Annotated in this window: 55 protein-coding genes, 1 tRNA gene and 5 pseudogenes (1 of these 61 only partly in view); 27 read left to right on the forward strand and 34 right to left on the reverse strand. The window is 70.8% G+C overall.

Annotated elements, in window-relative coordinates:
* Window positions 1–255: 255 nt before the first annotated feature.
* From ACFV2S_RS33350 to ACFV2S_RS33360, 3 genes are all read right to left on the reverse strand, one after another.
* Entirely contained in the window at window positions 256–1,182 is a 927-nt protein-coding gene (locus ACFV2S_RS33350; protein WP_385568033.1) for a DUF4429 domain-containing protein, read from the reverse strand.
* Window positions 1,183–1,256: 74 nt separating this feature from the next.
* Complete coding sequence (locus tag ACFV2S_RS33355; RefSeq protein WP_385568037.1) at window positions 1,257–2,468, reverse strand: alpha/beta hydrolase; 1,212 nt, start codon at window positions 2,466–2,468, stop codon at window positions 1,257–1,259.
* 69 nt (window positions 2,469–2,537) lie between these two features.
* A complete protein-coding gene (locus tag ACFV2S_RS33360) occupies window positions 2,538–3,173 on the reverse strand; it encodes a TetR family transcriptional regulator (protein WP_385568042.1) in 636 nt (211 codons plus the stop codon).
* 116 nt (window positions 3,174–3,289) lie between these two features.
* On the opposite strand from ACFV2S_RS33360, the gene ACFV2S_RS33365 reads away from it, so the two are divergent.
* On the forward strand, window positions 3,290–4,912 hold the full coding sequence (locus tag ACFV2S_RS33365; protein WP_385568046.1) for an MFS transporter: 1,623 nt from the start codon (window positions 3,290–3,292) through the stop codon (window positions 4,910–4,912).
* Between the two features lie 131 nt (window positions 4,913–5,043).
* The gene (locus ACFV2S_RS33370) at window positions 5,044–5,463 is read left to right on the forward strand and encodes a peptidase inhibitor family I36 protein (RefSeq protein WP_385568050.1); all 420 of its coding nucleotides are present in this window, start codon (window positions 5,044–5,046) and stop codon (window positions 5,461–5,463) included.
* Here the strand turns inward: ACFV2S_RS33370 and ACFV2S_RS33375 are convergent.
* Together ACFV2S_RS33375 and aceE are read right to left on the reverse strand one after the other, a co-directional pair.
* A complete protein-coding gene (locus tag ACFV2S_RS33375; RefSeq protein ID WP_385568054.1) occupies window positions 5,444–6,223 on the reverse strand; it encodes a potassium channel family protein in 780 nt (259 codons plus the stop codon). The genes ACFV2S_RS33370 and ACFV2S_RS33375 overlap by 20 nt on opposite strands.
* A 66-nt stretch (window positions 6,224–6,289) precedes the next feature.
* Window positions 6,290–9,022, reverse strand: coding sequence for a pyruvate dehydrogenase (acetyl-transferring), homodimeric type (aceE, locus tag ACFV2S_RS33380; RefSeq protein WP_383794798.1), 2,733 nt, complete (start codon window positions 9,020–9,022; stop codon window positions 6,290–6,292).
* Window positions 9,023–9,441: 419 nt separating this feature from the next.
* Here aceE and ACFV2S_RS33385 point away from each other — a divergent pair, with 419 nt between their 5' ends.
* From ACFV2S_RS33385 to ACFV2S_RS33410, 6 genes are all read left to right on the forward strand, one after another.
* Entirely contained in the window at window positions 9,442–9,864 is a 423-nt protein-coding gene (locus tag ACFV2S_RS33385; RefSeq protein WP_385568060.1) for a DUF3052 domain-containing protein, read from the forward strand.
* Between the two features lie 130 nt (window positions 9,865–9,994).
* Window positions 9,995–10,453 (forward strand): peroxiredoxin, encoded by a 459-nt coding sequence (locus tag ACFV2S_RS33390; RefSeq protein ID WP_385568064.1) that lies wholly within the window; start codon window positions 9,995–9,997, stop codon window positions 10,451–10,453.
* 138 nt (window positions 10,454–10,591) lie between these two features.
* Window positions 10,592–11,167, forward strand: a complete 576-nt coding sequence (locus ACFV2S_RS33395) for a TerD family protein (protein WP_026058190.1) — start codon at window positions 10,592–10,594, stop codon at window positions 11,165–11,167.
* A 192-nt stretch (window positions 11,168–11,359) separates the two neighbouring features.
* On the forward strand, window positions 11,360–11,935 hold the full coding sequence (locus ACFV2S_RS33400) for a TerD family protein (RefSeq protein WP_125663907.1): 576 nt from the start codon (window positions 11,360–11,362) through the stop codon (window positions 11,933–11,935).
* A gap of 29 nt (window positions 11,936–11,964) precedes the next feature.
* On the forward strand, window positions 11,965–13,110 hold the full coding sequence (locus ACFV2S_RS33405; RefSeq protein ID WP_383794793.1) for a DUF475 domain-containing protein: 1,146 nt from the start codon (window positions 11,965–11,967) through the stop codon (window positions 13,108–13,110).
* Window positions 13,111–13,260: 150 nt separating this feature from the next.
* A complete protein-coding gene (locus tag ACFV2S_RS33410) occupies window positions 13,261–13,998 on the forward strand; it encodes a Tellurium resistance (RefSeq protein WP_383794790.1) in 738 nt (245 codons plus the stop codon).
* Between the two features lie 14 nt (window positions 13,999–14,012).
* Here ACFV2S_RS33410 and ACFV2S_RS33415 read toward each other — a convergent pair whose 3' ends face one another.
* Complete coding sequence (locus tag ACFV2S_RS33415) at window positions 14,013–14,885, reverse strand: TerD family protein (protein ID WP_385568074.1); 873 nt, start codon at window positions 14,883–14,885, stop codon at window positions 14,013–14,015.
* Window positions 14,886–15,071: 186 nt separating this feature from the next.
* Here ACFV2S_RS33415 and ACFV2S_RS33420 point away from each other — a divergent pair, with 186 nt between their 5' ends.
* The 3 genes from ACFV2S_RS33420 to ACFV2S_RS33430 all read left to right on the forward strand — a co-directional run bounded on the left by ACFV2S_RS33420 (window position 15,072) and on the right by ACFV2S_RS33430 (window position 19,705).
* Window positions 15,072–16,325, forward strand: coding sequence for an HpcH/HpaI aldolase/citrate lyase family protein (locus ACFV2S_RS33420; RefSeq protein WP_385568078.1), 1,254 nt, complete (start codon window positions 15,072–15,074; stop codon window positions 16,323–16,325).
* 18 nt (window positions 16,326–16,343) lie between these two features.
* Window positions 16,344–18,782 (forward strand): phosphoribosyltransferase, encoded by a 2,439-nt coding sequence (locus ACFV2S_RS33425; protein WP_385568083.1) that lies wholly within the window; start codon window positions 16,344–16,346, stop codon window positions 18,780–18,782.
* 125 nt (window positions 18,783–18,907) lie between these two features.
* Window positions 18,908–19,705 (forward strand): HAD family hydrolase, encoded by a 798-nt coding sequence (locus ACFV2S_RS33430; protein ID WP_383794820.1) that lies wholly within the window; start codon window positions 18,908–18,910, stop codon window positions 19,703–19,705.
* A gap of 44 nt (window positions 19,706–19,749) precedes the next feature.
* Here the strand turns inward: ACFV2S_RS33430 and ACFV2S_RS33435 are convergent, their stop codons facing one another.
* From ACFV2S_RS33435 to ACFV2S_RS33445, 3 genes are all read right to left on the reverse strand, one after another.
* The gene (locus ACFV2S_RS33435) at window positions 19,750–19,965 is read right to left on the reverse strand and encodes a zinc ribbon domain-containing protein (RefSeq protein ID WP_385568088.1); all 216 of its coding nucleotides are present in this window, start codon (window positions 19,963–19,965) and stop codon (window positions 19,750–19,752) included.
* A gap of 32 nt (window positions 19,966–19,997) precedes the next feature.
* Window positions 19,998–21,389 carry a hypothetical protein gene (locus ACFV2S_RS33440; RefSeq protein WP_385568093.1) on the reverse strand — a complete coding sequence of 464 codons (1,392 nt, stop codon included), beginning with the start codon at window positions 21,387–21,389 and terminating at the stop codon, window positions 19,998–20,000.
* Between the two features lie 205 nt (window positions 21,390–21,594).
* Window positions 21,595–22,362 carry a DUF4097 family beta strand repeat-containing protein gene (locus tag ACFV2S_RS33445; protein WP_385568098.1) on the reverse strand — a complete coding sequence of 256 codons (768 nt, stop codon included), beginning with the start codon at window positions 22,360–22,362 and terminating at the stop codon, window positions 21,595–21,597.
* Between the two features lie 155 nt (window positions 22,363–22,517).
* On the opposite strand from ACFV2S_RS33445, the gene ACFV2S_RS33450 reads away from it, so the two are divergent.
* Window positions 22,518–22,592, forward strand: a tRNA-Val gene (locus tag ACFV2S_RS33450).
* 99 nt (window positions 22,593–22,691) lie between these two features.
* Here ACFV2S_RS33450 and ACFV2S_RS33455 read toward each other — a convergent pair.
* The 3 genes and pseudogenes from ACFV2S_RS33455 to repSA form a co-directional block, all read right to left on the reverse strand.
* Window positions 22,692–23,612 carry a tyrosine-type recombinase/integrase gene (locus tag ACFV2S_RS33455; RefSeq protein ID WP_385568101.1) on the reverse strand — a complete coding sequence of 307 codons (921 nt, stop codon included), beginning with the start codon at window positions 23,610–23,612 and terminating at the stop codon, window positions 22,692–22,694.
* A 214-nt stretch (window positions 23,613–23,826) separates the two neighbouring features.
* Window positions 23,827–24,036 (reverse strand): excisionase family DNA-binding protein, encoded by a 210-nt coding sequence (locus tag ACFV2S_RS33460; RefSeq protein WP_385568106.1) that lies wholly within the window; start codon window positions 24,034–24,036, stop codon window positions 23,827–23,829.
* Window positions 24,033–25,298, reverse strand: a pseudogene (repSA, locus tag ACFV2S_RS33465) (replication initiator protein RepSA); the annotation flags it as partial. The gene ACFV2S_RS33460 and the pseudogene repSA, both read right to left, overlap by 4 nt.
* A 34-nt stretch (window positions 25,299–25,332) precedes the next feature.
* Here repSA and ACFV2S_RS33470 point away from each other — a divergent pair.
* Together ACFV2S_RS33470 and ACFV2S_RS33475 are read left to right on the forward strand one after the other, a co-directional pair.
* Complete coding sequence (locus ACFV2S_RS33470; RefSeq protein ID WP_385568110.1) at window positions 25,333–25,770, forward strand: NUDIX domain-containing protein; 438 nt, start codon at window positions 25,333–25,335, stop codon at window positions 25,768–25,770.
* A gap of 55 nt (window positions 25,771–25,825) precedes the next feature.
* The gene (locus ACFV2S_RS33475; protein WP_385568115.1) at window positions 25,826–26,578 is read left to right on the forward strand and encodes a hypothetical protein; all 753 of its coding nucleotides are present in this window, start codon (window positions 25,826–25,828) and stop codon (window positions 26,576–26,578) included.
* Here ACFV2S_RS33475 and ACFV2S_RS33480 read toward each other — a convergent pair.
* The 7 genes and pseudogenes from ACFV2S_RS33480 to ACFV2S_RS33510 form a co-directional block, all read right to left on the reverse strand.
* Window positions 26,570–26,725 (reverse strand): annotated as a pseudogene (locus ACFV2S_RS33480) (IS5/IS1182 family transposase); the annotation flags it as partial. The gene ACFV2S_RS33475 and the pseudogene ACFV2S_RS33480 overlap by 9 nt on opposite strands.
* 528 nt (window positions 26,726–27,253) lie before the next feature.
* Window positions 27,254–28,267 (reverse strand): hypothetical protein, encoded by a 1,014-nt coding sequence (locus ACFV2S_RS33485; protein ID WP_385568119.1) that lies wholly within the window; start codon window positions 28,265–28,267, stop codon window positions 27,254–27,256.
* A 276-nt stretch (window positions 28,268–28,543) separates the two neighbouring features.
* Window positions 28,544–28,819, reverse strand: a pseudogene (locus tag ACFV2S_RS33490) (hypothetical protein); the annotation flags it as partial.
* Window positions 28,816–29,487 (reverse strand): GntR family transcriptional regulator, encoded by a 672-nt coding sequence (locus tag ACFV2S_RS33495; protein WP_385568122.1) that lies wholly within the window; start codon window positions 29,485–29,487, stop codon window positions 28,816–28,818. The gene ACFV2S_RS33495 and the pseudogene ACFV2S_RS33490, both read right to left, overlap by 4 nt.
* A gap of 58 nt (window positions 29,488–29,545) precedes the next feature.
* On the reverse strand, window positions 29,546–29,716 hold the full coding sequence (locus ACFV2S_RS33500; protein ID WP_385568127.1) for a hypothetical protein: 171 nt from the start codon (window positions 29,714–29,716) through the stop codon (window positions 29,546–29,548).
* A complete protein-coding gene (locus ACFV2S_RS33505) occupies window positions 29,713–29,892 on the reverse strand; it encodes a hypothetical protein (protein WP_385568131.1) in 180 nt (59 codons plus the stop codon). Before ACFV2S_RS33505 ends, ACFV2S_RS33500 begins: the two co-directional genes overlap by 4 nt.
* 300 nt (window positions 29,893–30,192) lie before the next feature.
* Window positions 30,193–30,471, reverse strand: coding sequence for a hypothetical protein (locus ACFV2S_RS33510; protein WP_385568231.1), 279 nt, complete (start codon window positions 30,469–30,471; stop codon window positions 30,193–30,195).
* 78 nt (window positions 30,472–30,549) lie between these two features.
* Here ACFV2S_RS33510 and ACFV2S_RS33515 point away from each other — a divergent pair, with 78 nt between their 5' ends.
* Both ACFV2S_RS33515 and ACFV2S_RS33520 read left to right on the forward strand, forming a co-directional pair.
* The gene (locus ACFV2S_RS33515; RefSeq protein ID WP_385568134.1) at window positions 30,550–31,305 is read left to right on the forward strand and encodes a GntR family transcriptional regulator; all 756 of its coding nucleotides are present in this window, start codon (window positions 30,550–30,552) and stop codon (window positions 31,303–31,305) included.
* A gap of 344 nt (window positions 31,306–31,649) precedes the next feature.
* The gene (locus tag ACFV2S_RS33520) at window positions 31,650–31,895 is read left to right on the forward strand and encodes a hypothetical protein (RefSeq protein WP_385568138.1); all 246 of its coding nucleotides are present in this window, start codon (window positions 31,650–31,652) and stop codon (window positions 31,893–31,895) included.
* Between the two features lie 87 nt (window positions 31,896–31,982).
* Here the strand turns inward: ACFV2S_RS33520 and ACFV2S_RS33525 are convergent, their stop codons facing one another.
* Complete coding sequence (locus tag ACFV2S_RS33525; RefSeq protein ID WP_385568143.1) at window positions 31,983–32,516, reverse strand: SMI1/KNR4 family protein; 534 nt, start codon at window positions 32,514–32,516, stop codon at window positions 31,983–31,985.
* Window positions 32,517–32,640: 124 nt separating this feature from the next.
* On the opposite strand from ACFV2S_RS33525, the gene ACFV2S_RS33530 reads away from it, so the two are divergent.
* Window positions 32,641–33,060, forward strand: coding sequence for a DUF6578 domain-containing protein (locus ACFV2S_RS33530; protein WP_385568147.1), 420 nt, complete (start codon window positions 32,641–32,643; stop codon window positions 33,058–33,060).
* A 299-nt stretch (window positions 33,061–33,359) separates the two neighbouring features.
* On the opposite strand, the gene ACFV2S_RS33535 is transcribed toward ACFV2S_RS33530, so the two are convergent.
* The gene (locus tag ACFV2S_RS33535) at window positions 33,360–33,998 is read right to left on the reverse strand and encodes a S1 RNA-binding domain-containing protein (RefSeq protein ID WP_385568150.1); all 639 of its coding nucleotides are present in this window, start codon (window positions 33,996–33,998) and stop codon (window positions 33,360–33,362) included.
* A gap of 370 nt (window positions 33,999–34,368) precedes the next feature.
* A pseudogene (locus tag ACFV2S_RS33540) lies at window positions 34,369–34,622 on the reverse strand (tyrosine-type recombinase/integrase); the annotation flags it as partial.
* A 274-nt stretch (window positions 34,623–34,896) separates the two neighbouring features.
* On the opposite strand from ACFV2S_RS33540, the gene ACFV2S_RS33545 reads away from it, so the two are divergent.
* From ACFV2S_RS33545 to ACFV2S_RS33565, 5 genes and pseudogenes are all read left to right on the forward strand, one after another.
* The gene (locus tag ACFV2S_RS33545; protein ID WP_385568153.1) at window positions 34,897–35,907 is read left to right on the forward strand and encodes a quinone oxidoreductase family protein; all 1,011 of its coding nucleotides are present in this window, start codon (window positions 34,897–34,899) and stop codon (window positions 35,905–35,907) included.
* Window positions 35,908–36,093: 186 nt separating this feature from the next.
* A complete protein-coding gene (locus ACFV2S_RS33550) occupies window positions 36,094–36,729 on the forward strand; it encodes a VOC family protein (protein ID WP_385568157.1) in 636 nt (211 codons plus the stop codon).
* A 194-nt stretch (window positions 36,730–36,923) separates the two neighbouring features.
* Window positions 36,924–37,023 (forward strand): annotated as a pseudogene (locus tag ACFV2S_RS33555) (NUDIX hydrolase); the annotation flags it as partial.
* Window positions 37,024–37,318: 295 nt separating this feature from the next.
* Window positions 37,319–37,828, forward strand: a complete 510-nt coding sequence (locus tag ACFV2S_RS33560; RefSeq protein WP_385568160.1) for a flavoprotein — start codon at window positions 37,319–37,321, stop codon at window positions 37,826–37,828.
* Between the two features lie 134 nt (window positions 37,829–37,962).
* Window positions 37,963–38,502, forward strand: coding sequence for a DUF4231 domain-containing protein (locus ACFV2S_RS33565; RefSeq protein WP_383797491.1), 540 nt, complete (start codon window positions 37,963–37,965; stop codon window positions 38,500–38,502).
* A gap of 56 nt (window positions 38,503–38,558) precedes the next feature.
* Here ACFV2S_RS33565 and ACFV2S_RS33570 read toward each other — a convergent pair whose 3' ends face one another.
* A complete protein-coding gene (locus ACFV2S_RS33570) occupies window positions 38,559–39,008 on the reverse strand; it encodes a lamin tail domain-containing protein (protein ID WP_385568165.1) in 450 nt (149 codons plus the stop codon).
* A gap of 126 nt (window positions 39,009–39,134) precedes the next feature.
* On the opposite strand from ACFV2S_RS33570, the gene ACFV2S_RS33575 reads away from it, so the two are divergent.
* On the forward strand, window positions 39,135–39,962 hold the full coding sequence (locus ACFV2S_RS33575) for an MBL fold metallo-hydrolase (RefSeq protein ID WP_385568169.1): 828 nt from the start codon (window positions 39,135–39,137) through the stop codon (window positions 39,960–39,962).
* On the opposite strand, the gene ACFV2S_RS33580 is transcribed toward ACFV2S_RS33575, so the two are convergent.
* Window positions 39,904–40,662, reverse strand: a complete 759-nt coding sequence (locus ACFV2S_RS33580) for a GntR family transcriptional regulator (RefSeq protein WP_385568172.1) — start codon at window positions 40,660–40,662, stop codon at window positions 39,904–39,906. The two genes, ACFV2S_RS33575 and ACFV2S_RS33580, sit on opposite strands and share 59 nt — an antisense overlap.
* A gap of 188 nt (window positions 40,663–40,850) precedes the next feature.
* Here ACFV2S_RS33580 and ACFV2S_RS33585 point away from each other — a divergent pair, with 188 nt between their 5' ends.
* Window positions 40,851–41,075, forward strand: coding sequence for a hypothetical protein (locus ACFV2S_RS33585; RefSeq protein ID WP_383797487.1), 225 nt, complete (start codon window positions 40,851–40,853; stop codon window positions 41,073–41,075).
* A 175-nt stretch (window positions 41,076–41,250) separates the two neighbouring features.
* Window positions 41,251–41,487, forward strand: coding sequence for a DUF2277 domain-containing protein (locus ACFV2S_RS33590; RefSeq protein WP_385568178.1), 237 nt, complete (start codon window positions 41,251–41,253; stop codon window positions 41,485–41,487).
* 46 nt (window positions 41,488–41,533) lie between these two features.
* On the opposite strand, the gene ACFV2S_RS33595 is transcribed toward ACFV2S_RS33590, so the two are convergent.
* The 5 genes from ACFV2S_RS33595 to ACFV2S_RS33615 form a co-directional block, all read right to left on the reverse strand.
* Window positions 41,534–42,157, reverse strand: coding sequence for a DedA family protein (locus ACFV2S_RS33595; RefSeq protein ID WP_385568234.1), 624 nt, complete (start codon window positions 42,155–42,157; stop codon window positions 41,534–41,536).
* Window positions 42,158–42,513: 356 nt separating this feature from the next.
* Entirely contained in the window at window positions 42,514–42,999 is a 486-nt protein-coding gene (locus tag ACFV2S_RS33600; RefSeq protein ID WP_385568182.1) for a DoxX family protein, read from the reverse strand.
* A 188-nt stretch (window positions 43,000–43,187) separates the two neighbouring features.
* The gene (locus ACFV2S_RS33605) at window positions 43,188–43,838 is read right to left on the reverse strand and encodes an HNH endonuclease family protein (RefSeq protein ID WP_383797483.1); all 651 of its coding nucleotides are present in this window, start codon (window positions 43,836–43,838) and stop codon (window positions 43,188–43,190) included.
* Window positions 43,839–43,973: 135 nt separating this feature from the next.
* Window positions 43,974–44,666 carry an HAD-IA family hydrolase gene (locus tag ACFV2S_RS33610; protein WP_385568189.1) on the reverse strand — a complete coding sequence of 231 codons (693 nt, stop codon included), beginning with the start codon at window positions 44,664–44,666 and terminating at the stop codon, window positions 43,974–43,976.
* A 199-nt stretch (window positions 44,667–44,865) separates the two neighbouring features.
* Entirely contained in the window at window positions 44,866–46,173 is a 1,308-nt protein-coding gene (locus tag ACFV2S_RS33615; protein WP_385568193.1) for a peptidoglycan-binding protein, read from the reverse strand.
* A 164-nt stretch (window positions 46,174–46,337) separates the two neighbouring features.
* Here ACFV2S_RS33615 and ACFV2S_RS33620 point away from each other — a divergent pair, with 164 nt between their 5' ends.
* Window positions 46,338–48,398 (forward strand): MFS transporter, encoded by a 2,061-nt coding sequence (locus tag ACFV2S_RS33620; RefSeq protein WP_385568197.1) that lies wholly within the window; start codon window positions 46,338–46,340, stop codon window positions 48,396–48,398.
* A gap of 8 nt (window positions 48,399–48,406) precedes the next feature.
* Here ACFV2S_RS33620 and ACFV2S_RS33625 read toward each other — a convergent pair whose 3' ends face one another.
* The 5 genes from ACFV2S_RS33625 to ACFV2S_RS33645 form a co-directional block, all read right to left on the reverse strand.
* Window positions 48,407–48,892: a GNAT family N-acetyltransferase gene (locus tag ACFV2S_RS33625; RefSeq protein WP_385568200.1), complete on the reverse strand. Its 486-nt coding sequence runs from the start codon at window positions 48,890–48,892 to the stop codon at window positions 48,407–48,409.
* A gap of 33 nt (window positions 48,893–48,925) precedes the next feature.
* Complete coding sequence (locus tag ACFV2S_RS33630; protein ID WP_385568203.1) at window positions 48,926–49,246, reverse strand: antibiotic biosynthesis monooxygenase family protein; 321 nt, start codon at window positions 49,244–49,246, stop codon at window positions 48,926–48,928.
* Between the two features lie 38 nt (window positions 49,247–49,284).
* Window positions 49,285–49,953, reverse strand: a complete 669-nt coding sequence (locus tag ACFV2S_RS33635; RefSeq protein ID WP_385568207.1) for an O-methyltransferase — start codon at window positions 49,951–49,953, stop codon at window positions 49,285–49,287.
* Window positions 49,950–51,050: a DUF2330 domain-containing protein gene (locus ACFV2S_RS33640; protein WP_385568211.1), complete on the reverse strand. Its 1,101-nt coding sequence runs from the start codon at window positions 51,048–51,050 to the stop codon at window positions 49,950–49,952. The genes ACFV2S_RS33635 and ACFV2S_RS33640 overlap by 4 nt, the downstream gene beginning before the upstream one ends.
* Window positions 51,051–51,157: 107 nt before the next feature.
* Window positions 51,158–52,459, reverse strand: coding sequence for a cytochrome P450 (locus ACFV2S_RS33645; RefSeq protein ID WP_385568215.1), 1,302 nt, complete (start codon window positions 52,457–52,459; stop codon window positions 51,158–51,160).
* 229 nt (window positions 52,460–52,688) lie between these two features.
* Between ACFV2S_RS33645 and ACFV2S_RS33650 the strand changes: the two genes are divergently transcribed.
* Window positions 52,689–53,733, forward strand: the 5' portion of a protein-coding gene (locus tag ACFV2S_RS33650; protein WP_383791503.1) for a steroid 3-ketoacyl-CoA thiolase. Its footprint extends 125 nt past the window's final position; only the first 1,045 of its 1,170 coding nucleotides appear in the window; it begins with the start codon at window positions 52,689–52,691; the stop codon falls past the right edge of the window.

Raw genomic sequence — 53,733 nt, forward strand, 5'->3', positions numbered from 1 at the left:
TGGTGCGGGTCAGGGCGCGGAACGCGGAGGCGCCGCGAAGGGCGCCGTCCCGTGTGCCCACCCGTCCCGCCCCAGCGGGACGATTGCCCACACGGCAGCGGGCGAAGGCCCACACGGGCGTGGGCGCGGGCCCGCACGGGCGTGGGCGCGGGCCCGCACGGGCGTGGGCGCGGGCCCACACGGGCGGAGGCGCGAGGCCGGGCCGCCCGGGTCGCACGGCCGCCCGGTCCTGCCCCGCACGGACCCGGACCCAGATCACAGCTCCGCCAGGAGCTCCGCCTTCTTCGCCGAGAACTCCGCATCCGTCACCAGCCCCGCCTGATGCAACTCCCCCAGATGCCGAATCCTTTCAGCCACCGCCCCGGGATCCCGCCGCTCCGCCTCCCGCCCCGCATCCGCACCCGCACCCGCCGCGACGGCGACGGGCACCGGGACCGGAGCGCGGTCCTTCCCGCGGATCGCCGCCAGGACCGCCGCCGCGAAGGTCAGGGACTCGTGCACCGGCCCGTAGCGCCCGAAGACGACGCACATGGGGTCCTCGTCGGGCCGTTCGGCCCGGGGCCCGCCGCCCCGGGGCATCAGCCGCAGGTACCCGTCGACGCCGTCCGGCGAGCGCCATTCGACCCCGCAGAGGTCCCGTACGGAGAAGACCTGGTCACCGGCCTTCCACTTCTCCGAGGTCGCCCCCGTCCAGGACCAGCGGAAGGCGACCTCCGAGGTCCCGTCGAAGGTGGCCTTCCCGTCGTACGCCTTGAAGGACTGGGGCCCCGTCGGGGGCGCGACGAGGAACCGCTCCGCGGAGGCGACGCCCTCGACGGCCGGCCCGTCGCCCGCGGCCCCCGGGAGCGCGGCGAGGAGCGCCCGCAGCTCGTCCCGGCAGTGCTCGGCGAGCGGCTCGCGTTCCGCCGGGAGCACCAGGCGGTACGGATCGCTGCCCTCCTTGAGCTGCCCCGCGGCCGCTTCCATCAGCGGATCGGCGCCCGGTCGCGGCACGGCGTGCAGCACGACGGTGCCCCGCTTCCCGGGCGTGAGCGTCACCGACGCCAGCGCCTCCAGCGGGACTCGTCTCTCGCGCAGCACGTGGAAGAACTTCGGCGTGCGGATCCCCCGATCGAAGCGGATGACGAGGGCGTCGCTCTCGAGCTCCCAGGTGGCATGAATTCCGGCCAGCACATCACCCATACGCCTCATCGTAAGCGGCGTGTGCCCTGGCGTCGCCCCTGTGAAAGGTCCCGAAATTGCGTGATCTACGCGCGTCAGAGCCCTTCCGTGCCGGATATTCCGTCGCGGCAAGCGCTGTCGGCACGTGCGCAGACGAGGCGCGGGTACGCCCCGACGCCTATCGCGGCGAAGTTGTCGAGGCTCTGCGTACCCGGCTCGAAATAGCCGCTGTGGCCGACCGCCCCGCGCGCGGAGAGCAGCCGGGCGCCGAACTCGGGCGCGACCGGGTCGGTTCCGTGCCCGAGTCCGCCCACCTCCAGGTGCGGCACGTCGGCTATCCAGTCGTCGGCGTCCCGCATGGCCCACACGCGCGCGGGGCTGTCGAGTTCGGCGGCCCGTTCGACCCGCATCCCGGGGCTTCCGGCCACGGCCACGTCGGTCACCCGGGAGGGCAGCCGGGGCGCGGCGACCCCGCAGAGCACGGAGCCGTAGCTGTGGCAGAAGAGCGCCACGCGCGCGTGCGGGGGAAGCGACTCGGTGAGTCCCACGAGGCGTACGGCGCCCTCCCCGGCCAGCCGGCCGGTCGCCGCGTCGACGCCGACGCCGGTGGGCGAGGTGTAGTCGGCCCAGGCGATCACGGCCACGCGTGCGCGGGGCGAGGCCCGCCGTTCGGCGGCGTAGAGGGCCTCGGCCATGCCGGCGGGGGCGCCGTACCGGCCGTGGGTCTTCTGGAAGGTGAGCAGGTTGGTGTCGACCCCGGGCACGATCACGGAGACGCGCCGGGCCCGTGCCAGATCCCCGAGGACCTCGGCGGCCCGCCCCGTACCGCTCGGGTCGAAGGCGAGGACCTGGCGGCCCGGCCGCATCAGCGAGGCGAAGCGGTCGACGCGGCGCCGGGCCTCGTGGCGGCCCTCGGGGGAGAGCCGGGTGTCGTCGACCCTGCCCCGCTCGGCGGCGTACGCGCGCGCGAGGGTGATGCGGTTGGCGCGGTAGCGCAGGGTGACCGGGGCGCCGTTGAGGTTGCCGACGACGAGGGGGTGCCGGGAGGCGAGCCGGGTGCGGTCGGCCGGGCCGAGCCCGGCGAAGAACGCGGCGACGGTGGCGGCCGGGGCGGCCGGGTCGGGCAGCGGCCGGTGGTCGACGCGGTCCCGCACCCAGGCGGCGAGCGCGGCCTCGCGGGACGACCACGGCAGGGGCCGGTGCCGGATCGTGGTCCACCCGGTGGTCGCGAGGAGCACGAACACGACGGCGAGCGCGAGGAGCGCGCGCGTGGCGACGAGCGCGGGCGAGGTATCGACGGAGGTCACGGGCGGCCACCCTACGGGGCCCGGGTGACGGCCCCGGACCCCCGGGGGGTGACCCCCGGGGGGTGGGTCCTACCGCTCCCGGTCCCAGTGCGGGGCGAGCGCCGGGCCGAGGTGGTCGAGGTAGGTCTCGGTGAGCGCGCGGATGGCCTCCAGGCTCTGGTCCGTGCCCCGGCCCCACATCTGGCCCGTCACCCGCATCACCCCGCTGAACGCCGCCACCGCGATCCGGGGACGGGGGTCCGCGTCGACGTCGAGGCCCTCGCGGGCGGCGACGATCCGGGCGATGGTCTCCTCCATCTCGGTGGAGCGGCGCAGATGGACGGCGAGCAGCGCGGGCGTCGACTCGATCATCCGGTACGTGCGCAGGTACAGCTCGACGGGGACGACCTCGACGATCGCCTCGCCGATGGAGTCCCAGGCGGCCAGGACGGCGTTGCGCAGCGCGTCGAGGGGGGCCTCCTCGGCCGGCCGCTGCCCGAGGGCGTGCACGAACCGGTCCTCCACCATGTGCTGGACGGTGAAGGCGACCTCCTCCTTGGAGGAGAAGTACCGGAAGAAGGTGCGCTGGGAGACCTCCACGGCGTCGACGATCTCGTCGACGGTGGTCCGCTCGTACCCCTGGGTGGTGAAGAGCTCCAGCGCCACCCGGGTGAGCGCGTCGCGCGTGCGCTGCTTCTTCCGCTCGCGCAGTCCGGGCAGGGTCACGTCGAGGTCCTCTTTCCAGCGTTTCGTCCTGCTCAGCGTACCTGTGAGCTACGTGACAGTTACCGACGCGTGAATCGCTTTGTCAATTGTCAGTGACTGTCATTAGCCTCGATCTCATGACTAGTCAGACCACCGTGGAAAAGGCCCCGCAGGGTCAGGGGGGCGTCCGGGAACCCGCACCGGTCCCGGCGAAGGGACTGCGCGGCCACCCCTGGCTGACCCTGTTCGGCGTGGCCGTGGGCGTGATGATGGTCGCGCTCGACGGCACGATCGTCGCCATCGCCAACCCCGCCATCAAGACCGACCTCGGCGCCAGCCTCGCCCAGGTCCAGTGGATCACCAACGGCTACCTGCTCGCGCTCGCCGTCGCCCTGATCACCGCCGGCAAGCTCGGCGACCGCTTCGGCCACCGGCAGACCTTCCTCATCGGCATCGCCGGCTTCGCCGCCGCCTCGGGCGCGATCGGCCTCTCGGACTCCATCGGGGCCGTGATCGCCTTCCGCGTCCTGCAGGGCCTCTTCGGCGCCCTGCTGATGCCGGCCGCGCTCGGCCTGCTGCGCGCCACCTTCCCCGCCGAGAAGCTGAACATGGCCATCGGCATCTGGGGCATGGTCATCGGCGCGTCCACGGCGGGCGGCCCGATCGTCGGCGGCCTGCTCGTCGAGCACGTCAGCTGGCAGTCCGTCTTCTTCGTCAACGTGCCGGTGGGCGTCGTCGCGCTCGTGCTCGGCCTGGTCATCCTGAAGGACCACCGCGCCGAGAACGCGCCGCGCTCCTTCGACGTCCTCGGCATCCTGCTGCTCTCCGGCGCGATGGCCTCCCTCGTCTGGAGCCTCATCAAGGCCGGTGAGTCCTGGGGCTGGTCCAGCGGCAAGACCTGGGGCTGCCTGATCGGCGCGCTGTTCCTGTTCGCGGTCTTCGCCTTCTGGGAGACCAAGGTCAAGGAGCCGCTGATCCCGCTGGCCATGTTCCGCTCCGTGCCGCTCTCGGCCGGTGTGGTGCTGATGGTCCTGATGGCCTTCGCCTTCATGGGCGGCCTCTTCTTCGTCACCTTCTACCTCCAGGGCGTGAAGGGGCTCAGCCCGGTCGACAGCGGCCTGCACCTGCTGCCGCTGACCGCGATGATGATCGTCTCCTCGCCGCTGGCCGGTGCGCTCATCACCAAGTTCGGGCCGCGCGTGCCGCTCGTCGGCGGCATGGTCTGCACGGCCGTCGCGATGTTCGGCATGATCACCCTCACGTCCGGGACCGGCACCTTCGCCATGTCCCTCTGGTTCGCCCTGCTCGGCCTGGGACTCGCCCCGGTCATGGTCGGCGCGACCGAGGTCATCGTCGGCAACGCGCCGCTGGAGCTCTCCGGCGTCGCCGGCGGTCTGCAGCAGGCCGCCATGCAGGTCGGCGGCGCGCTCGGCACGGCGGTGCTCGGCGCCGTCATGTCCTCCAAGGTCGCCGACTCCTTCGCGGGGAACTGGAAGGAGGCCGGCATCCCGGCCCCGGTCAACCCGCAGCTGGAGCAGGCCGCCGAGTTCGGCATGGCCCCGCCGGAGCTGGCCCAGGCGCCGGGGATGACCCCCGACCTCCTCCAGCTGATCACCAAGGTCATCCACGACACGTTCCTCGACGGCATGGGCCTGGCCTTCACCGTCGCCGGCGGTGTGGCCGTGGTCGCGGCCCTGGTCGCCACGCTCACCAAGCGCGGCGAGAACGCGGAGGCGGGCGGCATGGGCGGTCACATCTGACCTCCGGCCCTCGGGGTTCCCGTAAGGGGCCGTCACCCGTTCGCGTGAACGGGGGCGGCCCCTCTTCCGTCGGCGCGGGACGTCCGCCATCCTCGTGATTACAGAGAGTGACGACACGGGGGTTCATCAGGATGTATACGAAGACAGCACTCGCGCTCGCGGGCGCCCTGGCCGCCCTCCTGGCCGCCCAGGCCACCGGGAGTGCCTCCGCCGGGGCCGCCGCACCGCCTCCCGGCGCCACGGCGCGGACCGCACCGCCGGGCACCGCGCTCGGGACCTGCGGGCCGGGCCGGCTCTGCCTCTGGCCCAAGCCCGACTTCAGGGGCAGGCCGTGGACGCACGAGCTGGCCACCACCGACATCGACAGCTGCGTGGCCCTGCCGCCGGGCACCTCGGCGCAGTCCCTCGCCAACCGCACGGGGCGGCCCGTCACCACGTACCAGTCCGCCGAGTGCGGGGAGACGGGCGAGTTCGAGACGTACCCGGGGCGGGGGACGTGGGTGCCGCAGACGGCCTACGAGGTCAGAGCGTTCAAGCTCTGGGAGCGGTAGGCGAGGGAACCTCCCGCGGCTCGTTCGGCCCCGGCGGCGCCGAGAGCCGGGCCACCTCGGCGCGGAGCTCCCGGACCTCCAGGGTGAGCGCCTCCAGGAGCTCGGTCTGCCGGCGCTCCACCGCGTCGTCGCGGTCGAAGCGCGAGATGAACCAGGCCGCGATGTTGGCCGTGACGACACCGAGCAGGGCGATGCCCGACAGCATCAGGCCCACCGCGAGGACCCGGCCGAGACCCGTGGTCGGGGCGTGGTCGCCGTAGCCGACCGTGGTCATCGTGGTGAACGACCACCAGACCGCGTCCCCGAGGGTCTTGATGTTGCCGTTCGGGGCGTCCCGCTCCACGTGCAGCACGGCCAGCGAGCCGAACATCATCAGCCCGACCACCGCGCCCGCCACATAGGTGGTGAGCGTTATCTGCGGGGCCATCCGGGCCCGCCGGCCCACGAGGAGGAGCGTGGAGACCACCCGCAGCAGCCGCAGCGGCTGCACCATCGGCAGTATCACCGCGAGCAGGTCCACCAGATGTCCGCGCACGAAGCGCCGGCGGTCCGGGGCGAGCCCGAGACGGACGAGGTAGTCGAGCGCGAAGGCGCCCCAGACGGCCCACTCGACATGGGTGCACAGCCGGTGCACCCATGGCTCGGCGCCGGGGGCCACGATCGGCACCGCGTAGGCGAGGCCGAACGCGACCGCGAGCACCAGGAGCGGTGTCTGGGTGCGCTCTTCCCAGCGCAGCATCTTGACGGGCATGACCGGCATCGTAGGGAATGGCGAAGGGCGGCGGGACCGTGTCCCACCGCCCTCACCAGCCCGAACGAACCGCCGTCAGGCGTCGCCGCCCGCGGCGCCCGGGTCGGCGGCCGCCACGTCGAGGAGCTGGTAGCGGTCCACGGCCTGCTTCAGGGCGGAGCGCTCGACCTTGCCCTCGCGGGCGAGCTCGGTCAGGACCGCCAGCACGATCGACTGCGCGTCGATGTGGAAGTAGCGGCGGGCCGCGCCCCGCGTGTCCGCGAAGCCGAAGCCGTCCGCGCCCAGCGAGGTGTACGAGCCCGGCACCCAGCGGGAGATCTGGTCCGGCACCGCCCGCATCCAGTCCGAGACCGCGACGAAGGGGCCCCCGGCGCCCTGGAGCTTGCGCGTCACGTACGGGACGCGCTGCTCCTCGTCCGGGTGGAGGAGGTTGTGCTCCTCGACGGCCACGGCCTCGCGGCGCAGCTCGGTCCAGGAGGTCGCGGACCAGACGTCGGCCCGGACGTTCCACTCCTCGGCCAGGATCCGCTGCGCCTCGATCGCCCACGGCACGGCGACGCCCGAGGCCATGATCTGTGCCGGGATCGTGCCCGCCTCGCCGGCCCTGAAGCGGTGGATGCCCTGGAGGATGCCGTCGACGTCCACGTTCTCGGGCTCGGCCGGGTGCTGGATCGGCTCGTTGTAGACGGTCAGGTAGTAGAAGACGTCCTCGGCCTCGGGGCCGTACATGCGGCGCAGACCGTCCTTGACGATGTGCGCGATCTCGAAGCCGAACGCCGGGTCGTAGGCGATGCAGGCCGGGTTGGTCGAAGCGAGGAGGTGCGAGTGTCCGTCCGCGTGCTGGAGGCCCTCGCCGGTCAGTGTCGTGCGGCCGGCGGTGGCGCCGAGCACGAAGCCGCGGGCCAGCTGGTCGGCCATCTGCCAGAACTGGTCGCCGGTCCGCTGGAAGCCGAACATCGAGTAGAAGACGTACACCGGGATCAGCGGCTCGCCGTGCGTGGCGTACGCGGAGCCGGCGGCGATCAGCGAGGCCGTGCAGCCGGCCTCGGAGATGCCGTCGTGCAGCATCTGGCCGGTCGGCGACTCCTTGTAGGCCAGGAGGAGTTCGCGGTCCACCGCCTCGTACTGCTGCCCCAGCGGGTTGTAGATCTTGGCGCTCGGGAAGAACGCGTCCATGCCGAAGGTGCGGTACTCGTCGGGGGCGATCAGCACGAAGCGCTTGCCGATCTCCTTGTCCCGCATGAGGTCCTTCAGGATGCGGACGAACGCCATCGTGGTGGCGATCGACTGGTGCCCCGAGCCCTTCTTGGCGGCCGCGTAGGTCTTGTCGTCGGGGAGGACCAGCGGCTTCGCCCGCACGACCCGGGTCGGGACGTACCCGCCCAGCGCCTTGCGGCGGTCGTGCATGTACTGGATCTCCTCGGAGTCCGGGCCCGGGTGGTAGTACGGCGGCAGGCCGTCCTCCAACTGCCGGTCCGTCACCGGGATGTGCAGCCGGTCGCGGAAGCGCTTGAGGTCGTCGACCGTCAGCTTCTTCATCTGGTGGGTCGCGTTGCGGCCCTCGAAGTTCGGGCCCAGCGTCCAGCCCTTGACGGTCTGCGCGAGGATCACCGTCGGCTGGCCGGCGTGCGCCTTCGCCGCCGCGTAGGCCGCGTAGATCTTCTTGTGGTCGTGTCCGCCGCGGCCCAGGTGCAGGACCTGCTGGTCCGACATGCCCTCGACCATGGCGCGCAGCCGGTGGTCGTCGCCGAAGAAGTGGTCCCGGATGTAGCCGCCGGTCTCCGTGGCGTACGTCTGGAACTGGCCGTCCGGGGTGGTGTTCAGCTTGTTGACCAGGATGCCGTCACGGTCCTGCGCGAGCAGCGGGTCCCAGGAGCGGTCCCAGATCAGCTTGATGACGTTCCAGCCGTTGCCCCGGAAGATCGACTCCAGCTCCTGGATGATCTTGCCGTTGCCGCGGACGGGGCCGTCGAGGCGCTGGAGGTTGCAGTTGACGACGAAGGTCAGGTTGTCCAGGCCCTCGCGGGCGGCGATGGAGAGCTGGCCGAGGGACTCGACCTCGTCCATCTCGCCGTCGCCGAGGAAGGCCCAGACGTGCGACCTGGAGGTGTCCGCGATGCCGCGCGCCTCCATGTAGCGGTTCATCCGGGCCTGGTAGATCGCGCCGAGCGGGCCGAGGCCCATCGACACGGTCGGGAACTCCCAGAAGTCCGGCATCAGCCGGGGGTGCGGGTACGAGGAGAGGCCGTCCGGGAACTTCGACCGCTCCTGGCGGAAGGCGTCGAGCTGCGTCGCGTTCAGCCGGTCGAGGAGGTAGGCGCGGGCGTAGATGCCGGGGGAGGCGTGGCCCTGGAAGAAGATCTGGTCGCCGCCGTCGCCCTCGTCCTTGCCGCGGAAGAAGTGGTTGAAGCCGACGTCGTACAGCGAGGCGGAGGAGGCGAAGGTCGCGATGTGGCCGCCGACGCCGATGCCCGGGCGCTGGGCGCGCGAGACCATCACGGCCGCGTTCCACCGGGTGGCGTTGAGGACCTTGCGCTCGATCTCCTCGTTACCGGGGAAGAACGGCTCGTCCCTGGTGGCGATGGTGTTGACGTAGTCCGTGCTGCGCATCTCGGGCACGGCCACGCGCTTCTCGCGGGCCCGCTCGATCAGCCGGAGCATGAGGTAGCGGGCCCGCTCACGGCCCCGCTCGTCGACGGCCGCGTCGAGGGAGTCGAGCCATTCCTGGGTCTCTTCCGGGTCGAAATCCGGGACCTGGCTGGGAAGGCCGCCAATGATGATCGGGTTGCGATCGGATCCGGGAGCCACGCTCTTCCTTCGCTGTTCGGTGGTGCCCACGGGGCCACGGACGTGGTCGGGACGTCCATCGTGTACCCCGCGTGCGCCAGGCGTCACACTTACCGAGGGGTAACCCTCAGGGGTGTCCTCCATGCGTCCGGGTGTGCTCAAATCGCAACCTTACGCCCAACCCGCGCATGCGTTTCGTCCGGGCGTTCGGCAGACTGAAACCGCAGAAGTCAGTAAACCGGGACGAATCATGTGTGCTTGATCACCGAGGAGGGTCCGACAATGCCGGAAGTTGCGGCGAGACAGCCCCAAACGTCACCGTTTCGGCGGTCTCGGCGGCCGGGTACTTGCGCGATCCGCCCCGGCACGTGTGGACTACGGCCAGCGCCGCGCGCATACGCGTGGCCCACAGGATTTTCCGAATGAGCAGGAGGCAAGCCGTGAGCGCGACCGCGGACCACGCGGAGGAGCGGACCAACCCGGCCGGCAGGCTGGGGTTCGAGCCCGGACAGGTGGTCCAGGAGATCGGCTACGACGACGACGTCGACCAGGATCTCCGTGAAGGCATCGAGTCCGCCATCGGAACCGACCTCGTGGACGAGGACTACGACGACGTCGCAGACGTCGTCGTGCTGTGGTTCCGTGACGAGGACGGCGATCTCACCGACGCCCTGGTGGACGCCATCGGTCTTCTGGAGGACGGCGGCAACATCTGGCTGCTGACCCCGAAGACCGGCCGCGACGGCTACATCGAGCCGTCCGACATCCAGGATGCCGCGCAGACAGCGGGTCTCTCCCAGACCAAGAGCATCAGCGTCGCCAAGGACTGGACGGGCACCCGCCTGGCCGCTCCCAAGCGCTGATCACCACGCTGCGAGAAGCCCCCGCCGGTCCACCGGCGGGGGCTTTCGTGTCCAGGCCGTAGGGTGGGGCCCACCCGGGTTCACCGATACGGCCCAAGGCCCGGGCCCCGTCGGAAGGGACGCGTACGCGATGGCGATCGAGGTCGGCACCCAGGCCCCGGACTTCGAGCTCAAGGACAACCACGGCAGGACCGTGCGGCTCTCCGCGCTCCGGGGCGAGAAGAACGTGGTGCTGCTCTTCTACCCCTTCGCCTTCACCGGTGTCTGCACCGGGGAACTGCGCGAGCTCCGCGACAACCTCCCGGCGTTCGTCAACGACGACACCCAGCTCCTCGCCGTCTCCAACGACTCCATCCACACCCTCCGCGTCTTCGGCGACCAGGAGGGGCTGGAGTTCCCGCTGCTCTCCGACTTCTGGCCGCACGGCGAGGCCTCCCGGGCCTACGGCGTCTTCGACGAGGAGAAGGGCTGCGCGGTCCGCGGCACCTTCGTCATCGACAAGGCAGGGATCGTCCGCTGGACCGTCGTCAACGCCCTGTCGGACGCCCGTGACCTGGGCGATTACCTCAAGGCCCTCGAAGCCCTCTGAGCGCCCCGGAGCCGACACCCGCGGATTCACCGGGCGAATCGACTGTTTCGACCGGGAACCCGTCACTAGGATCCAGACGTTGATCCGATGCCAACGCACGACTGGGGGCGCTGCCCCTGGAAACCTATGGAGGGACTCGTGGGAGTCAGCCTCAGCAAGGGCGGCAACGTCTCGCTGACCAAGGAGGCCCCTGGCCTCACCGCCGTGACCGTCGGTCTGGGCTGGGACGTCCGCACCACCACCGGTACGGACTTCGACCTCGACGCCAGCGCCATCCTGGTGAGCGAGGAGGGCAAGGTCCGCAACGACCAGGACTTCGTCTTCTTCAACAACCTGAAGAGCGCCGACGGCTCGGTCGAGCACACCGGTGACAACCTCACCGGCGAGGGCGAGGGCGACGACGAGCAGGTCAAGGTCAGCCTGGCCACCGTGCCGGCCGACGTGGCCAAGATCGTCTTCCCGGTCTCGATCTACGACGCCGAGAACCGCCAGCAGTCCTTCGGCCAGGTGCGCAACGCGTTCATCCGCGTCGTCAACCAGGCCGGCGGCGCCGAGATCGCCCGGTACGACCTCTCCGAGGACGCCTCGACCGAGACCGCGATGGTCTTCGGCGAGCTGTACCGCCACGGTGCGGAGTGGAAGTTCCGCGCCGTCGGCCAGGGGTACGCCTCGGGTCTGCGCGGCATCGCGCAGGACTTCGGCGTCAACGTCTGAGCCGAACCGTTCACACCGTCCGGCGCCGCACATCCCGTGCGGCGCCGGTCGTGCCTCACCACCACCGGCGGGCGAACCCCGCAGGTCGTGCCTCATCACCACCGGGGAGGAAGCCTCGCCGGTCGTGCTCATCACCACCGGGGAGGACACCTCGCCGGTCGTGCCTCATCACCACCGGGGAGGAACCGAATCATGGGCGTCACGCTCGCCAAGGGAGGCAATGTCTCCCTCTCCAAGGCCGCACCCAACCTCACCCAGGTCCTCGTGGGGCTCGGCTGGGACGCGCGCTCCACCACCGGAGCCCCTTTCGACCTCGACGCCAGCGCCCTGCTGTGCCAGGCCGGCCGGGTGCTCGGGGACGAGTACTTCGTCTTCTACAACCAGCTCCGCAGCCCCGAGGGCTCCGTCGAACACACCGGCGACAACCTCACCGGAGAGGGTGACGGGGACGACGAGTCGCTCATCGTGGACCTCACCAAGGTGCCGGCCCACTGCGACAAGATCGTCTTTCCGGTGTCGATCCACGACGCCGACAACCGCGGCCAGAGCTTCGGCCAGGTCAGCAATGCCTTCATCCGTGTCGTGAATCAGACGGACGGACAGGAGCTCGCCCGCTACGACCTCTCGGAGGACGCCTCCACCGAGACCGCGATGATCTTCGGCGAGCTCTACCGCTACAACGGCGAATGGAAGTTCCGGGCGGTGGGACAGGGGTACGCGTCGGGGCTCCGGGGCATCGCTCTAGACTTCGGGGTCAACGTTTCGTAAAGCCATGTAATTTCACGATGGGGTAGACAGTGGTTCTGAAAACCTTCGGCTGGTCGTTCGCGATCACTGCGCTCGGTCTGGTCGCGGCGGTGCTCTACGGGGGGTGGGAGGCGTTCGGGATCGTCGCGATCCTGTGCGTCCTCGAGATCTCCCTGTCGTTCGACAACGCGGTGGTCAACGCCGGAATCCTGCAGAAGATGAATGCCTTCTGGCAGAAGATCTTCCTCACGGTCGGCGTGCTCATCGCCGTGTTCGGCATGCGCCTCGTCTTCCCCGTCGTGATCGTCGCCGTCAGCGCGAAGATCGGCCCGATCGAGGCGGTCAATCTCGCGCTCAACGACGCGGACCGCTACCAGGAACTGGTGACCGACGCGCATCCGTCGATCGCCGCCTTCGGTGGCATGTTCCTTCTGATGATCTTCCTCGACTTCATCTTCGAGGAGCGTGACATCCAGTGGCTGCGCTGGATCGAGCGCCCGCTGGCCAAGCTCGGCAAGGTCGACATGCTGTCGGTCTGCATCGCCCTCGTCGTCCTGCTGATCAGCGCGGTGACCTTCGCGACCCACGCCCACCAGCACGGCGGCACGCACGTCGACAAGGCGCAGACGGTCCTCATCTCCGGCATCGCCGGCCTCATCACGTACCTCGTCGTCGGCGGTCTCTCCGGCTACTTCGAGAACAAGCTGGAAGAGGAGGAGGAGCGCGAGCACGAGGCCGAGGAAGAGGCGAAGCGCAGCGGCAAGAAGGTCACCGTGGTCCAGCTCGCGGGCAAGGCCGCCTTCTTCATGTTCCTCTACCTGGAGGTCCTCGACGCCTCCTTCTCCTTCGACGGTGTCATCGGCGCCTTCGCCATCACCAACGACATCGTCCTGATGGCGCTCGGCCTCGGTGTCGGCGCCATGTACGTCCGGTCCCTGACCGTCTACCTGGTCCGCCAGGGCACCCTCGACGACTACGTGTACCTGGAGCACGGCGCCCACTACGCCATCGGCGCCCTCGCGGTGCTGCTCCTGGTCACCATCCAGTACGAGATCCCCGAGGTCATCACCGGCTCCATCGGCGTGCTCCTCATCGCCTGGTCCTTCTGGTCCTCCGTCCGCCGCAACAAGCGGCTCGCGGCGGCCGAGGGCGGATCGGGCTCGGACGACAAGACCGAGGTGCCGTCCGGGGTGTGACACCCCCGGCGGTGAGGAATGCTTCTCTGCGGGGCGGCCGGTGCATCCGGCCGCCCCGCAGGCATGTGCACGGTGGCGACGGCCAGCGGTGGCGACGGCCAGCGGTGGCGACGATCAGTGGTGGCGACGATCAGTGGGGGTGAAGGCGTCATGGCCTTCTGGGACAACCTGTTTCCGGGGAGGGCGGCGCAGTTCGACTCGGGCAGCGCCGCGTCGAACGCGATCGACCTGACGAAGCGGCGTCCGACCGTCTCGCTGACGAAACAGGGCGCCGCCACCGGCAACCTCCGGGTGAACCTCTCCTGGCGGATGCGGACCTCCGACATCGAGGGCCGGTCCCGGCAGAGCGGACGGCTGCTGCGGAACCCCGCGCAGTTCTTCAAGCCCGAGGTCGTCCAGGCGCACACCCAGGGCGTGGTCAACGTCGACCTGGACCTCGGCTGCCTCTACGAGCTGACCGACGGCAGCAAGGGCGTGGTGCAGCCGCTCGGCGGCTTCCTCGGCGACCTGAACGAGGCTCCGTACGTCCGCCTCAGCGGCGACGACCGCTTCGGCGGCTCCTCGGGCGAGACGATCTTCGTCAATCTGGACCACCGGGACGAGATCAAGCGGCTGCTGTTCTTCGTGTACATCTACGACCAGACGCCGGCCTTCGACCGTACGCACGCCAAGGTGACGCTCTACCCGAGCAACGGCCCCCGGATCGAGGTCGAGCTCGACGAGCGCGCCCCGCAGGCCCGCTCCTGCGCCGTCTTCTCCATGGAGAACGTCAAGGGCGAGCTGACGGTCCGCCGCGAGGTGCGCTTCGTCTACGGCTTCCAGGCCGAACTGGACCGGCTGTACGGCTGGGGACTGCAGTGGGGGCGCGGCTACAAGACCAAGACGTAGCCGTGCCCGCCGGATCAGCTCCGGACGAACTGCGGGCCCATCGGCGGCATGCGGAACTCCGGCGCCGGGTTCTGCTCGGGGGCGGTCACCGGCTGGGGGTAGCCGTACGCGGGCGCCGGGGCGTGGACCGGCTCCTGGGGGTAGCCGTAGGCGGGCGCCCGGTCCGGCATCGGCGGCACGGTCGGCTGCGGCGGTACGGGGGCGTGGACCACGGTCAGGTCGAGGTCGGGGTCGTGCGCGGGGGCGTCGGGGAAGCCCGGAGCGCCACCCCCGGCCCCTCCGGACGCCGGAGGGGCCGGGGCCGCCTCCTGTGCGCCGTCCCGGCCGGCCTCCTGCGCGGCGTCCTCGTCGACCGAGATGCCGAAGTCCGTGGCGAGGCCCACGAGCCCCGTCGGATAGCCCTGACCCACGGCGCGGAACTTCCAGGCGTCGCCGCGGCGGTACAGCTCGCCGCAGATGACCGCGGTCTCCTCGCCGGTCTCCGCCGTCACGTCGAACAGCGCCAGCGGCTCCCGGTCCGGCCCGGCCACCGCGTCGTACAGCAGGATCCGCAGGTCGGAGACGGAGCGGAAGGTGCCTCCGTCGGAGGAGGCCGCGATGACCACCCGGTCGACCGAGGGGTCGAGCCCGGCCAGATCGGCCTCCACGGTGTCCGTCAGACCCTCGGCGACCCGCTTCTTCGGCAGCCGCCGCACCAGGCCCGAGGGGTGGCGCGGCTGGTTGTAGAAGACGAAGTCCTCGTCGGACCGGACGCGGCCGGAGGGCCCGAGGAGCAGGGCCGAGGCATCCACGTCGGGGACCCCGGGGCCCGGGGTCCAGCGGAGCACGGCCCGTACGGCCGCGGTGTCGAGAGGGACGTTGGAGCCCTTCAGCATCGCGTGCGTCATGACCGCAATCCTGCCCTCCCGCCCGACCCGCGGACAACGCGGGGGCGCCACGGATACCCGGACGGGGCGACGGATGCTGACGAGTTACCTGAATTTCATGCTCTGAGGGAACTACGGACACCCGCACCTACGTACTATTACCGGCCACATGTCATCAGGGCCCGCAGGGGCAGACGGGGGACTTACATGCGTCATTTCGGGCACATCCCGTCCGCGGTGCGGACCGGGCTGTTCCATCAGGAGCCGGCCGAGTTCACCTCCGACTCGCCCGCCCGCACGCTCGCCGTGGCCCTGGGCGCCACGCTCTACAGCCCGGCCACCCGGCCCCGGCTGGCCGACGCCGTGCGCAAACAGGCCGGGCGCGGCGTGGTCTCCATGGTGCTCTGCCTGGAGGACTCCATCAGCGACGCCGAGGTCGAGGCGGGCGAGGCCAACCTCGTCCGGCACTTCGCCGACCTCGCGGCCGGGACCGGGGGAGACCCCTCCGCCGGAGCCGCGACCCACCTCTCCGCCGGGACCGTGACGGACGCCGACACCGCCACGGACCTCACCGCGACCGCCGCGGACCTGCCGCTGCTCTTCATCCGGGTCCGCGAACCGCGCCAGATCACCGACCTCGTCGACCGCCTCGGCGCCTCGGTGAGCCTGCTGTCCGGATTCGTACTCCCCAAGTTCACCGAGTCCCGCGGCCACGCCTTCCTCGAAGCGCTCACCCAGGCCGAGCGGACGACCGGCAGGCGCCTCTTCGCCATGCCCGTCCTCGAGTCCCCCGAGCTCCTCCACCTGGAGACCCGGGCCGAGACCCTCGCCGGGATCGCCTCGATCACCGACAAGTACCGTGACCGCGTCCTCGCCCTCCGCCTCGGCGTCACCGACTTCTGCTCCGCCTACGGGCTGCGCCGCTCGCCCGACATGACCGCGTACGACATCAAGATCGTCGCGAACGTCATCGCCGACGTCGTCAACGTCCTCGGCCGCTCCGACGGCACCGGCTTCACCGTCACCGGACCCGTCTGGGAGTACTTCCGCCCCGGCGAGCGCATGTTCAAGCCGCAGCTGCGCCGCAGCCCCTTCCTCGAAGGCCGCGCGGAGGACCTGCGCACCGCCCTCATCGAGCACGACCTCGACGGGCTGCTGCGCGAGATCGAGCTCGACCGGGCCAACGGCCTGCTCGGCAAGACCTGCATCCACCCCACCCACGTGGTGCCGGTGCACGCCCTCTCCGTCGTCAGCCACGAGGAGTGGAGCGACGCCCAGGACATCCTCCGGCCCGACCGGGACGGCGGCGGAGTGCTGCGCTCCGCCTACACGAACAAGATGAACGAGGTGAAGCCGCATCGCGCGTGGGCCGAGCGCACCCTCCTGCGCGCCGAGGTGTTCGGCGTCGCCAAGGAGGACGTCGGCTTCGTGGATCTGCTCACCGCCGGCCTGGCCGGCTGACGAAGGGACGTCGACGACGTGGTGTGGACCGGAACGTGGGTCGCGGAGCGACTGGGCGTCGAACTGATCGGCGACGAGGAGCTGCCGGCCCTGTTGGGCCTCGCACTGCGTCGCAACCCCAAGCGCGCGCACCTGCTGGTCTCCAGCGTGCTCGGCAAGCACGTGCCGCAGCGCCCGTCCGTCGTGTACGGCTCGGGCCTCGGCCTCGGCCGGCGCGTCCGGGAGCTCCTCGGCGACGCCGAGGCCGCCCGCTCCGTCGTCCTCGGGTACGCGGAGACCGCCACGGCCCTCGGGCACGCCGTCGCCGACGGCCTCGGCCTCGCCCCGTACCTCCACTCCACCCGCCGCCCCGTGGCCGGTGTGGCCCGCGCGGGCGGCTTCGAGGAGTCGCACTCCCACGCCACCTCGCACCTCCTGCTGCCCGAGGACCCCGCCCTCCTCGCGGGCGACGGACCGCTGGTCCTGGTCGACGACGAGTTCTCCACGGGCAACACGGTCCTCAACACCATCCGCGCCCTGCACGCGCGCTACCCGCGCCGTCGGTACGTCGTCGTGGCCCTCGTCGACATGCGCTCCGACGCCGACCTCGGCCGCCTGGACGCCTTCGCCACGGAGATCGGCGCCCGCGTCGACCTGATCGCCGGAGCCGCCGGCACCGTCCGCCTCCCGGACGGCGTCCTGGAGAAGGGCCAGGCCCTGGTGGCGGCCCACGAGGGACCCGCCCCCGCCCCCGTACCCCTCCCGCGCGAGACGCCCGTGCGGGTGGAACTCGGCTGGCCCGAGGAGCTCCCCGACGGCGGACGGCACGGCTTCACGCCGCGGCACCGGGAGCACCTGGAAGCGGCCCTGCCGGCGATGGCCAAGGCGCTGACCGGGGCCCTGCCCGCGCCGGCCCCCGCCGGGGAGCCGCGCGTGCTCGTCCTCGGCTTCGAGGAGCTGATGTACGCGCCGCTGCGCCTCGGCACCGCCCTGGAGGACGCCGGGCACGACGTCCGCTACTCCACCACCACCCGCTCGCCCGTCCTCGCCGTCGACGACCCCGGCTACGCCATACGCACCCGGCTCGTCTTCCCCGCCCACGACGACCCGGCCGACGGACCCGGCGAGCGCTACGCCTACAACGTCGCGGGCGCGGGCTTCGACGCCGTCGTCCTCGTCGTGGACTCCGCCGCCGACACCCCGGCCCTGCACGCCCCGGACGGCCTGCTCGCCCAGCTCGCCGCGCACATCCCGCGCGTCGTGCTCGCGGTGGTCCCGTCGTACACGCCCACGGTCCGCGTCACCGAAGTCACCGAAGCTCCCGAAAGGAGCTCCATGCTGCCCGAGCCCCTCCGCGGCCCCGCCTTCTCCTCGTACGCACCCGAAGAGGTCGGCTGGCTGCTCCAGGACCTCTCGGACGTCGAACTCGAAGCCCCCACCGAGGAGCGGGAGGAGGCCATCCAGAGCGGCGGCGCGCACTACGCCGAGTCGCTCCCCGTCGAGTACCAGCCCAGCGAGCGCTACCAGGAGCTCTTCCGGACGGCCCTGGAGAGCTCCGCCGCCCGCATCGCCCGCGCGGTGGGCACGGTCACCGAGACCGTCCTCGCCGAGCGGTCCGCGCGCCCCGTCCTCGTCTCCCTGGCCCGGGCCGGCACCCCCGTCGGCGTGCTGATGCGCCGCTGGGCGAAGGCCCGCCACGGCCTCGACCTCCCGCACTACGCCGTCTCCATCGTGCGCGGCCGCGGCATCGACGCCAACGCGCTGCGCTGGCTCGCCGCCCACCACGACCCGGCCGACGTCGTGTTCGTCGACGGCTGGACCGGCAAGGGCGCCATCACTCGCGAACTCGCCGAAGCCGTACGGGAGTTCAAGGGCTTCGACCCGGAGATCGCGGTCCTCGCCGACCCCGGCTCCTGCGTCCGCACGTACGGCACCCGCGAGGACTTCCTCATCCCCTCCGCCTGCCTCAACTCCACGGTCTCCGGCCTGATATCGCGTACGGTCCTCCGCTCCGACCTCGTCGGGCCGGACGACTTCCACGGCGCCAAGTTCTACCGGGAGCTGGCCGGATCCGACGTCTCGGAGGTCTTCCTCGACGCCGTCGCCGCCCGCTTCGACGAGGTCGCCGCGACCGTCGACACGGACGTGAAGGAGCTCCTGGCCGCCGACCGCACCCCCACCTGGGAGGGCTGGGCGGCCGTGGAGCGGATCAGCGAGGAGTACGGCATCCACGACGTCAACCTGGTCAAGCCGGGCGTCGGCGAGACCACCCGCGTGCTGCTCCGCCGCGTCCCCTGGAAGATCCTCGCCAAGCGGGGCGCGGACGCCGACCTCGCGCACGTCCGGCTGCTCGCCGAGCAGCGCGGCGTCCCGGTCGAGGAGGTCGACGAACTGCCGTACAGCTGCGTGGGCCTGATCCACCCCCAGTACACGAGAGGTGCGACAGGCGCGGACGGGAAGGCGGTGGTGTCCCAGTGAGCACGGCTGCGAGCACGGGTACGGACACGGGATCGGCTGCGAGCACGGACACGCACACCGCCACGCACACCGCCACGCACACGGACACGCACCCGGACAAGAGTCCTGCCCCGTCCTCCACAACGCTGGTGGCGAGCGACCTCGACCGCACCCTCATCTACTCGACCGCGGCCCTCGCCCTCGGCATGCCGGACGCCCAGGCGCCCCGGCTGCTCTGCGTGGAGGTCCACGAGTCCAAGCCGCTCTCCTACATGACCGAGGACGCGGCCGAGCTCCTGGCGCGGCTGACCGCCGAGACCGTCTTCGTGCCCACCACCACGCGGACGCGCAAGCAGTACCAGCGCATCCAGCTCCCGGGCACCGCCCCGGCGTACGCGATCTGCGCCAACGGCGGGCACATCCTCGTCGACGGCGTCTCCGACGGCGACTGGCACGCCTCCGTCGTCCGCAGGCTCGCGGAGGAATGCGCGCCGCTCTCCGAGATCCGCGCCTACCTCACCGCCACCACGGACCTGTCCTGGGTGCGCAAGCACCGGGTGGCCGAGGACCTCTTCGCCTACCTGGTCGTCGAGCGGGAGCGGCTCCCCGAGGACTGGCTGGACCGGTTCGGCGCCTGGGCGGGCGACCGCGGCTGGACGGTCTCGCTCCAGGGCCGCAAGGTGTACGCGGTGCCGAAGCCGCTCACCAAGAGCGCGGCCGTCCGCGAGGTCGCCCGCCGCACCGGCGCGACGCTCACGCTGGCGGCCGGGGACTCGCTCCTCGACGCCGACCTGCTGCTCGCCGCGGACCGGGCCTGGCGGCCGGGCCACGGCGAACTGGCCGACAGCGACTGGACGGCACCCCACCTCGACGTCCTCGCGGAGCGCGGCGTCGCGGCGGGTGAGGAGATCCTGCGCCGCTTCCGGGCGGCCGCGGCGGCCTAGGGGCTGCCCGTCACCCCCTAGGAGGTGACGGAACACCCCTGGTATCAGCCGCAGCAGCCCCCGCCGCAGCAACCGCCACCGCCGCCACCGCCCTGCGCGGGGGCGGCGGAGGCGCTGCCTCCGACGGCCACGGCCGAGAGCAGCTTCACGGTGTCGTCGTGCCCGGCGGGGCAGGCGGCGGGAGCGGAGGACTCGGCCATGGGACGGCTGAGCTCGAAGGTGTCGCCACAGGTGCGGCAGCGGTATTCGTAACGAGGCATGGGAACAGGCTAGCGGCGGTACGAGCGCGGCATCAGTGCCCGACGCCGGATCCCCGGTCCTCCCGGATCTGGCCGACGACACGCGCGGCGGCGGAACGCACGGCCTCCAGCTCGGTCAGGAAGTGCCAGTAGTCGGGGTGGCGGCCCTCCAGCCCGTCCACGGCCCGGTCGAGACGGGCGACGGCCTCGTCGAGGGGGCGGGCGTGCCGGGGGTCGGGCGTGTTGCGCCCGGCCATGGCGAGCCGCTGGGCGTCCCGTACCGCGAACCGGGCGCGGTCGATCTCCGCCTTCGGGTCCTTGGCGACGGCGTCCAGGCGGCGCAGCCGGTCCCCGGCGGCCGAGACGGCCTCGTCGGTCGAGTCGAGCAGCGCGCGGGCCGTGGAGAGCAGCGAGGTCGCGTCGGGCCAGCGCTGCTCGGCCCGCGCCGTCCCGGCCTCGGCGAGCCGCTCCCCGGCCTGCCGGAGGGTCACGGCGGCCTGCTCCGGCACGTGCTGCAGGTCCTGCCAGCAGGCGGCCGAGTACCGTCGGCGCAGCTCGGAGAGGACGGGCTCGACGCCCTCGGTACGGGTGCCGAGGGCCTCGGTGCGGGTACGGAGCGACACGAGCCGCTTGTCGATCTCGGCGGCCCGCTCGGGCAGCCGCCCGGCCTCGGCCCGTACGGCCTCGGCGTCCCGGAGCACACGGTCGGCACGCTGGAGCGTCTCGGGGACGCCGTGGCGGCCGGCGCCCTCGTTGAGCAGGGTCAGCTCGGGTCCGAGGGCGGCCAGGCGCGCGGCCAGGTCGTCGGCGCGCAGCCCCGCCTCCCGGGCGCCGTCGAGGGCACCGCTCGCACCCCGCAGGGCCTGCCGGGCGCGCTCGACGGCGGGCGCGAGGCGGGCGAGCTGGGTCTCGGCGCGGCCGAGGAGCGGGGTGAGGCCCTCCTCGAACCGGTCCAGCTCGCCCCGGACGCGGTCGAGCTCCTCCTTGGCGCGGGTCAGCTCGGCGCGGGCACGGGAGGCGGTGGCGGCGTCGAGCTCGTCCCGGTCGAGATCATGGGCGTCGACGGCCCCGATGTACACATGACTGACCTCGTCGATCCGTCGCCCGAGCGCCTCGAACCCGTCGACGGCGCGGCGCGCCTCCGGCGAACTGTCGACGGCGGTGATCGTCTCGATGGAGATGCGGAGCCCGCGCTGGGCGGTGTCGAGCTCGTAGAAGGCGGCGGCGGCGGCGTCCTTGGCGGCCTGGGCCTCGGCCCGCTGGCTCTCGCCGCGCCCCCCGAACCACCGACGGGTCCCGCCGCCGGCGAAGGCCTGCGGCAGCAGCGCGCCCACCAGCAGGGGCAGCGCGAGCGCCAGCCGGAACGCGGAGGAACCCCCGCGCGCCGAAGTGCCCCCAGGGCCTGTCCGGCCCTTCCCCTCGGATCCGGCGCGCCCGCTCGACACACGGCCGGAACGCCCCAGTAGCTCGGCTACGAGGGCGCCCCGGCCGCGCGCCGACCGCACGCACCGAACGACCCGGCCCGATCCGACGCCCGTGGTCGGACGGGCCCTAGCGTCGCTCTGCGCCACGTACTACTCCCCGTGCTGTGTCCGCCGTGCCCGGTCAGGCTTCATTCTCCCACCCGGTAAGGACGAACACACGGCCCGGTCAGTTCGCCGTACGGACCGTGAGATCCCCGTTGTCGCTGCGCAGGCTCACGACGTGCTCGCTGTCGTCCCGGCGGGGCACGTCGAGGTCGACGTCACCGTTGTCACTGGAGCCGGCCACGGCGTACTCGGCCCGGGGGAGCGTCACGGTGACGTCGCCGTTGTCGGTGACGACGTCGACCTTGCGGGGGACGGCGCCGAGGGTGATGCCGACGTCGCCGTTGTCGGACCGTACGGCGAGCGCGGGAGAGCGGACGGAGTCCCCGACCTCGACGTCACCGTTGCCGCTCCCGAGATCGAGCGCCCCGCTGACGTTCCGGACCCGGACGTCCCCGTTGTCGGAGCGCACCTTCAGGGGGGTGGTGAAGCCCTCGGCGGTGACGTCGCCGTTGTCGTCCTCGACGGAGACGGCGACCCCGCGGGGCACCTGGATGCGGTGGACGGCCCCACAGCTGGAGGCGACGGCGTCGCACTCGACCCGGAGCGTGAGCCGCCCGTCCACGAGCTTCCAGCTGGCGTCGGGCCCCGACCCCATGAACACCCACCCGTCGACCTGCCGCTCGACCCGCACCTCGTCGATGTCGGCGGGCGTGATCACCAGCTCGGAGTTGTCCGAGTCGATCGTGAGCGCGTCCCCGCCGAACGCGAAGGTCTTCCGCTCCACCGGCGCCCCCTCGGCATCGGCGACCCCGCACCCGGCGAGCGCGAGCACGGCGACACCGGAAGCGAGCAGCACACGGAACGGACGACCTGCGACCATGACGATCATTCCCCCAGAAACGAAGCGGCGATGCCCCGACGCTACGACCCCACCACCCCCCGCCACGATCGGGCGACCCACCGTCCCCGGGGTGGGGCTACCCCCCGAGACATATCGGTTTGCGGCACCCACCCCAGGGCCATGTAGGCTGTTGCCTCTTCCACGGGTGCGTAGCTCAGGGGTAGAGCGCTGCTCTTACAAAGCAGATGTCGGCGGTTCGAAACCGTCCGCGCCCACCAGCAGGTAGATAGGCAAAGGCCCAGGTCACCGGTACTGAACCGGGAACTGGGCCTTCGTCGTTCTTTGGGCGGGAAGGCGGCTACGAGGCGCCGTGCCAGTTACGTGCCAGAAGCGTCGCCGAGCTCGCCCGGCCGGACCTTCCTGATCTGCTTGTCGACGTGGGCAGCGATGGCGTGGTCACGCCCGTTCACCAGGTGCTGATAGATCAGCGCGGCCCGCACCGACGAGTGCCCCATCCGCTGCATCAGCTCACGCGTCGTGGCGCCGCCCGTCGCGGCGAGGGTGTTCCCGGTGTGACGCAGATCGTGGAAGTGGACGTCGCGGAGGCCGGTGTCCTTCAGGGCCCGCAGCCACAGCCGGCGGAAGTTGTTGCGGCGCAGCTGCCCGCCGCGGGCTCCGGTGAAGACGAGCCCCGTCCGACCCGGCTCGGCGTAGACGGCGAGATGCGTGGCCAGGCTCTCCGCCAGCGAGGCCGGGAAGGCGACGGTGCGCACACCGGCCGCGCTCTTGGGCGTCTTGACCAGGATGCCGTCGGTTCGGGTCTCGGCCAGAGAACGCCTGACGGCGGCGGTTCGCCGGTCGAGGTCGACGTCATGGCGCTGAAGCGCGGCGAGCTCCCCGAAGCGGAGGCCGGTGAAGGCCGCCAGCAGAATGAACACCCGGAAGCGCGCCGGCACGGCGTCGGCGAGCTGAAAGACCTCGGTGACGTCGAGGAACGGCCGCTCGGCCGTCTTGGCCGCTCCGGCGCCCTTGATGCGGCAAGGGTTGCGCTGGATCAGCTCGTCGTCGACAGCGGTATTCATGATGGCGCGGAGGATCTGGTACGCCTTGGCGACCGTCGGCTCACCGACCCCCGACTCCAGGAGGCCGGCACGCCAGCGACGGATCTGGGGTGTGGTGATCTCACTCAGAACCACGTCCGCGAAGGTCGGCAGGATGTGGAGGCGCAGCGCGCTGCCGTTGCGTTCGCGGGTGGTCGCGGCATAGTCGCGTTCCTTGAACCAGGCGTCGGCGTACACCCCGAAGAGAACCCTGTCGTCCGGTTCTTCCACTTGCCGTCGATGATCTCCGCTTCCTTGCGGACGAGCCACCGATCGGCATCGGTCTGAGAGGCGAACGTCTCGGGCGCGGATCGTGTCAGCCCGTCCGGCCCCTGATAGCGAGCCTGGAATCGCCCGGAGGGCAGCTTGCGCACCGCACCGAAGCGGCGACGCTTTCCCTTGCTGTTCGCCATCAGGCCACCGCCGCGAATCGGCGACGAGTGGTGATCGGCTGGACGGTGTGGGCGACGACGAATTCCTTCAAGGCCCGCTCAGGAATGCGGACATGCCGCCCCACCTTGACGAAGACGATCCGGCGCTCGGCGATGAGCCGACGCGGAAACCTTTCGCTGGTGCCGAGGAGTTCGGCGGCCTGGCCCACGGTCAGCAGTCGGTCGGTCATGCGGGTGCTCCTTCCAAGGCGAGTTGATCGCGTAGGGCTTCGCGGGCGGTCTCGCGGTTGAGCTGGATGTCTCGGGCGATCGAGGCGGCGAGAGCGGCCTCGCCGGGGGAGTGGCCCTGTCCGGCGTACGTCCAGGAGGTGAGGACGAGGACGGTGTCCGGCTCGATGTCGTCGAGGCCGCGGGCGGTGCGTTCCTGGGCGGCGCGGTAGTCGGCGCGGGTCTGGCGGAGTTCGCTCAGGGTGGTGGAGTACTGGCGGGACTTGGTGGAGAAGTGGCCCCGGAAGCCGAGCATGTGGGCCCAGGCGAGGAGTCGGCGGTCCGGGTACAGAGGGTCGAGGTCGAAGCAGGCTTCGACGAGGCGGCGGGTGTGGTCGGGGACGCCGAGGAGGGCCAGGGCCTCGCGGTTGCCGACGCGGCGGTCGAGGCTGCCGGTGGTCTCCGCGGCTTTGGTGGCGTATTTGGCGATGTAGGAGGCGACGGCCTGTTCGGTGATGTCGGAGCCGTCGCCGAAGGCTTTGACGGGGCGGATGTCGAGCTGGGCGCCCCAGCGGAGGCGACGTAACGGCTGATCGCCGGCGGCGGGGATGGTGATGGTTGTGTACGCGTGGGTGGCGGCTGCGCGGATGGCGTCGGTGAGGCGTTCGGTGGTCGCCCACGACGGCGGCGGGGAGTCGGGACCGTCCGGGCCGTCGATGCGGACGACGGCATGGAAGTGGACGGCGCCGCGCTTTTGGAACTCGGCGACCTTCCCGTACGAGATCCGGGCGACCGCCTTGAGCTCCCTCTGCGAGAGACCGGCCGCGGCGGCGATCTCCCGGCGGAGGCGGTTCGTGAACCTCTGCCAGAGCTGCCCGGCGTGGTTGTTGAAGAGGACGGCGGCGGCGTAGTCGTACGAGTCGGGGTCGAGCGGCGTGCCGAGGGCGGCGTCGTCCTCGGCGTGGTGGAGGCCGCAGCGGCACGGCCGGGTGCCGGGGCGGTTGTGGACCGGTCCGAAGGACGGGGCGGTGAGGGTGAGGAAGACGCGGGGATGCTCGCGGACGGCGGCGGGGATGCCCCGGGCGCTGTCTCCGGCGAGGCCGGCGCGGATGAGGTGGTAGGTGTCGCCCGCGTACGTCCAGGCGCAGGCGGGGCAGCGGGAGGCCCGGCGGTTGCCGCAGGCGATCCGGAGCCGGGCGCCCGGTTCGGTGTCGGTGGAGTATCGGTGGAGGGTCTCGCCGGTGGCCTTGTCCCGGGTGAGGGTCCAGCCCTGGAGGTGGATGGGCAGTCAACCCGCCACGGTAAGAAACCACAGCGGGTTGAGAAGAGTTGAGCGAGCGTCAGTCGGTCGCGGGGCCGGAGCGGTAGTGCGCGAAGACGGCCGCCTCCTGGCCATCCGCCGAGCGGACAACGGCACGTGGGAGCTCCCGGGCGGAGTACTCGAACTCACCGAGGCGCCTGAAGCGGGCGTCGCCCGCGAGGTCCTGGAGGGGACGGGCATCCACGTCGAGGTGCACGAGCTGACGGGCGTCTACAAGAACACGACGCGAGGCATCGTGGCCCTGGTCTTCCGCTGCAAGCCCTCAGGCGGCTCCGAGCGAGTCTCGGAGGAGTCCACCGCAGTCGACTGGCTGACGCCGGCCGAGGTCGAGGAGCGCATGGCGGAGGTCTACGCGATCCGCCTCCTAGACGCCCTGGACGGCAACGGTCCCCACGTCCGCAGCCACGACGGCCGTCGCCTAATCGCACACCAGTGAGCCCCTGAACAGCACGATGTATAGGGCCAGTTGAGAGCCTGCTATAACGACGCTCATGAGATCTGTGACTCTCGCCCTGGACTGGGCTGCGACGACCAGTGCTGTCGCTGCGGTGGCAGCGGTGCTCGCGACTCTGATCGCAGGCCGATGGGCATACAGCGCCGTCGTAGCAAAGCGTACGGCTACGTTCACCGCCGAAATCACGCCAATGCTCTCTTCTTCCCATAGCGGGCTTTCGGTGACCCTCGGCGCAGACAGGCTGCAGAATCCTCACGTTGCCTCATTGTTCCTGGACAACGTAGGACGCAGGGAGATCGAGGTGGCAGCTTTCAACGGGGAGCCCATTGAATTCGGATTCGATTCGCGGATCGTGTCGATTCTCACTTCGGATACCACGAGAAACAGGATGGTTCCTCCGGCCACGATCCGAGGAAATTCACTGCTCATTGACCCATACGTGATTCACAAGAAGCAGATGATCGTCTACAAGCTGCTTCTCGACGGCGCGGACCCTGCTGTGAGCCTGCGGCATAACCTGAGTGCCTCCCTGAAAGAGTGCAAGCCGCGAGATAGCGAAAGGCGGATTATTTGGCTGAGTCTCGGAGCGGTGTTGGGATCGCTGCTGTTGCTAGGCCTTGCGTTCTTCGTTTTGTGGAAGGCAAGCCAGGCGTTGGAGCTTATGCGCGAAACGCAGCGCAAGACACAACAGATGTATGAAAGCATTGAGAACAAGCAGTCTGGAGAGGGCAAACAATCCTCTGAACCGAAATCGTCGCCGTCTGTGAGTGAGTTTCCAACTTCACGCTGACGCGTGATGGAGGGAAACGGCCTGGACGATCGCGGTGATGCGGTTGGTGCTGCAGCGGAGCTTCCGCAGGAGGTGCCAGCGCTTCAGAGTGGCCATGGCCCGCTCGCCGAGGCAGCGGATCTTGGCGTGCATGCTGTTGTGCCGGCGCTGCCACCGCACAGCCGACGGCCTCTGGAGAGATCAAGCGCCGCAGCGCGGTAAGAGTTTCTCTACTTAATCAAGGCACCCGCCGCGCACGGCGCGGCGCGCACGGCCCGTCGCCCGGGCCTGCGCTCCTGTCTGCGCCCCGCTCCAGCCCGGCCGCACGCCTGACGGATCGGGTTGATGGGTGGCGAACCACGAGGCGGCCGAGGCAGTACGCGGGCGCGGGTCAAGACGATGCCTCCGGCGGGGGCGCTCAGGCTCCGGGATGGAGGGGCTCCGTGGGCGAGTGCCGGCCGAGGGGTGTTGCGGTGAGGGAGACCCCCATCCTGTCTGCCGTCGACCCAGGCAGAGCCGAGCAGACACGGCACCGGGCGTCCAGGTCGTTCGTACAGTGGCGCGCTCCACCTGGACGCCCGGCACCGCGCCTGCTCCACGGTGTGTGGGCCGACGGCAGACGGGATGGGAGTCGGGGCCGTGGCGGGTGCGGCGGAAGGCGAGCCTTCGCCGACACCTCAGGTCGCTTTCGCTGACTCAGTCCAGCGGTTCGAAGTGGGGCCTGGGCGCGATAATTTGCGCCCTCTTCTCATTCAAGTGAAGCCATTCCGGCGCCTGAACAGAAAGCAGCTTGTGATCAACGGCAATCAGATCCTGCTGTGCGGCTTCATTCAACGCATCTTCAACTTCGACGACTTTCGCCGTCGGGTATTTCTCCAATTGCTCCTGAAGGCGCTGCCCCTTGGCCGTCGGCTTGACGTAGTAGGGCGGCTTGGCGTGGCGCCCCAGGGTGCATACGGCAGACGCCACTGACGAGTAGGCGTCATTGAAGAGGCCCATGAAGCCGTCAGGGTCCGGGAGGATCGCTAGCCACAGGCCATTCTGGAATCGCACGCCTGCTTTCAGGTCCTTCGCCTCGGGTACAACCCCGATCCGCAGGCCAGGCCCGGACTCCAACTGTCTCCAATTACTTTTGATCGTTGCGGCCGCGTATCGGAATCCTTCTTGATCAGTGAAGAATAGGTCTGTCTTCCAGATCTTCTTGATTCGTTCTGCCAGCTGCGACTCGGCCCGGGCGCCCTTCGCTGCAACCGTTACCCAGGGGCCAAATCCGAAGGGTCGGCCCTGCTTATCCGGGAGCAAAACAGCACCATCTCCGGCATCCTCTACGACGGCATCCAGGAAGCCGAGGTACTTTGCTCGCTCGTATCCGAAGAGGAGAGACTGCGGCTCATCAATCGCCTTGTACTTCGTGGACATTCTCCCCATCGCCCGAGCAACCATTTCGGATACGCTCGGCTCTTTCCCGACAATGGCTTCATGCACGGCCCATTCAAAGCCGTCACCTCGCATGCCTTTATCTCGTTCGAGTCGAGCAATTTTGCTCAGTTGACGCATCGTGACGTCCGACCTGTCGCAGTTCAGGTCTGTTAGGTCATCTTTACCCAGTTGGTCAAGTTGTGCCCGAATGATGGATCGAGCGACAGCGTAGAGGGCACGGCCATACTCGTCGACCGGCTCAGCCTGGCTCAAAAACGTCACGTCTCCCATGACGACACATTAGTTGTCTGATGAGGCGCGTGCCCGGTGTTCTGCCCTCGGGGCTGCGGCCTATTCATGGACAGTGCGACCCTCCAATGAGTTCAGTGACGGCCCGACCTGCTGAAACGTGTGAGACGCACAGGCCCTCCGGAGCCGTGTGCAGAAGCCCCGGACGTAGGTCCGGGGCTTCGAGGCGCTGGGGGTTCGTACCTGCCAGCTAAAGGCCGCCGCGGGCAGTCGAGGGCCTGCGTCTCCTCCCTCGCGTGCGGCGGAGTCCGACCTAGGGAGACGGTGGCCGCGACTCACGGCCACGCGGAGTGCGTCCCGCAAGGCTTCCGTCAGATCCACCGCCAGGAGGTGGAGTTCCGTCGGCCCTGAGTCCACGTCGGCGATTACCTCCATGGCGTGCTCCAGGAGCTCTTGGCCGACGCCGAGTTGGGCAGCTTCAGTGGCGTCGGCCAGGTGGGACAGGTGGCTGCTGGCGTCGTCAGTGCTCAGGTAGCAGGGCTTTCCATCAGGGCCCGACCAGGGGAGGAGGCGGAGCTCGCTGTGGGCTTTCATCCTTCCGTCGTCCTCTCTTCGATCTTGTGGTGAGTGGTGAAGAGCGCTTCGGCGCGCTCGCCAGGGAGCGTCAGGCAAGCCGCCTCGACCACACGGCCTGTGATGTCGGCAGACACCCGCGTGATCGCGAGCACGGCCAGCGTCGTGCTGAGTCGGAGGGTGGAGGCTTCTTCTGGGGTAGGGAGCCGGGCGGTGACAACTTCTCGGGTCTCCGCCCGTCCGGGACGAGGCCACGGCAGTTCGGCCGGAACCAGGTCGCGCGGGACGTAGATGCGGGCCAGGCTGTGCGGCCTCTCTCCCTGGTGAGTGACGCAGAGGAACTCCGTCAGTGGGGTGCGCGAGGGGACCTTGAGTAGGGGGATGAGGTCTCCGCGCGCCCGGAGGTTGGTGGTGCGGATCGTGGCGTGGAGGTCTGCGTTCGGGGTGAGGTGGCTCACCGCGTACGTGAGTCTGAGGAGGGGGTGGCGGACACAGTTGCCCTTGCCATGGATCTTGTCGATCAGGCCCTCGGCCTGGAGGAGTGCGAGGGCGTTGCGCAGTGTCGGGGTGCTCACCTTGTACTGGGCGGCGAGCCTCGGTTCCGAGGGGAGGCGGGCGCCGGCCTGCAGATGGCCGGCGGTGATCTGGGTCCGTAGGTCATCGGCGATGGTGTCGCGGAGAGACGGCATGGCGGTCACCACCTTCTGAGCACTCGTCCGGCGATCAGGCGCGTACGGGTGTGCATCGTCAGGAGCTCGCCCGATTCGAAGAGAGACGCTTGGCGCCGCCGGGCAGTTGGCGGAGGTCGGCCACTCGGCACGGTTGGCCGCCGATCTGGATGACGTCGCCGCGCTGCACCGTGGTCGTGGTGATCTCGACCGGCAAGGCAAGTGCGCCGCCCGAGGGATAGCCGTTCATGAGGCCGCCTCTGGTGACGTGGTCGCGAAGTGGCAGGGGCAGGCGCATGCTTCGTAGACGACGGGGATGTCGATCGGTGCCGTCGTCGGGGAGGAGTGCGCGCACTCGTGGTGGGTGCCGATCCGGCATGCGCTGGACCGGTAGGGCGTGGTCGCCGCCGAGGGGAAGCGGGTCATCCGTAGCCTCCGCCGGCACGAACCAGGTGGGGGCGAGGAGGCGGGGCGGAATCGGGGCCGAGTTCCGTCGGATGCGTTCTTCGCCGACCAGGACGTACGGGCGGACGAGGGCTGTCTCTTCGCCCGGGAGGAAGTTTGTCCGGCCTCAAAGCTGTCGGAGGAACAGCGTCAGTTCGTCGGGCGGTTAGCGAGCGTCGGGCGAGTCGACGTTAAGGGCTTCCAGTGTCGGGTCCTCTGGGCGTACCGCTCTCTGGTGCGCCTGATGGCGCGACGGATACGGTTGAACATGCTGATCAGCTCCTATCGCTGATGGCCAGGTCCCCGGACATCGCCCGTCGCGGGGACCGTTTTGCTCACGGCGGCCCACAGAGTGCGGCCGCCCAGGCTGGTGGCCAGGAGGCCGAATCGGTCCGCCGCAGCCACGACTTCCAGGACCTCCTGCCATGTCTCGGCGGAGAGGGATTCCGGTAGCTCCGCTTCGATCGACGTATGCCGCGGGTGCCCTTCCACGCATGTGGTGAGCCCGACCGCTGACAACCGGGCAGCCAAGGCCTCAGCGCTTACTTCTGGAGCAGGCACAGGGCTGCCTCCGTCACGGGTGATCACTTTGAGTGAAGCTAGTTAACTAGATTAGGGCTAGTGGACTAGATTTTCCATATGTCTGAGCAGCCGCCTTACCTCCGCATCGCCGACGAACTGCGGCGGCGGATCGCGGAGCACGAGTGGACTCCTGGAGACCGGCTGCCCTCACGGGCCCAGATCGGCCAGGAGTGTGGGGTCGGCGAGAACGTCGTTCGCCGGGCCCAGGAGCTGTTGATCTCCCAGGGCGTGCTGGAGGGGCGGGCCGGGTCCGGGACCTATGTCGCCGAGCCCAGGCAGCGAGTGCGGATGGTGCGGTCTGCGGCGCGCGAGCAGCCGGATGGGTCGCCGTTCCGGGCGGACATGAAGGCCGTGGGCCGGAATGGCGGCTGGGAGAGCCGGACCGATGCGAAGGTGCCCGCGCCGGCGGAGATCGCTGCACGGCTCGGGGTCGATGACGGCGAGCTGTGCGTCCGGACCGTGTACGAGTTCCTCGCCGACGGGCGCCCTGTGCAGTTGGCCACGAGCTGGGAGCCGTACGACCTCACCGGCGGGACCCTCGCCGTCCTTCCTGAGGGCGGGCCCCACGCCGGGGCCGGCGTCGTGAATCGGATGGCCCAGATCGGCGTCACCGTCAGCCACGCCGTCGAGCAGCCCGAGCCGCGGCAGGCCACCCCCGAGGAAGCCTCGCTCCTCGGGATCCAGAAGGCTGCGCTCGTCACCCATATCCGGCGGACCTACTACAGCGTCGAAGGGCGGCCGGTGGAGACGGCGGACATCGTCGTCCCGGCTGCCCTGTGCGAGATCGTTTACGAGATCCCGATCAACCGGTAGAGGACTAACGCATCGGGCCTGCCCTCAACAGCCCATCACGACGGGTCGGCCAGGTCAGGGCCCGGACCAGACCGTTGGTCACGACCCAGTACCCCGGGTGCACCCAACCGTCTCCCTTCGACAGAAGCCCCGGCCCCTCGTCGCGGCCCAGGTGCCGCATCAGGCGTTCGTACGCCGGACCGCCGGCGACCAGCAGCAGGGGTGCGGTGAGAGTCGCACCGACCCAGACACCGCACCGAAGGGCCACCTGGGCATGTCCATCTATGCGCACGCGACGAGTATGGCTCCTACGGCTCGGGTATCGTCCGGCCCGGTCGATCAGCAGAGCAGTTGGTGGGGGTGGCATGCACAACGAGCGGATCGACGAGCCACTGTCGGACGAGGAGCTGAAGCTCTTCATCCAGTATCTGCACCGGTTCGCCAACCATGACGTGGACATCTTCCTGAGCATGGAGGTCGGGTATCCGGAGCACCCCGTCTACGTGGTGTTCGGCAGGGACTATCCCCCTGGGGACGCCTCGGACTATCGGCGGCCGTTCACGGACCGGCGACAGCCGACACCCACACCCGACCTCATCGACGGTGGATGACAGCGGCCCTCACTGCCCCTTATGACCTTCGCGAGCGGCAGCCAACCCCGCAGGCTTAGTAGTCCGATCCAGCTCACCTGACGATGTTCAGCGGCACAGCGCCATGATGATGTCGTCGAAGTCGGGGAACTCCTGTGTGGCCTGCGCGACGATCGTCGCTGCCGACGCACGGCAGGACGGAGCGTGCTGCTCCGCGATGGCCGCTAGGTCCTCGTTGACCCGCGGGGCCCAGTCGGGCTCGGGTTCGTAGAAGGCGGCTGCTTCCCACGGGCCGAAGCCGTCAGCCATGAGCCAAAGGAAGGTGCCCAGGTCGCGGGCGACGACTCCGGTCTCTCCTTCGGAGCCCATGAAGACAACGGGCTGCTCTGCCAGATTCTGGCCGGGACGGATGAGCCAGAAGGCTGCGTACCCGCCGGTGCCGTCCTGGCCGAAGACGCGGAAGTCATCGCCGGTCAGGTCGCTGTTGCGCGTCCATGCACGGAGCCAGTCCGTTGTCTCGTCGGCAGTCAGGAAGGACTCGTAGGGTTCGAAGTCGACGCCGTCCTCGCCTATGCAGTCGAGCCGGACCGCCATGGCAGCGGCGAGCTCAGCGGGAAACTGGCGGTCTTCGTGCGGGATCATGCGAACAGATTAGTGACCGCTCGGGAGGCTCACGGGGCCGCTGGCCTCATTGACTGTGCAGAGGCGTTCGTAGGAGGCTTTTAATAGCAGCCGTGAGCAGCCGCCTGCGACGGACAATGCCTGCATGACGTTGACGATTTGGGTCGATGGCTGGCAGATGCAGTGCTGCGGAGAGAACTTCACGCCAGGCGATGTTGTCTCGTGGACGCTGCTGGAGGTCGATCCGGAGGACTACGCCGACGTCGTCGGTAGTGAGCGCGCGGATGAGATCGACTTCCGCGAGGAGCATCACGGCCAGGACGAAGGACACGTGCCCACTTCGGTGGAGGTGGTGCCAATCGTCGAGGTGCACTGCCGTTACGGGGTACCCCCGGGCGCCACGGACAAGGTGAACTACCCAGTTCCGGGCACGACCGTGCTGGTACCGGTTGAGAAGGCGGACGGGTGGGCGAAGGCCAGGCCGGACGTGAGCTTCGCGGGCTACCTGGTGACCGCCCGGCGTGTCACCGACCTACAGGAAGGTGCGGCTGCCCGCAGTCGATGAGGGAGCTGGTGCACGCGTGCCAGATCGAGCGGTCAACCACGTTCACTGGAGGATCGCTGCGGCGTCCACAGCTTGTGACGGCCATCGCAGCGCGCAGAGGGGTTGAGCTGCAATGACGGTTCAGCCGCGGGCGCCAGGCTTACAAAGCAGATGTCGGCGGTTCGAAACAGTCCGCGCCCACCAGGGGAAAGGCCCCCAGTCGATCTTGACTGGGGGCCTTTGACATCCACATCTGACATCAACGGGGACGATCACCCACGTCCTGGGGCGTCTGAGCACCCGCGGGTGCCGTGCCGCTGTCACCGAGAGTCAGGTGACACCTGCCGCCGGGACAGGGCCAGCCTGCGCCGCGCTCGGTCGACGTCCGTGACGACGACCGTCATCTCGTCGCCGGCCTCGACGACCTCCTGCGGAGCGGCCACGGGTGTCGAGGTGAGCTCTTGAAGATGGACCAGTCCCTCAATGCCATCGGCGACCTGGACGAAGACGCCGAACGGGACCAGTTTGGTGACCCGTCCCTGCAGCGTTTGGCCAACCGCGACGCTGTCGGCGAATGCCTGGAAGGGGTCCGGCTGCGTCGCCCTCAGGGACAGCCTGGCTTCCCCGTTCCATGTGTCGAACTGGAGGAACTCGCACGACACGCGCTGCCCGACCTGAACGACGTCCGAAAGTGCTTCCACGTGCTGCCAGGACAGTTCGGGAACCGTGATGAACCCGACTCCGGGAAAGATCGGATGGTCGGGGCCGTCGTCCAGCGCCACGAAGACGCCAAACCGCTCGATGGCCGCGATCGTGCCGGAAAAGATCTCGCCGGGGCGCCGCGATTTCAGGAACGTCCACAGCTCTGGGCTCTCGGTGGCGGTCATACTCAACCTGGCGTGGCCCTCATCCAGATCAATGGTGATCACCTCGGCGGTGATGCGCTGGCCGACCTTCACGGCCACAGCCTGATTCCAACTCCAGGAGACATCCAAAGGCCAGACTGTCCCCAGCGGACGTGCCGGGAATCCGTCCCGGGTGACCGTCACCCCTTGAGGCCGTGTGACCTTTGCGACTGTCCCGCTGCAGATGTCGCCGATGCGGATGCCTGCCAGGAACTCCCGAGCATCCTGATCCTTTGACGCTGCCCCCATGCCGCCCAGCCTTTCATGGAGCCGTGCGTCGGCGCCCCTGTAGCCGCCTACGCGTGCGGCTCTGTCTGGGGCGACTGCATACCGAGCCAGGTTGTGGCGATCCGTCACTGCAGCTCGGGTGCCCCGACGATACGCGGGGCACCCGAGGGCTGGTTGCCTGCGAGTGAGCGGGTTGTCAGTCAGTGAGGGGCCGCCTTCTGAGCAGCCGGTCCATGTGACTCACGGCTTCGCGTTGCGTGTTCTGGACGGCGTGGGCGTAGATGTTCGTCGTGACAGCGAGCTGGCTGTGCCCGAGGATCTCCATCACGACGCGGGGCGGGACGCCGGCGGCGGTGAGAGCGTCGCCGTGCCGTGGCGGGCGTCGTGGAGCCGGACGACGCGGAGGTCGGCGTTCTTCGCGACGCGGGTGAACGAGCGGTAGAGGTCGCGCGCCTTGGGGTCCGTTCCAGCCCGGACGCCGTTCGCACGCCTGACAGCTCGGGTGGATGGGTGACGAACCACGAAGCGGCCGAGGCAGTCCGCGAGTGCAGTTCAAGACGATGCCTCCGGCGGGGCACAACAGGCACCAGGATGGGCGGGCCGTCCAGGGGAACTCCCCGCAACGGGCCGCGCCGTAGCCCGCGTGGGGATGTCGCCAGGGCCACTGGCCAGAACCTTCTGCCTGCCGGGAATCGGATCGCCAGCAACGGGGTTGGTGGGGGGCATGCGAGCGATTCAGGTGTACGAAGTGGGCGGTCCCGAGGTGCTGCAGGAGGCCGAGGTGGACCAGCCGCGGCCGGGTCCGGGCGAGGCGGTCGTGGAGGTCGCCGCATCCGGGGTCAACTTCCTCGACGTCTACCACCGCGAAGGCCGGTACAGCCTTCCGCTGCCCTTCACCCCGGGAGCTGAGGGCGCCGGCACGGTCGTCGAAGTCGGACCCGGCGTCGCTGACGTCGCAGTCGGGGACCGGGTCGGTTGGGTGGAGATTCCCGGCACGTATGCCGAGCGGGCCGTCGTGGAGTCCTCCCGGCTGGTGCCGCTGCCCGACGACATCGGCTTCGAGACGGCCGCCGCCGTACTCCTCCAAGGCATGACCGCGCACTATCTCGTCAAGGACGCCTACCCGGTTCAGGGGGGCGACACGGTGCTCGTGCATGCGGCGGCCGGCGGCATGGGGCTGCTTCTGACCCAGCTCATCACCCATCTCGGCGGCAGGGTGATCGGCACGACGTCGACCACGGCGAAGGCCGAGTTGGCGAAGCGTGCCGGAGCCGCCGAGGTGATCCTTTCCTCTGCAGTCGACGACCTCGCAGCCGAGGTGAGGCGGCTCAACGGCGGTCAGGGACTGCCGGTCGTCTTCGACGGCGTCGGCGCGCACACCTTCGACGCGAGCCTCGCCAGCCTGCGAACCCGCGGCCATCTCGTGCTCTTCGGCGCGGCAAGTGGTGCCGTGCCCCCGTTCGATCCGATTCGGCTCGCCCACGGCGGTTCGCTGACCCTGATCCGGCCCAGCCTCGGGGACTTCATCGCCGATCGGTCCGAACTGCTCCGACGTGCCGCCGACGTGTTCGAGTGGGTCCGCTCCAAGGCGCTTGAGGTCACCGTAACGGGCCGCTACGCCTTGTCCGAGGCCGCCCGGGCCCACAGCGATCTGGAGGCTCGGCGTACCACCGGCAAGCTGCTCCTCGTACCCGATGCGGCCGCTGTGGGGCGCCGCGAGGAGACGCAGAGCTGATCGCGGGCGAGGAGGTCGGGGATCTTGGAGACGGAGATCCCGAGGCATGGCCGACCGTCATCGCCAAGATCCCCCGACAGCGTCAGGCGCTCAGCAGACCGAGCCGGGCCGGGGGCCACGGCGGATGCGGCCGGGCGGCTGGCGTGGCGTCGGGATTTGTGCGGGTTGTCCGGTCATGATGGCGCGGTGCGACTTGATCACGTGTCCTATGCGGTGGCCCGCGACAGCTTCGTCTCGACCGTCCAGTGGATCGGATCCGCCCTTGGCGCCGGGTTCGTCGACGGGGGCGTGCACCCGCGATTCGGTACCCGCAACTTCGTTCTCCCGCTGAGCGGCGGCACCTACGTCGAGGTGGTCACCACGCTCGACCACCCGGCCGCCGACCGCGCGCCCTTCGGTCGGGCGGTTGCGCGCCGCGCTGCTGAGGGTGGCGGGTGGCTCGGTTGGGTGGTCTGCGTCGACGATCTGACGCCGGTCGAGGCCCGTCTCGGCCGTGCATCGGCCGAGGGCCACCGTGTCCGCCCCGACGGGTTCGACCTGAGGTGGAAGCAGATCGGCCTGCTGGAGCTGATGGAGGACCCGCAACTGCCGTACTTTCTGCAGTGGCTGGTTCCCGCCGAGGAGCGACCGAGCGCTGATCCGCGTACCTCCACTGCCATCCACGGGGTCTCCCTCGCCGGTGACGCCGCCTCCATCGCCGAGTTCCTCGGCGAGCCGGCCGACCACCCCCTCGACCAGATCGACGTCACCTGGGTCGAGGATGAGGAACCGGGCCTGGTCTCGGTCGAGTTCGCCACCGCCCACGGGCCGGTCACGATCTGATCCGGGCTTGATTGCCCCGCGGGGGCGGCCGGCTTCGGCGCCCGTGCAGCCCTCGAAGTCGTTCGACTGGTGTGGTGTTGATGAGGTAGCCCGACTCCCGAGTCGAATTCGCTCGTCGCCGCATGCGCGATCGTCTGCCTTCCCGTCCTCACATCGTTCGACTCATCGACCGCAGCAGCCGATGCCCCCGGCTGCTGCGGTCGGCGTCGCCGCTATCGGGAGCGCGGGAAGACTGTCGCCTCCTGGCAATCCGTCGAGCGGACAACGGCAGGTGGGAGCTTCCGGGAGGGCGGCGGCCTCGAGCTCGCCGAGGCGTCGGGGCGGGTGTACCCGCGAGGTCTTGGAGGGGCCGGCATCCACGTCGGACGGACGAGCTGACGGGTGTCCACAGGATGTCGAGGTCCGCGTCTTTGGCGTCGTGCCCTTGGTGTTCGTGCGTTGCTCTGTGTCGGTTGCTCTCTGCACCTGACATCAATGGGAGCGGACAGCGGGGGCGGACTGGCCGCCTCGGGTTCGGGCGTCGGGCATTTCCGTTGTGGGGGTTGGGGCTACGGGGCAGGTCAGGGGGTGGATGTGGTCGTATGGGGGGATGAGTACCCTGTATGTGTTCGCCAGCGCCGCCCAGCCCGTCTTCGACATCGCCCGTGTCATCGAGGACGCGCAGGCCGACGGATGGGACGTCTGTCTCGGGCTCACCCCCACGGCCGCTCGCTGGCTCGCCGGGTCGCTCGACGGGCTTGCCGCGCTCACCGGGCATCCCGTGCGCTGGGACGGCAGGCTGCCCGGGGAGCCGGAGGTGTGGCCGGCCGCTTCCGCGATCCTGTTCGCGCCCGCCTCCTTCGCCGCGGTCAACCAGTGGGCGCTCGGCACCGCCGACACGTTCGTCGTCGAGGTCGTCGCCGAGGCCATCGGGCTCGGGATCCCCATGGTCGCGATGCCGTGCGTCAGTGCCGCCCACGTCCGGCACCCGCAGTTCGAGCGGTCCGTCGAGACGCTCCGTGGTGCCGGGGTCTCGGTGGTCGTGCCCCAGGAGCCGGACCTGGGGTTCCCCTGGCCGCTCGCCCTCTCCGCCGTGCGTGAGCGGATCGTCGTCGGCTGAGAGGTGTGGGGGCAGTCGGTGCTTTTGTGCCATGGCCGGGGCGGGTCACGCTCGCGCGACCGTCCGGGCGGTCGCGTCTCTGAGCCGGGCGCAGTGAGTTGACGGGGGCTCGTCCCTCGCTGTGTACTCCCCGCATGGCTGAGCTGGGGGACGCGCCCGAACCCGGGCTGCAGGGTGGCGAGATGACGCCGCAGCGGTACATCGAGACCAGGCTCGCGCAGTACCAGGGGTGGTACGACGCCAAGGCGACCCGGATGAAGGCGATGCATCTGCGGATGCGGACCGTGTCCGTCGTCGGCGGGGCGCTCGTGCCGGTCTTCGTCAACCTCGACCTGGACTTCGCGCGGATCACCGCCACCGTGCTGAGCGTGGTCGTCGTCGCCGCCGTGTCGCTGGAGAGCGTCTACCGGTACCGGGAGCAGTGGAAGAACTACCGCTCCACCGAGCAGCTGCTCGGGCACGAGCGCGTCTACTTCGAGACCAAGGTCGGGCCGTACCACACGCTCGGCGGGCGCGAGGCCTTCGCCGTCCTCGTCTCCCGTGTCGAGAAGGCCATCGCCAACGAGAACTCCGCGACCCTGAACGTCATGACGCTGGGCGGGCAGGTCAACTCCGACGTGCAGCAGCACGGGGGCGGCGTGCCCGGCGCCCGGCAGGAGTCGGAGGCCTCCTGAGCGTGCCCGGGGGCCCCGGGTCGCGGGGCCCCCGGTCCGTCACGCCCGGTGCGGGGTCAGCACCACTTGTAGTCGACCCGCGTCGAGTTGTACGAGCAGGTGTCGACGGTCGTGCCGTTCGACTTGCGCAGCTTCGCCGTGTCCCGGTCGTTGTTCCAGACGTACGCCCCACGGTTCTGGTACACGTTCGCCGAGGTGTTCGTGCCGCGGCCCGTGCGGACCGTCACGATCTTGCCCTTGCCGAGCGTGTAGTTGCCGAAGGTGTACTTGTGGTTGGACGCGTCCGTCAGCGTCCAGCCCCGCAGGCTGACCGCAGCGCCGGTCGTGTTGCGTATCTGGACGTACTCGCCGTTCAGGCTGCTGTTGGACCGGTTGTCCGAGCCCGGGCTGTCGTAGTAGATCTTGTACAGGTGGACCGAGCCGGCGGCCTGCGCCTGCGAAGGCAGCAGCAGGATGCCGGAGGCGGCGGCCGCGGTCACGGCCACGAGCGTGCGTACGCGAAGCATGAATGTCCCTCAGTTCTCTGCCGGACGACCGCTGATGGACCCCGGCGAGCACACAGGATACGCACGCCCTTCACTCCGTCCGCACAACTTCCGGCCACTCTCCGGCAGCCGTCCTAGACTCGGCCCATGGGCGACGACGCACTGCGGATCACCGTCCTCGGATCCGCCACCCCCTTCCCCCGGCCCGGCAACGCATGCTCCGGCTACCTCGTCGAGGGCGGCGGCGTCCGCCTCTGGGTGGACGCCGGGACCGGCACCCTCGCCGAGCTCCAGCGGTACGTGGCGCTCGGCGAGGTCGACGCCGTGTGGATCTCGCACCTGCACGCCGACCACAGCGCCGACCTGCTCACCGCCTCCTACGGACTGCTGTACGCCGGGCTCGACCTCCCGCTGCCCCTGCCCCTCCTCGGCCCACCCGGCATCGCCGACCGGCTCGCCGCCTTCCTCACCAACGGGCCCGACCGCAGCCCCGTCGAGAGCGCCTTCCGCGTGGAGGAGCTGTACGACGGACACCTCGCCCGCGTCGGCGGGCTCACCCTGCGGTCCCGCGCCGTCGACCACGGCGGGCTGCCCGCCTTCGCCCTGCGCGTGGAGGACGAGGGAGGGGCCTCCCTCGTCTACTCCGGGGACTGCGAGCCGTGCGACGCGCTCGTCGAACTCGCCCAGGACTGCGAGCTGTTCGTGTGCGAGGCCGACGGCTGCGTGCCCGGGCGCCACTCGGCCGCGCAGGCCGGGCGGAGCGCCTCCGACGCCCGTGCCGGCCGTCTCGTCGTGACCCACGTCGGGCCGGGGACCACCCCCGCCGAGGCCGTCGCCCTGGCCGCCGCCGCGTTCCCCGGCGACGTCGCCCACGCCGATCCCGGGCGGCGGTTCGTCGTCGGTCGCGACCCCCTCCTCACGCGTCGAAGTCGTACTCCAGGACGTACGACGACGAGTCCAGCGTCATCTCGTTGAGCTCCACCGCCACCCCCGGCCCCGTGAACGCCGTGCGTCCGATCAGGACCACCGGCGTCCCGAAATCCAGGGAGAGCCGCTCCGACTCGTCCGCCGTCGGCATCCGGCAGCGGATCTCCTCCCGGAAGCGCACCGGCCGGTGTCCCAGCTCCGTGAGCCGCGCGTAGGTGCCGCCCGGGCCCGTGTCCGGCTCGGTGATCGGCGTACCGCGCACCAGCTCGGCCGAGAGGTACGAAACCGAGAGCAGCACCGGCTTCGCGTCGAGGACGAACCGGCGGCTGCGGACGCAGACCGGCGCGCCCGGCGCCAGGTTCAGCGCGCCCGCGACCCGCTCGCCGGCCTCCGACTCGCCCACCTCGATCTGGTCGACGACCAGCTCCCGGTCCTCCACGTCCGCCGACCAGACCGAGCGGCCGCTGCCCCACTGGTCCCCGGCGAGGCGCGGGATGCCCCGACGGCGCAGCGGACGGAAGACCCGGACGAAGACCCCGGCCCCCTTGCGCGCTTCCGTGAGCCCTTCCGTACGCAGCACCGAGAGGGCCTGGCGAGCGGTCATGCGGGCCACGTCGTACGTCGACATGAGGTCGTTCTCGCCGGGGAGCCGATCGCCCGGCGAGAAGGCGCCCGACCGGATCGCGGTTCTCAACTCGTCTGCGATGCGCTGGTACTTGGGCCGACGAGCGCTGTCCTGGTCAGTCACGGGTGGACCACTCCCTTCGTCTGCGGGACACCCTACGGCGCACCCCTCGGCCCGGGGGCGCACCCGTACGCCGTCCCGCCCGGTCGATCCATCCATCGGGGGACATCTCTAGAGATACGTTGACAGGGCGGGGCCGCCGCGCTTCCCTGAGTGTCCCCGAGCTTCAGGAACCGGGACGGAGGGGATGCGTGCAGCCACTGCCCGAGGTCGGTGACCTCGTCCGCGACACCGCCACGGGGCGGGTCGGTTTCTATGTGGAGAGCGTCTCCGGGCGCTTTCGGATCCGCGCCGTCCACGGCGGCGGCGAGTGGGAGGCCGAGCCCCCCGACGTCCAGCCCGCCACGCCCCTGCACGAGCTGCGGGCCCGCACCGCCGAGATCAACGCACGGAGCAGACGCGGTCTCGGCGGGTAGCCGGACGCGGTGCGCGGATCGGGTGCGTGGCCGAGGTGGGGGACGGGGCGCGTGGACGGGGTGTGGGGTCGCGGTGCGCGGACGAGGTGCGCGGACGGGGTGTGCGGTCGCGGTGCGCGGACGGGTTCTCGTCGGACTTCGGGCGGTTGTCAGTGGGGCGCGTCACACTGGAGGCATGTGCCGAAGCATCAAGACGCTCCGTCCGCCCGCGCTGCCCGAGGAGGCGACCGAGGACGACATCCACGCCGCCGCCCTGCAGTACGTCCGCAAGGTCTCCGGCTTCCATGCCCCCGCCGCGCACAACCGTGAGGTCTTCGACCGGGCCGTGGACGAGATCGCCGACGCCACCGCGAGACTCCTCGACGGCCTCGTGGTGCGCGGCGCGCACCCCGTCGCCGCCAGAACGCGGTAGGACCGGTCCGGCGCCACCGGGAGCCGGGACCCTCGCCCCGCCGCCGTCAGGAAGCCGTCGCGGGAGCCGCGGCCGGACGCCGTATGAGGTACGCGGCGAGACCGCCCGCCAGGAAGAGCGCGAGGGTCGACACCCCCGCGCTGAACCAGGTCGCGCCCAGCCACTGACCGCCCAGCCAGCCGAGCCCCACGCCGTACGAGGCCCAGACCACGCCCGCCAACGCCGACCACGGCAGGAACTCCTCGACCCGCCGCTTCGCCGCGCCCGCGCCCAGGGAGACCACGGAGCGGCCGGCCGGGGCGAAGCGCGCGAGCACCACGAGCAGTCCGCCGCCCCGGGTGAGCGCGGTGCCGAGACGTTCCTGCGCCAGCGAGAGACGGCGTGAGCGGGCGATGGCCCTGTCCAGCCTGGCCCCGCCGCGCAGCGCCAGGCGGTACGCCAGGAAGTCGCCGAGTACGGAAGCGGTGGCCGCGCAGGCGAGCAGGGGGAGCAGCGACGGCACGCCGGAAGAGGCCCCGGTGGCCGTGGCCGCCGCCGTGGCGGCGGTGATCACCAGGAAGCCACTCGGCAGCACGGGGAGGAAGACGTCGAGCAGGATCGACGTCGCCACCACCGGGTAGATCCACGGGCCGGCGGTGAGCGACCGCAGCGAGCCCAGGCTGTCGAGCAGATTCACAGGGCCAGAGCCTACGCGGGGGCGGCGGACCCACCGTCGTTGGGTGCGGGTGCGGGTGCGGGTGCGGGTGCGGGTGCGGGTGCGGGTGCGGGTGCCGGGTGCCGGGTGACAGGTGTCGGGTGCAGAGGCCGCGTCCCGCCGCAGGGAGTCGCGTACCTCCGCCGGGTGCCACGCACCTCCGTCGGGACCCGCGTACGTCCGCCGGGACCCGCCTACCTCCGCCGGGAGGCGGGAACCCCCTGCCGGGTGCCGGCCGCCGGGTGCCCCCTGCCGGTGCCGGGAGGCGGGTGCGGAGAAGGGCCGGAAACCGTGCTGCGGTTTCCGGCCCCTTGTGTCAGTCGGCCCCTGCGTCAGGCCGCTACCGGCGCGCCCCGCTCCTCGGGGGCCTTCGCGTCCGCGGCCTCCCCGGCCCCGAACAGCCGGTCGAGGGCCAGTGCGCCCGGGCCGGTGAACACGAGCAGGGCGAAGGCCCAGCAGAACATGGCCGCGTTCTCGCCGCCGTTCTGGAGCGGGAGGAGCGACTCCGGCTGGTGGACCTTGAAGTACGCGTACGCCATCGAGCCCGAGGCGAGGAACGCGGCGCTGCGGGTGCCGAGTCCGGCCAGGACCAGGACGCCGGCGCCGAGCTGGATGACGGCCGCGTACCAGCCCGGCCAGGTGGCGGCCGGTATCGCGGTGCCTCCGAGGAGGCCGAAGAGCGAGGCGACGCCGTGGCAGGCGAAGAGCAGGCCGACGACGACGCGGAAGAGGCCGAGCGCGTAGGGCTGCGCCTGGTTCAGGCGGGAGGTGAGGCTCGTGGGGGCGGACGGGGGAGGGGTGGTGCGGTGAGCGGTCATGGGGGCGGGAACTCCTTCGGCCTTGCCCCGTCCGTGGGGAACGGGGTGTGGGGGACGGAAACCGATGAGGCCCTAAGGTTAGGCACCCCTCACTAGTGCTTGCAAGTTCAACATTCGGTCATCGGGGAGCGAGTGGCGGGGCTCACTCCCCGAGGACCGTCGCTGACGCGCTCTCAGTGGGGGTGGTTTCAGCAGCCGTTGAGGACGGACTGGAGCGCGCTCTTCTCGGCGGAGTCCACGCTGAGGTTCCAGTAGTACTTCACCTGTACCCACGCCCTGACGTACGTGCAGCGGTAGGCCGTCCGCGAGGGCAGCCACTTCGCCGGGTCCAGGTCGCCCTTGGCCTGGTTGACGTTGTCGGTGACGGCTATGAGCTGCGGCCGCGTGAGGTCGTTCGCGAAGGACTGCCGCTGGGCGGTGGTCCAGGAGTTGGCGCCCGAGCGCCAGGCCTCGGCGAGCGGGACCATGTGGTCGATGTCGAGGTCGGAGGCGGCGGTCCAGGTGGCGCCGTCGTACTCGGAGTACCAGCTGCCGCTGGTCGCGGCACAGCTGGAGTCGGTGACGACGTTCACGCCGTCGCGCTTGAGGACGGTCTCGCGCGTGTTGCAGGCCCCGGACTGGGTGATCCAGTGAGGGAAGAGGTCCCGGCTGTAACCCGAGGTGGAACCTTCTGTCTTGACCGTGAGGGCGGCCAGGTAGGTGCGCGCGGTCGCCGCGCTGACCGGGGTCGGCATGGCGGCCTGGGCGGCCGGGGCGGTGGTGAGGAGACCCGTGACGGTGAGGGCGGCGGAGGTGGCGAGCACGGCGAGTCGACGCGCGTAGATCATGCCGGCGGGCATGTGAACTCCCTTGATGTGGGGGGACCTTGGCTGGCTGCCGTCCCCGCGGGGTGGCGGGCGGTGGGCCCGGTCATCGTGGCGGCACCAGGTTTCGGTGAGGGGTGCGCCAGGTAACAGAGTGGCGACATGGACACGTCACATCAAGGGGTGTGACGTACCTGATGGAGCGCCAGATTCCGCCCGGCGTCCAGAGGTTCGCCGGTGGGGCGTGGGGTGGGGCGTGGGGTGGGTGGGGGCGAGATCCGGAAAACGCCTCGCGCGCGGGCCGACGCCGACGACGCGCATGCCGGCCGCGCGGCCGGCCTGGATGCCCGCCTCGGAGTCCTCGAAGACCACGCAGTCCGCCGGCTCGAAGCCCAGGGCCGCCGCGCCCTTGAGGAAGCCCTCGGGGTCGGGCTTGCTGGCTCCGACGCTCTCGGCGGTGATCCGGGTCTCCGGCATCCGGAGCGCCGCCGCGCCCATCCGGGCCCCGGCGAGCGCCCTGTCCGCGGAGGTCACCAGGGCGTGCGGGAGGTCCGCGATCGCGGCCATGAAGGCGGGGGCGCCGGGGACGGGCACGACCCCGTCGAGGTCGGCGGTCTCCTCGGCCAGCATCACCCGGTTGTCGGCGTGGTTCTCCGCCATCGGGCGGTCCGGGAGCAGGACGGCCATCGTGGCGAACCCCTGGCGGCCGTGGACCACCTTCAGGACCTCGGCCGGGTCGAGACCCTGGCGGTCCGCCCACCGGCGCCAGCAGCGCTCGACGACGGCGTCCGAGTTGACGAGGGTGCCGTCCATGTCGAGGAGGAGGGCGTGGGCGGTGAGCGTTGCCGGGGTGGTGGCGGCCATCGGGTCTCCAGAAGGGGTGGCACGGAGAACGAAGTGGTCCCGCCCACCGGTCAGGGAGTGCGGGCGGGGCCACTTTGTTTTTCCACGATACAAAACCGAGGGCCGTCTTGGCCAACCGGCCAGCCGACCAACCGGCCGGCCAACCGGCTCCCCGCCGCCAGAAGCCCCTCCGGTCAGGAGCTCCTGCGCCCACGTGCGCCTACAGCCAGGTGCTCCGCTCCAGGACCTCGCGGGTGTGCGGGCCGTACACGCCCTTCGGGTCGCCCTCGATGTACATCCAGGACTGGTAGCTCTTCACCGCGCGCCAGACCTCCTGGTCGTACTCCCCGTCCACGTCGCCGTGGTACGCCCCCGCCAGGGTCAGCCGCGCCTGGAGCTCGATGACCTCCGCGCCCGACGAGCCGATGTTCAGCGTGACCTCCGCCCCCTCGGTCTCCTGGGGCGGCTCCGAGGACGGCGTGGCCGTCGTCGGCGCGGCGGTCGTCGGCGCGGCGGTGGGGGTCGCCGCCGGAGGTGCGGCCTGGCTCGCCGACGCGCTCGGGCTCGCCGTGGTGCGGCTCGGGGACGGGGTGGTGGCGGACGGCGACGCGGACGTCCGCTGCGGGGTCGGGGACGAGGTGGTCGGCTCCGGGGTCTCGGAGGAGGGGGACGGGGCCTCCGACACGGCGACGTTCAGCGACGCGCTCGTGGTCACCTCGGGCACGGCCGCCCGGTCGTCGGTGTCGTCCGCGCCGCCGAGGACGGCCGCCGCCAGGGCCGCGGTGCCCGCCACGGCGACGGCGGCCACCGCGGCGACCATCGCGCCGCGCTTGCGGCCTCGCGCCCGCGCGGGCTCGCGCCCGTGCTCGTCACCGTGGGCGTAGCCGTATCCGTGCCCCTGCGCGCGCCCGTGTCCGTTGCCGCGGGCGGGAGGTGCGTCGCCGATGCCGCGCAGCAGCAGCGGCATGGTCTCGGAGGGGTCTCCCGCGGGGTCGGTGCCGGGGTGCGGCTCGGGGTTCGGGCCCTTCGGGCCGCCCGGCGGTGCGGGTGTCGGCGCCATGGGACCGGCCTCCGGGCGGACGGCGGCCAGCTGGGTGGTCGGCGGGTCTTCCGGCGCGTGGGCCGGCAGGAAGGCCGTGGCGTCTTCGGGGGTGCAGGCCGGCAGGAAGGCCGTCGCGTCTTCGGGTGCGTGGCCCGGCTGGAGCGCTGTGGGGTCCTCCGGCGCGTGGCCCGGCCGGGCCGCCGTGGGGTCCTCCGGCGCGTAGACCGGCACGTACGCGGTCGGGTCCTCCGGTGCGTAGGCGGGGAGGTACGCCGTCGGGTCCCCGGCTCCGACCGGCCCCGGCCCCCCGGCTCCGACCGGCCCCGGCCCCTCCGGTCCCTCGGTGGCGTCCAGGGTCACGTACGGCCGGATCCGCAGCGGGTCGAAGTCCTCGGCCGCCGCCATCTCGGCCGCGAGACCGGCCGCCCTGGCGCAGGCGCAGCCAGGTCTGTGTACACCGCATTCAGGACAGACATGTCCGGTCATGATGGGTCCCCTCCCCGAGACAACTGCGAGCGATTATGCAGCCCGCCCCTGTCCGACGGGCGAACGAGTGTGCCCTTCGGCAGGCCATATCGGGATATTCCGACCAGGATGGAGACGCCGGAGACGGAGTTGAGACGGAGAACCGAGACGGAGTCGGAGACCCCATGGCCCAGGACACACGCCCGTCCCACCTCGGCGACGCCCCCGTGCCCGGCGAGGGCCAGAGCCACCGCACCGTCCTCGTCGCGATCGGCGCCCTGCTGCTCGGCATGCTGCTCGCCGCGCTCGACCAGACCATCGTCTCCACCGCCCTGCCGACCATCGTCAGCGAGCTCGGCGGTCTGGAGCACCTCTCCTGGGTGGTCACCGCGTACATGCTCGCGTCGACCGCCGGGACCCCCCTCTGGGGCAAGCTGGGGGACCAGTACGGACGCAAGAAGCTCTTCCAGAGCGCGATCGTCCTCTTCCTCATCGGCTCGGCCCTCTGCGGCATCGCCCAGAACATGCCGCAGCTCATCGCGTTCCGCGCGGTCCAGGGCCTCGGCGGCGGCGGGCTCATGGTGCTGTCGATGGCGATCGTCGGCGACCTCGTCTCGCCGCGGGACCGCGGCAAGTACCAAGGTCTGTTCGGCGCGGTCTTCGGTGCCACCAGCGTCCTCGGTCCGCTGCTCGGCGGTCTCTTCACCCAGCACCTCTCCTGGCGCTGGGTCTTCTACATCAACCTTCCGATCGGGATCGTCGCCCTCTTCGTGATCGCCGCCGTGCTCCACATCCCCGTGCGCTCCACCCGGCACCGGATCGACTACCTCGGCACGTTCCTCATCGCCGCGGTCGCCACCTGCCTGGTCCTGGTGGCCTCCCTCGGCGGCACCACGTGGGCGTGGGGCTCGCCGCAGATCATCGGGCTCGCCGTCCTCGGAGCCGTACTCCTCGTCTGGTTCCTGTACGTCGAGCGGCGCGCCGCCGAACCCGTCCTGCCGCTCAAGCTGTTCCGGATCCGGACCTTCAGCCTCGTCTCGGTCATCAGCTTCGTCGTCGGCTTCGCGATGTTCGGCGCGATGACCTACCTGCCGACCTTCCTCCAGGTGGTGCAGGGCGTCACCCCGACGATGTCCGGCGTCCACATGCTGCCGATGGTCCTCGGCCTGCTGACCACCTCGACCGCCTCCGGCCAGATCGTGTCGCGCACCGGCCGCTGGAAGGTCTTCCCCATCGCCGGCACCGCCCTGACCTGCCTCGGCCTGCTGCTCCTGCACCGGCTGACGGAGACCAGCTCGACCTGGTCGATGAGCGTCTGCTTCTTCGTCTTCGGCGCCGGGCTCGGCCTCGTCATGCAGGTCCTCGTCCTGGTCGTGCAGAACGCCGTCTCGTACGAGGACCTCGGCGTCGCCACCTCCGGAGCGACCTTCTTCCGCTCCATCGGCGCCTCGTTCGGCGTCGCGGTCTTCGGCACCCTCTTCACCAACCGGCTCACCGGCAAACTGGACGAGGTCTTCGCGAGCGCCGGTGCGCAGCTGCCGCCCGGCGTGGGTCCCGGCCAGGTCGCCGCCGACCCGCGCGCGATCTCCGAGCTGCCGCCCGAGCTCCAGCCGGCCGTCCTGCACGCGTTCGCCACGTCCATCACGGACGTCTTCCTGTACGCGGCCCCGGTCGTGCTCGTCGCCTTCGTCTTCGCCTGGTTCCTCAAGGAGGACACGCTGCGGGCCTCGGTCACCGCGCCCGAAGCCAGCCAGACGCTGGCGTCCAACCCGGTCGAGCGCTCCTCGTACGAGGAGTGCGCCCGCGCCCTGTCTCTCCTCGGCTCCCGGGAAGGACGCAAGGCGGTCTACGTGACGATCACCGAACGCGCCGGGCTCGACCTGCTGCCCGCCGCGAGCTGGCTGCTGCTGCGCGTCCGCCGCCACGGGGCCGTCGAACCCTCCCGGCTCGCCGAGACCACCCCCGTGCCGCCGGAGGTCGTCACGGAGGCGTCCCGGCAGCTGGAGGAGCGCCGTCTGGTGGCCCGGGAGGGCGTCCAGCTGACCCTCACCGAGGAGGGCGTGCGGGCGGCCACGGTCCTGGCGAAGGCGCGGGAGGATTCGCTCGCCGAACTCCTCGGCGACTGGTGGGGGCCCGACCGGCCCACCGACCTCGTGCAGCTGGTGCAGGAGCTGACGGCGGAGCTGTGCGGCTCGGACGGGGAGGGACCCCACGCACCCGAGCCGCCCCGCGACCATCCCGCCTAGGGCGCGGCTCAGAGCTCCTTGCCGTACCAGATCTGCATGTAGGGACCGGTGCAGTACGCGGGGATCTCCCCGTACCCGTGCCGGACGTACAGGCCGCGCGCCTCGACCAGGTCCAGACGGGTGTTGAGGACCATCCGGCGGGCGCCGAGGCCGCGCGCCTCGTCCTCGAGGCTCCGCATCAGGCCGTCGGCACCGCCCGAGCCGCGGAAGGCGGGCCGCAGGAACACCCGGGTGAGCTCGGCGCGTGCGCCGTCCAGCATCAGGACCCCGCCGCAGCCGGCGGGCTTCCCCTCGAACCGCGCGACCAGGAACCGACCCGTCGGCGGGATCAGCCGCCCGGCCCCGTCGTCCGCCAGCCCCTCGTCGATCTCCGCCTCGGTCGCGGGCCGCTTCCAGTAGCTGCCGGCGACGTCGCCGTAGTAGTCGCGCCGCAGGGAGGTCGCGTCCGGGGTGTCGACGCGCTCGGGGGAGAAGGTCCAGGTCATGCGGGCCATTCTGCGACCCGCACGACCGGGCGCGCCGCCGAATTACTTGGGCGACGCCTGCTGGACGACCTCGAACGACCACAGGGTCGAGCCGGACGCGGCGGGCCTGGGCCGCTCGCCCCCCTCGCCACCGCCCTGGTGGGCGGCCTTCATGGAACCGTTCATCCAGTTCTGGAAGTCCTCCTCGCTGCGCCACCGCGTGTACACCAGGTACTGGTCGGTGCCCTCCAGCGGGCGCAGCAGCTCGAACCACTCGAAACCGTCGGACCCCTCCACGGCCCCGGCCCGGGAGGCGAACCGCTGCTCCAGCACCTCACGCTGCTCGGCCGGCACGGTCAGGACGTTGATCTTCACGATGCTCATGAGGGGCAGGATATGACCCGGCTCGAAGGGGCGTGGCCCTACGCCGTGACGCGGGCCAGCAGCAGGCCGTCGTAGCCCTTCGTGCCGACCGTCTGGACCGCGGTCGCGTCCAGGCGGGGTTCGGCGGCGATCAGGTCGAACATCGCGCGGGTGCCGGTGATCGCGGGGTCGTCCGGGTGCGCGGTGGCGACCCGGCCGTTCCGCACCACGTTGTCGACGATGATCAGCGTGCCCGGGCGGGAGAGCTTCAGGGCCCAGGCCACGTAGTGCGGGTTGTTGGCCTTGTCGGCGTCGATGAAGACGAGGTCGAAGGGGCCCGCGCCCTCCGTCTCCAGCACGGGCAGGGTGTCCAGGGCCGCGCCCGTCCGGACCTCGACGGTCTTGTCGAGGCCGGCGCGGGCGATGTTGGCGCGGGCGACGTCCGCGTGGGCGGGGTCGTACTCCAGGGTGATCAGCCGGCCGTCGGCGGGCAGCGCGCGGGCCAGCCAGATCGTGCTGTAGCCGCCGAGCGTGCCGATCTCCAGGATGTTCCGCGCGCCCTGCGTCGCGGCGAGCAGGTGGAGCAGCTTGCCCTGGTTGGGGGCGACGGCGATCTCCGGCAGGCCCGCCGCCGTGGAGTCGGCGAGCGCGGCCGTCAGCGCCGCGTCGCCGGGGGCGATCGTCTCGGTGAAGTAGTCGTCGACCGCGATCCATTGAGGGTTCGTCATGCGGCCGAACGTACACCTGCGTTCGGGAGCGGACGGCGCCTTTTCACCCGTACGGCGAGCAGCGCGGCCGACGCCGCGGCGAGCAGCAGTCCGGCGCCGACCGTCAGCAGCCAGGCCGGGACGCCGCCGAGGGTGAGCAGCCGGTCGGTGTACTCGACCCGGCGGTACGGGGTGTCGGCGACGGTCCTGAGGTGGTGGTCGTCGTCGATGCGCCCGGGCTGGGGGAAGTGCTGTTCCAGGACGGTGAGCCGGGCCGGCCGGTCGCCCGTCAGGTCCGCGACCGCGCCCTCGGGGTGCTCGATCCGGCCCGCGAACGTCACCTCGGGGCGGTCGCCGCCGATGGGGGAGCGGGGCTCCATCCGGTGGTCGGCGAGGACGTACAGGCCGAGGGTCTGCGGGGTCCGCGCGAGGCGGGAGAGCCGCATGGGGTAGACGAGTTCGGGGGAGGCGAAGGTGATCCGCAGCGGGGTCAGTTCGCCGTACAGCGTCGCGCCCTTCTCCTGCGGGGCGAGGCGTACGGCGACGTACTCCCACTTCCGCTCGACGTACGGCCCGAGCGCCGAGGTGAGCCGGTCGGGCAGCTCGAAGCCGTTGGCGCGCAGCCAGTCGCCGAGGGCGTCGGGGTCGGTGGCGGTGAGCCGGGCCACGTCGAAGGGGCCGAGCCGCTCGCGTCCGACGACGCCGACGCCGCCCTGGCCGGGCGGCGCGGCGGCGGCCCCGTCGCCCTTCGAGACGTCGAACGGCCAGTCGCCCTCGCGCGGCCAGAAGTAGGAGCGGTCGCGCTGCTCGGGCTCCGTGAGGCGGTCGAGCTCGTCGAAGAGCGCCGGGTCGCCGAGGGCGGCGTCGGCGCGGTCCGGCACCGGCATGATCCAGGCCGCCCGCCGGGCGTCGCCGTGCACGCTGAAGCGCATGACGACGGTCTCGGTGCGGCCGTCCCAGCGGACGGCCGACTCCTCCCGGTCGACGCCGATGCGCGCGGACCCGCCCGGGATCATTGCGCCGCAGCCGCAGGCGTACGCCGGTGCGACGAGCGAGCCGAGCTGGAGCGCGAGCAGCGCGACGATGGTGGTCAGGATCCTTCTGAGTGTCCCCCGCATGGGGGGTCAGACGTGGCCGGTCCCCTTCCGGTTCCGGTTCCGGTTCCGCCTGCCGGTGCCGGTGCCGGTGGTGCCTCCGACGCCGGTGCCGGTGCCGGGCGGGCGGCTCACGCCGAGGTCCGGACCCGGAGTTCCTTCACCCCGTTCAGCCAGGCGGCCCGCAGCCGGCGGGGTTCGCCGGCGAGGGTGAGGTCGGGCAGGGCGTCGGCGAGGGCGTTGAAGATCAGCTCGATCTCCTTGATCGCGAGGGACTTGCCGAGGCAGAAGTGGGGTCCGCCGCCGCCGAAGCCGAGGTGCGGGTTGGGGTCGCGGGTGATGTCGAAGCGCTCGGGGTCGGTGAAGACCTCGGGGTCGTTGTTGGCCGAGGAGTAGAAGAGGCCGACCCGGTCGCCCTTGCGGATCTTCTGGCCACTGAGTTCGGTGTCCTGGGTCGCGGTCCGCTGGAAGGAGACGACCGGGGTCGCCCAGCGGACGATCTCCTCGGCGGCGGTCGCGGGCCGCTCCCGTTTGAAGAGCTCCCACTGGTCGGGGTGGGTGAGGAAGGCGTGCATGCCGTGGCTGATGGCGTTGCGGGTGGTCTCGTTCCCGGCGACGGCGAGCAGCAGGACGAAGAAGCCGAACTCGTCGGAGGAGAGGTTGCCCTGGCCCTCGGCGGCGACGAGCTGGCTGACGATGTCGGCGGCGGGACACTCCTTGCGGGCGGCTGCCATGTTCATCGAGTATCCGATGAGCTCCATGGCGGCCTCGGCGCCGATCTCCTCGGTGATGGCGTACTCGGGGTCGTCGTACGCGACCATCTTGTTCGACCAGTCGAAGATCCGGGACCGGTCCTCCTGGGGCACGCCGATGAGCTCGGCGATGGCCTGGAGGGGGAGTTCGACGGCGACCCGGGTGACGAAGTCGAAGGTGCCGTCGGCCTCGGTTCCGCGCCGCGCCTCCTCGACGATGGAGTGCGCCCGCTCGCGCAGGGCGGTCTCCAGGTTCCGGATCGCGCGCGGGGTGAAGCCGCGCTGGACGATCTGGCGGACCCGGGTGTGCTCGGGCGGGTCCATGTTGAGCATGATCAGCTTCTGGACCTCGATCTGGTCCCGGGTGATGTGCTCGTTGAAGCGGATGACGGCGGTGTTCTCGTTCGAGGAGAACAGCTCGGGGTGGGTGGAGACGTACTTGACGTCCGCGTGGCGCGTGACCGCCCAGTACCCGCTGTCCGCGAAGCCGGTGACGCCGGCCGGCTGGGGGCACCACCACACGGGCGCGGTCTGCCGCAGCCGGGCGAACTCCGGGAAGGGGACGCGGTCGCGGAGCAGATCGGGGTCGGTGGCGTCGAACCCTTCGGGGATTCCCTGGGGGAGCCCCTCGGTGAGGTGCCCTTCGGGGAGCTGTCCTCCGGGGAGATGCGGGCAGGCCATCGGCAACACTCTCCATATCTGATGGACCATCAGAAGTTGTCGGGAAAGTTAGTAACGAGTTCTACAAGTAGCAAGGGGCGGAGCGGGAACTGTTGCTTCCCGGACCCTTGCGTACCGGCGGTAGCAGTCATAAGACTGCACTCAGAACTAGAACGCGTACTAGTTCCCCCGTGACGCCGACCGGCCGGGGTGCCGGGACACCCCGTCCGGTCGAGGAGAGGACGAGCTCATGGCCGCGGAACCCGTCATCGTCGAAGCCGTACGCACCCCCATCGGCAAGCGCGGAGGCGCGCTCGCCAACCTCCACCCCGCCTACCTCCTGGGCGAGACCTACCGTGAACTCCTCGGCCGCACCGGCATCCACGCCGACTGCGTCGAACAGATCGTCGGCGGCACGGTCACCCACGCCGGCGAGCAGTCCATGAACCCGGCGCGCACCGCCTGGCTCACCATGGGTCTGCCCTACGAGACGGCCGCCACCACCGTCGACTGCCAGTGCGGCTCCTCGCAGCAGGCCAGCCACATGGTCGCCAACATGGTCGCGGCCGGCGTCATCGACATCGGGATCTCCTGCGGCGTCGAGGCCATGTCCCGCGTCCCGCTCGGCTCCGGCTCGAAGCACGGCCCGGGCAAGCCGTTCCCCGACGAGTGGAACGTCGACCTGCCCAACCAGTTCGAGGCCGCCGAGCGCATCGCCCGCCGCCGCGGCCTCACCCGCGAACGCGTCGACTCCCTCGGACTGCTCTCCCAGGAGCGGGCCGCGATCGCCTGGTCCGAGGAGCGCTTCAAGCGCGAGACCTTCGCCGTCCAGGTCCCCACCACCGAGGCCGAGCAGGCCGCGGGTCAGGGCATGTGGCGGCTGGTCGACCGCGACGAGGGTCTGCGCGACACCACGATGGAGGGCCTGGGCCGCCTCAAGCCCGTCATGCCCACCGCGATCCACACCGCCGGGAACTCCTCCCAGATCTCCGACGGCGCCTCCGCGATCATGTGGGCCTCCAAGCGCATGGCCCGCGCCCTCAAGCTCCGCCCGCGTGCCCGGATCGTCGCCCAGGCCCTCGTCGGCGCCGACCCGCACTTCCACCTCGACGGGCCCGTCGACGCGACGCGGGCCGTCCTCGGGAAGGCCGGGATGAGCCTGAAGGACATCGACCTCGTCGAGATCAACGAGGCCTTCGCGTCCGTGGTGCTCAGCTGGGCGCAGGTCTTCGACCAGGACCTGGAGAAGGTCAACGTCAACGGCGGGGCCATCGCCCTCGGCCACCCCGTCGGCG

Origin of the sequence: Streptomyces sp. NPDC059695, assembly GCF_042733785.1 — a bacterium.
In the GTDB taxonomy this organism is placed as follows: domain Bacteria; phylum Actinomycetota; class Actinomycetes; order Streptomycetales; family Streptomycetaceae; genus Streptomyces.

What these genes read in the sequence shown, in the direction of transcription:
- ACFV2S_RS33365 (WP_385568046.1), top strand. Translation starts at nt 3,290, where the DNA reads ATGACTAGTCAGACCACCGTGGAAAAGGCCCCGCAGGGTCAGGGGGGC.
- ACFV2S_RS33565 (WP_383797491.1), top strand. Translation starts at nt 37,963, where the DNA reads ATGGCTGAGCTGGGGGACGCGCCCGAACCCGGGCTGCAGGGTGGCGAG.
- ACFV2S_RS33575 (WP_385568169.1), top strand. Translation starts at nt 39,135, where the DNA reads ATGGGCGACGACGCACTGCGGATCACCGTCCTCGGATCCGCCACCCCC.
- ACFV2S_RS33515 (WP_385568134.1), top strand. Translation starts at nt 30,550, where the DNA reads ATGTCTGAGCAGCCGCCTTACCTCCGCATCGCCGACGAACTGCGGCGG.
- ACFV2S_RS33640 (WP_385568211.1), bottom strand. Translation starts at nt 51,050, where the DNA reads ATGCGGGGGACACTCAGAAGGATCCTGACCACCATCGTCGCGCTGCTC.
- ACFV2S_RS33615 (WP_385568193.1), bottom strand. Translation starts at nt 46,173, where the DNA reads ATGACCGGACATGTCTGTCCTGAATGCGGTGTACACAGACCTGGCTGC.
- ACFV2S_RS33500 (WP_385568127.1), bottom strand. Translation starts at nt 29,716, where the DNA reads ATGAACGGCTATCCCTCGGGCGGCGCACTTGCCTTGCCGGTCGAGATC.
- ACFV2S_RS33445 (WP_385568098.1), bottom strand. Translation starts at nt 22,362, where the DNA reads ATGATCGTCATGGTCGCAGGTCGTCCGTTCCGTGTGCTGCTCGCTTCC.
- ACFV2S_RS33370 (WP_385568050.1), top strand. Translation starts at nt 5,044, where the DNA reads ATGTATACGAAGACAGCACTCGCGCTCGCGGGCGCCCTGGCCGCCCTC.
- ACFV2S_RS33350 (WP_385568033.1), bottom strand. Translation starts at nt 1,182, where the DNA reads ATGGGTGATGTGCTGGCCGGAATTCATGCCACCTGGGAGCTCGAGAGC.
- ACFV2S_RS33520 (WP_385568138.1), top strand. Translation starts at nt 31,650, where the DNA reads ATGCACAACGAGCGGATCGACGAGCCACTGTCGGACGAGGAGCTGAAG.
- ACFV2S_RS33630 (WP_385568203.1), bottom strand. Translation starts at nt 49,246, where the DNA reads ATGAGCATCGTGAAGATCAACGTCCTGACCGTGCCGGCCGAGCAGCGT.
- ACFV2S_RS33435 (WP_385568088.1), bottom strand. Translation starts at nt 19,965, where the DNA reads ATGCCTCGTTACGAATACCGCTGCCGCACCTGTGGCGACACCTTCGAG.
- ACFV2S_RS33485 (WP_385568119.1), bottom strand. Translation starts at nt 28,267, where the DNA reads ATGGGAGACGTGACGTTTTTGAGCCAGGCTGAGCCGGTCGACGAGTAT.
- ACFV2S_RS33600 (WP_385568182.1), bottom strand. Translation starts at nt 42,999, where the DNA reads ATGACCGCTCACCGCACCACCCCTCCCCCGTCCGCCCCCACGAGCCTC.
- ACFV2S_RS33530 (WP_385568147.1), top strand. Translation starts at nt 32,641, where the DNA reads ATGACGTTGACGATTTGGGTCGATGGCTGGCAGATGCAGTGCTGCGGA.
- ACFV2S_RS33505 (WP_385568131.1), bottom strand. Translation starts at nt 29,892, where the DNA reads ATGACCCGCTTCCCCTCGGCGGCGACCACGCCCTACCGGTCCAGCGCA.
- ACFV2S_RS33635 (WP_385568207.1), bottom strand. Translation starts at nt 49,953, where the DNA reads ATGACGAACCCTCAATGGATCGCGGTCGACGACTACTTCACCGAGACG.
- ACFV2S_RS33620 (WP_385568197.1), top strand. Translation starts at nt 46,338, where the DNA reads ATGGCCCAGGACACACGCCCGTCCCACCTCGGCGACGCCCCCGTGCCC.
- ACFV2S_RS33545 (WP_385568153.1), top strand. Translation starts at nt 34,897, where the DNA reads ATGCGAGCGATTCAGGTGTACGAAGTGGGCGGTCCCGAGGTGCTGCAG.
- ACFV2S_RS33460 (WP_385568106.1), bottom strand. Translation starts at nt 24,036, where the DNA reads ATGACCGACCGACTGCTGACCGTGGGCCAGGCCGCCGAACTCCTCGGC.
- ACFV2S_RS33400 (WP_125663907.1), top strand. Translation starts at nt 11,360, where the DNA reads ATGGGCGTCACGCTCGCCAAGGGAGGCAATGTCTCCCTCTCCAAGGCC.
- ACFV2S_RS33610 (WP_385568189.1), bottom strand. Translation starts at nt 44,666, where the DNA reads ATGGCCGCCACCACCCCGGCAACGCTCACCGCCCACGCCCTCCTCCTC.
- ACFV2S_RS33475 (WP_385568115.1), top strand. Translation starts at nt 25,826, where the DNA reads ATGAGATCTGTGACTCTCGCCCTGGACTGGGCTGCGACGACCAGTGCT.
- ACFV2S_RS33590 (WP_385568178.1), top strand. Translation starts at nt 41,251, where the DNA reads ATGTGCCGAAGCATCAAGACGCTCCGTCCGCCCGCGCTGCCCGAGGAG.
- ACFV2S_RS33375 (WP_385568054.1), bottom strand. Translation starts at nt 6,223, where the DNA reads ATGCCGGTCATGCCCGTCAAGATGCTGCGCTGGGAAGAGCGCACCCAG.
- ACFV2S_RS33560 (WP_385568160.1), top strand. Translation starts at nt 37,319, where the DNA reads ATGAGTACCCTGTATGTGTTCGCCAGCGCCGCCCAGCCCGTCTTCGAC.
- ACFV2S_RS33415 (WP_385568074.1), bottom strand. Translation starts at nt 14,885, where the DNA reads ATGACGCACGCGATGCTGAAGGGCTCCAACGTCCCTCTCGACACCGCG.
- ACFV2S_RS33410 (WP_383794790.1), top strand. Translation starts at nt 13,261, where the DNA reads ATGGCCTTCTGGGACAACCTGTTTCCGGGGAGGGCGGCGCAGTTCGAC.
- ACFV2S_RS33390 (WP_385568064.1), top strand. Translation starts at nt 9,995, where the DNA reads ATGGCGATCGAGGTCGGCACCCAGGCCCCGGACTTCGAGCTCAAGGAC.
- ACFV2S_RS33420 (WP_385568078.1), top strand. Translation starts at nt 15,072, where the DNA reads ATGCGTCATTTCGGGCACATCCCGTCCGCGGTGCGGACCGGGCTGTTC.
- ACFV2S_RS33495 (WP_385568122.1), bottom strand. Translation starts at nt 29,487, where the DNA reads ATGCCGTCTCTCCGCGACACCATCGCCGATGACCTACGGACCCAGATC.
- ACFV2S_RS33645 (WP_385568215.1), bottom strand. Translation starts at nt 52,459, where the DNA reads ATGGCCTGCCCGCATCTCCCCGGAGGACAGCTCCCCGAAGGGCACCTC.
- ACFV2S_RS33570 (WP_385568165.1), bottom strand. Translation starts at nt 39,008, where the DNA reads ATGCTTCGCGTACGCACGCTCGTGGCCGTGACCGCGGCCGCCGCCTCC.
- ACFV2S_RS33605 (WP_383797483.1), bottom strand. Translation starts at nt 43,838, where the DNA reads ATGCCCGCCGGCATGATCTACGCGCGTCGACTCGCCGTGCTCGCCACC.
- ACFV2S_RS33625 (WP_385568200.1), bottom strand. Translation starts at nt 48,892, where the DNA reads ATGGCCCGCATGACCTGGACCTTCTCCCCCGAGCGCGTCGACACCCCG.
- ACFV2S_RS33525 (WP_385568143.1), bottom strand. Translation starts at nt 32,516, where the DNA reads ATGATCCCGCACGAAGACCGCCAGTTTCCCGCTGAGCTCGCCGCTGCC.